At 60.0% G+C, this 53,693-nt stretch carries 60 protein-coding genes (1 of these 60 running past the window's edge); 29 read left to right on the forward strand and 31 right to left on the reverse strand.

Annotated features, from left to right (window positions below):
• Positions 1-429: 429 nt before the first annotated feature.
• Positions 430-1,740: an MFS family transporter gene (locus tag ACUTQY_RS20265; RefSeq protein WP_033644171.1), complete on the forward strand. Its 1,311-nt coding sequence runs from the start codon at positions 430-432 to the stop codon at positions 1,738-1,740.
• A 36-nt stretch (positions 1,741-1,776) separates the two neighbouring features.
• Here ACUTQY_RS20265 and pssA read toward each other — a convergent pair whose 3' ends face one another.
• The 4 genes from pssA to trxC all read right to left on the reverse strand — a co-directional run bounded on the left by pssA (position 1,777) and on the right by trxC (position 7,205).
• Positions 1,777-3,132: a CDP-diacylglycerol--serine O-phosphatidyltransferase gene (gene pssA, locus ACUTQY_RS20270; protein WP_033644170.1), complete on the reverse strand. Its 1,356-nt coding sequence runs from the start codon at positions 3,130-3,132 to the stop codon at positions 1,777-1,779.
• 152 nt (positions 3,133-3,284) lie between these two features.
• On the reverse strand, positions 3,285-5,933 hold the full coding sequence (locus tag ACUTQY_RS20275) for a bifunctional acetate--CoA ligase family protein/GNAT family N-acetyltransferase (RefSeq protein WP_046687707.1): 2,649 nt from the start codon (positions 5,931-5,933) through the stop codon (positions 3,285-3,287).
• A gap of 48 nt (positions 5,934-5,981) precedes the next feature.
• Positions 5,982-6,671: a tRNA-uridine aminocarboxypropyltransferase gene (locus ACUTQY_RS20280; RefSeq protein WP_047573925.1), complete on the reverse strand. Its 690-nt coding sequence runs from the start codon at positions 6,669-6,671 to the stop codon at positions 5,982-5,984.
• Between the two features lie 114 nt (positions 6,672-6,785).
• Positions 6,786-7,205, reverse strand: a complete 420-nt coding sequence (trxC, locus tag ACUTQY_RS20285; protein WP_004928868.1) for a thioredoxin TrxC — start codon at positions 7,203-7,205, stop codon at positions 6,786-6,788.
• A 207-nt stretch (positions 7,206-7,412) separates the two neighbouring features.
• On the opposite strand from trxC, the gene ACUTQY_RS20290 reads away from it, so the two are divergent.
• Positions 7,413-8,501: a tRNA/rRNA methyltransferase gene (locus ACUTQY_RS20290; protein ID WP_033644167.1), complete on the forward strand. Its 1,089-nt coding sequence runs from the start codon at positions 7,413-7,415 to the stop codon at positions 8,499-8,501.
• Between the two features lie 60 nt (positions 8,502-8,561).
• On the opposite strand, the gene emrB is transcribed toward ACUTQY_RS20290, so the two are convergent.
• The 7 genes from emrB to ACUTQY_RS20325 all read right to left on the reverse strand — a co-directional run bounded on the left by emrB (position 8,562) and on the right by ACUTQY_RS20325 (position 15,876).
• Positions 8,562-10,097, reverse strand: a complete 1,536-nt coding sequence (gene emrB, locus ACUTQY_RS20295; RefSeq protein WP_046687705.1) for a multidrug efflux MFS transporter permease subunit EmrB — start codon at positions 10,095-10,097, stop codon at positions 8,562-8,564.
• Positions 10,098-10,114: 17 nt separating this feature from the next.
• A complete protein-coding gene (gene emrA / locus ACUTQY_RS20300) occupies positions 10,115-11,287 on the reverse strand; it encodes a multidrug efflux MFS transporter periplasmic adaptor subunit EmrA (protein ID WP_016929855.1) in 1,173 nt (390 codons plus the stop codon).
• 23 nt (positions 11,288-11,310) lie between these two features.
• On the reverse strand, positions 11,311-12,762 hold the full coding sequence (locus ACUTQY_RS20305) for an efflux transporter outer membrane subunit (RefSeq protein ID WP_033644165.1): 1,452 nt from the start codon (positions 12,760-12,762) through the stop codon (positions 11,311-11,313).
• A 28-nt stretch (positions 12,763-12,790) separates the two neighbouring features.
• Complete coding sequence (gene mprA, locus ACUTQY_RS20310; protein WP_004928879.1) at positions 12,791-13,309, reverse strand: transcriptional repressor MprA; 519 nt, start codon at positions 13,307-13,309, stop codon at positions 12,791-12,793.
• Between the two features lie 162 nt (positions 13,310-13,471).
• Positions 13,472-13,819: an L-valine transporter subunit YgaH gene (ygaH, locus tag ACUTQY_RS20315; protein ID WP_033644164.1), complete on the reverse strand. Its 348-nt coding sequence runs from the start codon at positions 13,817-13,819 to the stop codon at positions 13,472-13,474.
• Entirely contained in the window at positions 13,809-14,555 is a 747-nt protein-coding gene (locus ACUTQY_RS20320) for an AzlC family ABC transporter permease (protein WP_033644163.1), read from the reverse strand. Before ACUTQY_RS20320 ends, ygaH begins: the two co-directional genes overlap by 11 nt.
• Before the next feature lie 121 nt (positions 14,556-14,676).
• Positions 14,677-15,876, reverse strand: a complete 1,200-nt coding sequence (locus ACUTQY_RS20325) for an MFS transporter (protein ID WP_033644162.1) — start codon at positions 15,874-15,876, stop codon at positions 14,677-14,679.
• A 105-nt stretch (positions 15,877-15,981) separates the two neighbouring features.
• On the opposite strand from ACUTQY_RS20325, the gene ACUTQY_RS20330 reads away from it, so the two are divergent.
• A complete protein-coding gene (locus ACUTQY_RS20330) occupies positions 15,982-16,860 on the forward strand; it encodes a LysR family transcriptional regulator (protein WP_033644161.1) in 879 nt (292 codons plus the stop codon).
• 27 nt (positions 16,861-16,887) lie between these two features.
• On the opposite strand, the gene proX is transcribed toward ACUTQY_RS20330, so the two are convergent.
• The 3 genes from proX to proV all read right to left on the reverse strand — a co-directional run bounded on the left by proX (position 16,888) and on the right by proV (position 20,260).
• A complete protein-coding gene (gene proX, locus ACUTQY_RS20335; RefSeq protein WP_033644160.1) occupies positions 16,888-17,889 on the reverse strand; it encodes a glycine betaine/L-proline ABC transporter substrate-binding protein ProX in 1,002 nt (333 codons plus the stop codon).
• Between the two features lie 69 nt (positions 17,890-17,958).
• The gene (gene proW / locus ACUTQY_RS20340; RefSeq protein WP_033644159.1) at positions 17,959-19,065 is read right to left on the reverse strand and encodes a glycine betaine/L-proline ABC transporter permease ProW; all 1,107 of its coding nucleotides are present in this window, start codon (positions 19,063-19,065) and stop codon (positions 17,959-17,961) included.
• Complete coding sequence (gene proV / locus ACUTQY_RS20345; protein WP_033651617.1) at positions 19,058-20,260, reverse strand: glycine betaine/L-proline ABC transporter ATP-binding protein ProV; 1,203 nt, start codon at positions 20,258-20,260, stop codon at positions 19,058-19,060. The genes proW and proV overlap by 8 nt, the downstream gene beginning before the upstream one ends.
• Positions 20,261-20,386: 126 nt before the next feature.
• On the opposite strand from proV, the gene ACUTQY_RS20350 reads away from it, so the two are divergent.
• Positions 20,387-20,650 carry a hypothetical protein gene (locus ACUTQY_RS20350; protein WP_128868576.1) on the forward strand — a complete coding sequence of 88 codons (264 nt, stop codon included), beginning with the start codon at positions 20,387-20,389 and terminating at the stop codon, positions 20,648-20,650.
• Between the two features lie 16 nt (positions 20,651-20,666).
• On the opposite strand, the gene ACUTQY_RS20355 is transcribed toward ACUTQY_RS20350, so the two are convergent.
• Positions 20,667-21,353, reverse strand: coding sequence for a response regulator (locus ACUTQY_RS20355; RefSeq protein ID WP_033644157.1), 687 nt, complete (start codon positions 21,351-21,353; stop codon positions 20,667-20,669).
• Between the two features lie 33 nt (positions 21,354-21,386).
• Positions 21,387-22,979, reverse strand: a complete 1,593-nt coding sequence (locus ACUTQY_RS20360) for an ATP-binding protein (protein WP_033644156.1) — start codon at positions 22,977-22,979, stop codon at positions 21,387-21,389.
• 326 nt (positions 22,980-23,305) lie between these two features.
• On the opposite strand from ACUTQY_RS20360, the gene ACUTQY_RS20365 reads away from it, so the two are divergent.
• Positions 23,306-24,661, forward strand: coding sequence for a 2-hydroxycarboxylate transporter family protein (locus ACUTQY_RS20365; RefSeq protein WP_033644155.1), 1,356 nt, complete (start codon positions 23,306-23,308; stop codon positions 24,659-24,661).
• A gap of 97 nt (positions 24,662-24,758) precedes the next feature.
• Here the strand turns inward: ACUTQY_RS20365 and ACUTQY_RS20370 are convergent, their stop codons facing one another.
• Positions 24,759-25,730, reverse strand: a complete 972-nt coding sequence (locus ACUTQY_RS20370) for a patatin-like phospholipase family protein (RefSeq protein WP_033644154.1) — start codon at positions 25,728-25,730, stop codon at positions 24,759-24,761.
• A 206-nt stretch (positions 25,731-25,936) separates the two neighbouring features.
• Here ACUTQY_RS20370 and ACUTQY_RS20375 point away from each other — a divergent pair, with 206 nt between their 5' ends.
• The 5 genes from ACUTQY_RS20375 (at position 25,937) to ACUTQY_RS20395 (ending at position 28,686) form a co-directional block, all read left to right on the forward strand.
• A complete protein-coding gene (locus ACUTQY_RS20375; protein ID WP_033644153.1) occupies positions 25,937-26,881 on the forward strand; it encodes an MBL fold metallo-hydrolase in 945 nt (314 codons plus the stop codon).
• 153 nt (positions 26,882-27,034) lie between these two features.
• Complete coding sequence (locus ACUTQY_RS20380; protein WP_042785246.1) at positions 27,035-27,775, forward strand: SDR family oxidoreductase; 741 nt, start codon at positions 27,035-27,037, stop codon at positions 27,773-27,775.
• Between the two features lie 64 nt (positions 27,776-27,839).
• The gene (locus tag ACUTQY_RS20385) at positions 27,840-28,034 is read left to right on the forward strand and encodes a DUF1289 domain-containing protein (protein ID WP_046687704.1); all 195 of its coding nucleotides are present in this window, start codon (positions 27,840-27,842) and stop codon (positions 28,032-28,034) included.
• Between the two features lie 77 nt (positions 28,035-28,111).
• Positions 28,112-28,399 (forward strand): CopG family ribbon-helix-helix protein, encoded by a 288-nt coding sequence (locus tag ACUTQY_RS20390; protein ID WP_025303989.1) that lies wholly within the window; start codon positions 28,112-28,114, stop codon positions 28,397-28,399.
• The gene (locus tag ACUTQY_RS20395) at positions 28,399-28,686 is read left to right on the forward strand and encodes a type II toxin-antitoxin system RelE/ParE family toxin (RefSeq protein WP_033639548.1); all 288 of its coding nucleotides are present in this window, start codon (positions 28,399-28,401) and stop codon (positions 28,684-28,686) included. Before ACUTQY_RS20390 ends, ACUTQY_RS20395 begins: the two co-directional genes overlap by 1 nt.
• A gap of 43 nt (positions 28,687-28,729) precedes the next feature.
• Here ACUTQY_RS20395 and nrdF read toward each other — a convergent pair whose 3' ends face one another.
• From nrdF to ACUTQY_RS20420, 5 genes are all read right to left on the reverse strand, one after another.
• Positions 28,730-29,701, reverse strand: a complete 972-nt coding sequence (gene nrdF / locus ACUTQY_RS20400; protein ID WP_033639549.1) for a class 1b ribonucleoside-diphosphate reductase subunit beta — start codon at positions 29,699-29,701, stop codon at positions 28,730-28,732.
• Positions 29,702-29,709: 8 nt separating this feature from the next.
• A complete protein-coding gene (nrdE, locus tag ACUTQY_RS20405) occupies positions 29,710-31,854 on the reverse strand; it encodes a class 1b ribonucleoside-diphosphate reductase subunit alpha (RefSeq protein ID WP_072022510.1) in 2,145 nt (714 codons plus the stop codon).
• Positions 31,836-32,240: a class Ib ribonucleoside-diphosphate reductase assembly flavoprotein NrdI gene (nrdI, locus tag ACUTQY_RS20410; protein ID WP_004928930.1), complete on the reverse strand. Its 405-nt coding sequence runs from the start codon at positions 32,238-32,240 to the stop codon at positions 31,836-31,838. The genes nrdE and nrdI overlap by 19 nt, the downstream gene beginning before the upstream one ends.
• 9 nt (positions 32,241-32,249) lie before the next feature.
• Complete coding sequence (locus ACUTQY_RS20415; RefSeq protein ID WP_033644148.1) at positions 32,250-32,480, reverse strand: redoxin NrdH; 231 nt, start codon at positions 32,478-32,480, stop codon at positions 32,250-32,252.
• A 272-nt stretch (positions 32,481-32,752) separates the two neighbouring features.
• A complete protein-coding gene (locus tag ACUTQY_RS20420; protein WP_033651609.1) occupies positions 32,753-33,184 on the reverse strand; it encodes a carboxymuconolactone decarboxylase family protein in 432 nt (143 codons plus the stop codon).
• A 95-nt stretch (positions 33,185-33,279) separates the two neighbouring features.
• On the opposite strand from ACUTQY_RS20420, the gene pdxR reads away from it, so the two are divergent.
• Positions 33,280-34,704 (forward strand): MocR-like pyridoxine biosynthesis transcription factor PdxR, encoded by a 1,425-nt coding sequence (gene pdxR / locus ACUTQY_RS20425; protein ID WP_046687703.1) that lies wholly within the window; start codon positions 33,280-33,282, stop codon positions 34,702-34,704.
• Between the two features lie 67 nt (positions 34,705-34,771).
• Here pdxR and ACUTQY_RS20430 read toward each other — a convergent pair whose 3' ends face one another.
• Positions 34,772-35,080 carry a DUF883 family protein gene (locus ACUTQY_RS20430; RefSeq protein ID WP_046687702.1) on the reverse strand — a complete coding sequence of 103 codons (309 nt, stop codon included), beginning with the start codon at positions 35,078-35,080 and terminating at the stop codon, positions 34,772-34,774.
• 229 nt (positions 35,081-35,309) lie between these two features.
• Here ACUTQY_RS20430 and asr point away from each other — a divergent pair, with 229 nt between their 5' ends.
• Positions 35,310-35,660, forward strand: a complete 351-nt coding sequence (gene asr, locus ACUTQY_RS20435; RefSeq protein WP_004928953.1) for an acid resistance repetitive basic protein Asr — start codon at positions 35,310-35,312, stop codon at positions 35,658-35,660.
• Positions 35,661-35,856: 196 nt separating this feature from the next.
• Here the strand turns inward: asr and ACUTQY_RS20440 are convergent, their stop codons facing one another.
• Together ACUTQY_RS20440 and ACUTQY_RS20445 are read right to left on the reverse strand one after the other, a co-directional pair.
• Complete coding sequence (locus ACUTQY_RS20440; protein ID WP_004928958.1) at positions 35,857-36,237, reverse strand: DUF4440 domain-containing protein; 381 nt, start codon at positions 36,235-36,237, stop codon at positions 35,857-35,859.
• Positions 36,234-37,616, reverse strand: coding sequence for an MFS transporter (locus tag ACUTQY_RS20445; protein ID WP_046687699.1), 1,383 nt, complete (start codon positions 37,614-37,616; stop codon positions 36,234-36,236). Before ACUTQY_RS20445 ends, ACUTQY_RS20440 begins: the two co-directional genes overlap by 4 nt.
• A gap of 105 nt (positions 37,617-37,721) precedes the next feature.
• Between ACUTQY_RS20445 and ACUTQY_RS20450 the strand changes: the two genes are divergently transcribed.
• The 3 genes from ACUTQY_RS20450 to ACUTQY_RS20460 all read left to right on the forward strand — a co-directional run bounded on the left by ACUTQY_RS20450 (position 37,722) and on the right by ACUTQY_RS20460 (position 40,330).
• Positions 37,722-38,618, forward strand: coding sequence for a LysR family transcriptional regulator (locus ACUTQY_RS20450; protein WP_046687698.1), 897 nt, complete (start codon positions 37,722-37,724; stop codon positions 38,616-38,618).
• Positions 38,619-38,716: 98 nt separating this feature from the next.
• Positions 38,717-39,889: an MFS transporter gene (locus ACUTQY_RS20455; protein ID WP_033644144.1), complete on the forward strand. Its 1,173-nt coding sequence runs from the start codon at positions 38,717-38,719 to the stop codon at positions 39,887-39,889.
• A 102-nt stretch (positions 39,890-39,991) separates the two neighbouring features.
• Complete coding sequence (locus ACUTQY_RS20460) at positions 39,992-40,330, forward strand: DUF2002 family protein (protein ID WP_033644143.1); 339 nt, start codon at positions 39,992-39,994, stop codon at positions 40,328-40,330.
• 25 nt (positions 40,331-40,355) lie between these two features.
• On the opposite strand, the gene ACUTQY_RS20465 is transcribed toward ACUTQY_RS20460, so the two are convergent.
• Positions 40,356-40,802, reverse strand: coding sequence for a DUF1198 family protein (locus ACUTQY_RS20465; RefSeq protein WP_046687696.1), 447 nt, complete (start codon positions 40,800-40,802; stop codon positions 40,356-40,358).
• A gap of 67 nt (positions 40,803-40,869) precedes the next feature.
• A complete protein-coding gene (locus ACUTQY_RS20470; RefSeq protein ID WP_033644141.1) occupies positions 40,870-41,205 on the reverse strand; it encodes an MbeD/MobD family mobilization/exclusion protein in 336 nt (111 codons plus the stop codon).
• A gap of 184 nt (positions 41,206-41,389) precedes the next feature.
• Between ACUTQY_RS20470 and smrA the strand changes: the two genes are divergently transcribed.
• Positions 41,390-41,962: a DNA endonuclease SmrA gene (gene smrA, locus ACUTQY_RS20475; RefSeq protein WP_033651604.1), complete on the forward strand. Its 573-nt coding sequence runs from the start codon at positions 41,390-41,392 to the stop codon at positions 41,960-41,962.
• Between the two features lie 50 nt (positions 41,963-42,012).
• Here smrA and ACUTQY_RS20480 read toward each other — a convergent pair whose 3' ends face one another.
• Positions 42,013-42,426, reverse strand: a complete 414-nt coding sequence (locus tag ACUTQY_RS20480; protein ID WP_016929826.1) for a DoxX family protein — start codon at positions 42,424-42,426, stop codon at positions 42,013-42,015.
• A 192-nt stretch (positions 42,427-42,618) separates the two neighbouring features.
• Between ACUTQY_RS20480 and ACUTQY_RS20485 the strand changes: the two genes are divergently transcribed.
• Both ACUTQY_RS20485 and ACUTQY_RS20490 read left to right on the forward strand, forming a co-directional pair.
• Positions 42,619-42,849 (forward strand): (4Fe-4S)-binding protein, encoded by a 231-nt coding sequence (locus tag ACUTQY_RS20485; RefSeq protein WP_016929825.1) that lies wholly within the window; start codon positions 42,619-42,621, stop codon positions 42,847-42,849.
• A 1-nt stretch (position 42,850) separates the two neighbouring features.
• Positions 42,851-43,129 carry a GNAT family N-acetyltransferase gene (locus ACUTQY_RS20490; RefSeq protein WP_033644139.1) on the forward strand — a complete coding sequence of 93 codons (279 nt, stop codon included), beginning with the start codon at positions 42,851-42,853 and terminating at the stop codon, positions 43,127-43,129.
• Positions 43,130-43,163: 34 nt separating this feature from the next.
• Here ACUTQY_RS20490 and ACUTQY_RS20495 read toward each other — a convergent pair whose 3' ends face one another.
• Positions 43,164-43,346 carry a YodC family protein gene (locus tag ACUTQY_RS20495; protein ID WP_016929823.1) on the reverse strand — a complete coding sequence of 61 codons (183 nt, stop codon included), beginning with the start codon at positions 43,344-43,346 and terminating at the stop codon, positions 43,164-43,166.
• Positions 43,347-43,466: 120 nt separating this feature from the next.
• Between ACUTQY_RS20495 and ACUTQY_RS20500 the strand changes: the two genes are divergently transcribed.
• Entirely contained in the window at positions 43,467-43,982 is a 516-nt protein-coding gene (locus tag ACUTQY_RS20500) for a DUF1543 domain-containing protein (protein WP_096242544.1), read from the forward strand.
• A gap of 151 nt (positions 43,983-44,133) precedes the next feature.
• Entirely contained in the window at positions 44,134-44,634 is a 501-nt protein-coding gene (locus ACUTQY_RS20505; protein WP_033651602.1) for a GNAT family N-acetyltransferase, read from the forward strand.
• A gap of 59 nt (positions 44,635-44,693) precedes the next feature.
• On the opposite strand, the gene ACUTQY_RS20510 is transcribed toward ACUTQY_RS20505, so the two are convergent.
• On the reverse strand, positions 44,694-45,428 hold the full coding sequence (locus tag ACUTQY_RS20510; RefSeq protein WP_046687694.1) for a class I SAM-dependent methyltransferase: 735 nt from the start codon (positions 45,426-45,428) through the stop codon (positions 44,694-44,696).
• A 100-nt stretch (positions 45,429-45,528) separates the two neighbouring features.
• On the opposite strand from ACUTQY_RS20510, the gene ACUTQY_RS20515 reads away from it, so the two are divergent.
• The 3 genes from ACUTQY_RS20515 (at position 45,529) to ACUTQY_RS20525 (ending at position 48,243) form a co-directional block, all read left to right on the forward strand.
• A complete protein-coding gene (locus ACUTQY_RS20515; RefSeq protein WP_080301930.1) occupies positions 45,529-45,981 on the forward strand; it encodes a GNAT family N-acetyltransferase in 453 nt (150 codons plus the stop codon).
• A gap of 112 nt (positions 45,982-46,093) precedes the next feature.
• Positions 46,094-46,510 (forward strand): DUF2946 domain-containing protein, encoded by a 417-nt coding sequence (locus ACUTQY_RS20520; protein ID WP_203582798.1) that lies wholly within the window; start codon positions 46,094-46,096, stop codon positions 46,508-46,510.
• 71 nt (positions 46,511-46,581) lie between these two features.
• A complete protein-coding gene (locus ACUTQY_RS20525) occupies positions 46,582-48,243 on the forward strand; it encodes a DUF2534 family protein (protein ID WP_342188142.1) in 1,662 nt (553 codons plus the stop codon).
• 55 nt (positions 48,244-48,298) lie between these two features.
• Here the strand turns inward: ACUTQY_RS20525 and ACUTQY_RS20530 are convergent, their stop codons facing one another.
• Complete coding sequence (locus ACUTQY_RS20530) at positions 48,299-49,234, reverse strand: LysR family transcriptional regulator (protein WP_342188143.1); 936 nt, start codon at positions 49,232-49,234, stop codon at positions 48,299-48,301.
• 135 nt (positions 49,235-49,369) lie between these two features.
• Here ACUTQY_RS20530 and ACUTQY_RS20535 point away from each other — a divergent pair, with 135 nt between their 5' ends.
• From ACUTQY_RS20535 to ACUTQY_RS20560, 6 genes are all read left to right on the forward strand, one after another.
• Positions 49,370-50,023, forward strand: a complete 654-nt coding sequence (locus ACUTQY_RS20535; RefSeq protein ID WP_046687689.1) for a DUF3313 domain-containing protein — start codon at positions 49,370-49,372, stop codon at positions 50,021-50,023.
• Between the two features lie 38 nt (positions 50,024-50,061).
• Positions 50,062-50,406, forward strand: coding sequence for a DUF3302 domain-containing protein (locus ACUTQY_RS20540; protein WP_046687688.1), 345 nt, complete (start codon positions 50,062-50,064; stop codon positions 50,404-50,406).
• Between the two features lie 9 nt (positions 50,407-50,415).
• Positions 50,416-51,552 carry an HlyD family secretion protein gene (locus ACUTQY_RS20545; RefSeq protein WP_046687687.1) on the forward strand — a complete coding sequence of 379 codons (1,137 nt, stop codon included), beginning with the start codon at positions 50,416-50,418 and terminating at the stop codon, positions 51,550-51,552.
• 284 nt (positions 51,553-51,836) lie between these two features.
• On the forward strand, positions 51,837-52,484 hold the full coding sequence (locus ACUTQY_RS20550; protein WP_180336644.1) for a hypothetical protein: 648 nt from the start codon (positions 51,837-51,839) through the stop codon (positions 52,482-52,484).
• Entirely contained in the window at positions 52,444-52,668 is a 225-nt protein-coding gene (locus tag ACUTQY_RS20555) for a hypothetical protein (protein ID WP_072055854.1), read from the forward strand. Before ACUTQY_RS20550 ends, ACUTQY_RS20555 begins: the two co-directional genes overlap by 41 nt.
• A gap of 407 nt (positions 52,669-53,075) precedes the next feature.
• On the forward strand, positions 53,076-53,693 hold the start of the coding sequence (locus ACUTQY_RS20560; protein WP_046687686.1) for an AAA family ATPase. The gene runs 1,692 nt beyond the window's last position; 618 of the gene's 2,310 nt are visible here — the first part of the coding sequence; it begins with the start codon at positions 53,076-53,078; its stop codon lies beyond the right edge, outside the window.

Consider the following 53,693-nt stretch of genomic DNA (forward strand, 5'->3'; position numbering starts at 1 on the left):
GCAAAAAGCCTCATGCGAAAGCATGGGGCTTTTTGCTTTGTCTGTTATCTGGCGTTCTGCTCGAGCATGGGCATGCGAAAGGCCCGTCGGGAACGGGCCTTAACGCCGCTTGCGGCGGCCCCGGAGGGGAGAGTCTCAGGATGAGACGAATTGTGTAGGACACTGCCAGGCATCAAATAAAGCCGAAAGCCCTGAACTGACGTTCAGGGCTTTTTGCTTTGCGTAAAATGGAAAATCCCCGTTGTAATCCGCTTCAGCTTTCATCGTACTGTTTAATATTCATCACAAAACCAACGCATTGTTTCTCTGAATGTCAGATATTCTTCGTCCGCTATTAAGTTTGGCTGTTAACTTATAAGTAACAATAAAGTAACAACCAGGGCAGCAGGAAGCCAAATTTCATCATTGCTATGGCTCGGAGAATACATCATGACAGAAACAACCTCGGCTCTTGGGGATGAGCACGGCGTCGAACAGGGGGCGCTGGATAACAAGAAACGCATTTTCGCTATCGTCGGGGCTTCATCAGGCAATCTGGTGGAGTGGTTTGATTTTTACGTTTACTCCTTCTGTTCCATTTATTTTGCCGCCTCGTTCTTTCCAGCGGGCAACAGCACCACGCAGCTGCTGCAAACCGCCGGTGTTTTCGCCGCCGGCTTCTTTATGCGACCTATCGGCGGTTGGCTGTTCGGCTATATTGCCGACAAGCATGGCCGAAAAAACTCCATGCTGCTTTCAGTCTGCATGATGTGCGCCGGATCGCTGGTGATCGCCTGCCTGCCGACGTATGAATCGATCGGCAGCTGGGCGCCGGCGTTGCTGCTGATCGCCCGCCTGTTCCAGGGGCTGTCGGTAGGGGGAGAATACGGCACCAGCGCGACCTATATGAGCGAGGTGGCGATCAAGGGGCGACGCGGCTTTTACGCCTCGTTCCAGTACGTGACGCTGATCGGCGGGCAACTGTTGGCGTTGCTGGTCCTGGTGATCCTGCAGCAGATATTGCCCGCCGAAGAGCTGAAAGCCTGGGGATGGCGCATTCCGTTTGCCCTGGGGGCCGTGTTGGCGGTAGTTGCGCTGTACCTGCGCCGTTCGCTGAATGAAACCTCCGATGCGAAGACGCGTAACCACAAAGATGCCGGTTCGCTGACGGGCCTGTGGAAAAATCGCAAGGCGTTCCTGATGGTGCTGGGCTTTACCGCCGCCGGTTCGCTGACCTTCTACACCTTCACCACCTACATGCAGAAATATCTGGTGAATACCGCCGGTATGGACGCCAAGCTGGCCAGCGCCATCATGACCGTCGCGCTGTTCGTCTTTATGCTGCTGCAGCCTGCGGTAGGCGCGTTTTCGGACAAAATCGGCCGTCGCAGCTCGATGTTGATCTTCTCGGCCTTTGCCACGGTGTTGACGGTGCCGATCCTGTTCGCTCTGAAAGAGGTGAGTAATCCTTATATGGCGTTTGGCCTGATCGTGCTGGCGCTGTTCATCATCAGTTTTTACACCGCGATCAGCGGGCTGCTTAAAGCCGAAATGTTCCCGCCGGAGGTACGTGCTTTAGGGGTGGGCTTGTCTTATGCGGTGGCGAACGCCATGTTCGGCGGCTCGGCGGAATATGTCGCGCTGTCGCTTAAATCGTTTGGCGTGGAGAACGCTTTCTTCTGGTATGTCTCCGGCATGTGCCTGCTGGCGCTGCTGGTCTCGCTCCGGTTGCATCGCAAAGGCAAGGAGATACAGCTGTAATAAAAACCCCGGCCTTGGCCGGGGTCAGCATACCGCTTACAGGATACGGCTGATCAGCCGATCGATACGGATACGGCGCAGACGCCGAATCAGCTTACGCACCTTGATCGGATACTGCTGAATGCTTTGCAGTTCCTGATAATGGCCGACTACAGTGGTATGAGTACGGATGCATTCCAGCTCTTTCTGCCGTTGCTCGCGCAGCTCTTGCTTGGGATCGTGGATCAGAATGGCGTTTTCCAGATCCAGCCGCCAGGCGCGCGGGTTGAGGTTATTGCCGGTAATCAGCTGCCACTCTTCGTCTACCCACATGCCTTTCAGGTGATAGCTGTTATCGCCATCCTTCCACAAACGCACGATCAGTTGGCCGGTGTCGATGTAACGCTGCAACCGGCTCAGGAAGCGGCGCAGGTTGATCTCATACAGGTAGGGCAGCGCGCCGATGATTTTGAACGGCTGGTCTTCCGGAATATAGAAATCGTTGGCGGTTTTATCGCCGACGATGATTTCCACCTGCTTGCCCTGTCGCAGCAGATAAATGATGTTGCGCACCAGCAGCGCCGGCAGGTTGAAATAGGGAGTGCACAGCGTCAGTTTCTGGTCGGTGCATGACATCAGGTGATGAATGGTTTTATTCAGCACGCTTTGTTTGCCTAGCCCAACCATCGGCGTCACCGCCAGCTCATCGTTGCCGGCCTTGCCGCGGAAGTGGTAACCGGCGCGGCGCAGGGCGAAACGGAACAGACGGGTTTCGTTTTTGATCTCCGGGCTTTTCGGCCGATCGCTGCGATCCAGGCGTTGTACGGCGCCGGCGGTGAGCAGATGCTGCTTGATGTAATCGATCAGGGTATCGGCCAGCACGCCGTTGGTGATCAACTGGTAGCGATCGTAACGGTATTTCTCATGCTGATGCAGATAGACGTCGTTGATGCTGGCGCCGCTGTAGATCACGGTATCGTCGACCACAAAACCTTTCAGATGCAATACGCCCAGCGCTTCGCGAGTATTGACCGGTACGCCGTAGATCGGCACCGACTGTTCCGGATGCTGGCTGGCCATGGCGCAGTACCAGTCGGCGTTGGTATTGGCGGCGGCGGCGCCGATGCGCCCGCGCTGTGCGCGGTGCCAGTCGACCAGCACGCAGATTTCCAGCTCGGGCCGCCGCTGTTTGGCTTGATACAGCGCGTTGAGGATCTCACGCCCGGCGTCGTCATGCTCCAGATACAGAGCCACCAGATAGATACGTTGGGTGGCGTTGGCGATGGAATCCAGCAGCGTGGCGCGAAAGTCGGACGGCGCGTACAGAGTACGAACATCAGCAACCGTCTGGGGGAGTTTGGGCAGTTGTGCAAGGTGTTGTTGATGTTTGCTACGTTTAAATTTTGACAACATCACAGTGCGCTTCTTCTCTCATGATTGATGGCCGGAACGCCACAGACTTAAAAACAATAAACCGAATAATCGGGCGATAATACCATTAGTTGCCTCGATTGTGCGTATGTTTTGGCGTTAAGTGGTGGATTCGTAGCGCATTGCGACGCAGGTCACTGCGCGTCGTCGGCCTGCAGCGGCAGCGTCAGATTGACGATGCCGTCCTCAAGCTGCACCTCGATGCCAAAGCCCAACCGCTGCGCCAGCGCGATCATGCCGCGGTTATTCGGCATGGTGATACCGCTCAGGCGGGTCAGGCCATGCGCGCGCGCATAGGCGATCATTTTCTCCAGCAGCTGGCGGCCCAGGCCCAGGCCTTTCAGGTCGGAACGTACCAGCACGGCGAACTCGGCATCGGTGTTGTCCGGATCGGACAGCGCGCGGGTCACGCCGATGATCTCGTCTGCCCGCACCGCCACAAAGGCCATTTCCCGATCGTAGTCGATCTGCGTCATGTTGGCCAAATCGTCATGGGTAAACTCGTTGATCTCGCTGAAGTAGCGATAATAGAGGTCTTCCTTGGTCACCCGGTCGATGAAATGCTTCAGCGCCGGCTCGTCTTCCGGCAGGATAGGGCGGAACAGGCATTGGCTGCCGTCTTTCAGCGCGATGGTCTCTTCCAGCTCATGCGGATAAGGCCGAATCGCCAGCCGCGCCTGCGGATCGCCGCTGAACGGTGCGAGCTGCATCGAAACGTCCAGCAGGGTGAACTCGCTGCCGGAAGCCAGCACCGGGTGAATATCCAGCCGGGCGATCTCAGGGCAGTCAAGGATCAGGTTGGAAACCTGCACCAGCAAGCGGCTCAGCCCGGGGATATCTAAAGGCCGCAGTGCGCTGCGCCCGCGGATCTTGCCGCCTTTCACCGCCTGCAGCACCAGATAACGCGCCAGCGCCATATTCAACGGCGGCAGCGCGACCGCGACCTGATTTTCCTGGCGCCACTCTACGCCGCCTTCACCCAGCATGATCAACGGGCCGAAAATGGCATCCTGCTCCACGGCGATGCGCAGCTCCTGGGCGCCGGCGCGGTTGGCCATGCTCTGCACCAGCAAGCCGTGGATGCGCGCCTGAGGGTAGGTGCGCTTCACGCGGTCGAGGATCGCCTCCGCCGCGCGCTGCACTTCGGTCGCGGTGCGCAGATAGAGCATCACGCCCTGAACTTCCGACTTGTGCGGGATATCCGGCGAACGCAGCTTCAGCGCTACCGGGTAGCCGATCTGTTCGGCGATGTGCACCGCTTCGGCGCTGTCTTCGGCGATCCAGGTCGGCAGGGTGCTCAGATCGTAGGCCTGCAGAATGGATTGCACCTCGTGGGTATCCAACTGGGTAGCGCCTTCGGCCAGCGCCTGATGAATCAGGCGGTGGGCATCGGCGGTATTGGCGGTCAGGCCGACCGGCAGCGCCGGCGTCTCCTTCAGCTGCTTCTGGTTGCGGCGGTATTCCACCATATGCATAAAAGCGGTCACAGCGCCTTCCGGCGTGCGGTAAGTCGGAATGGCGGCCTCGGTAAACAGCCGGCGTGCCTCTTGCGAAGAGTATTCGCCGCACCAGTTGGTCAGCAAGGTGATGCGTTTGCCGCGCGCATGGCGGTGCAGCGCGTCGATCAGCCGCTGCGCCGTGGCAGTGCCCGGTGCCGCCGCGCTCGGCGCATGGATCAGCAGCAGCGCATCATAGTCGTGGCTGTCGAGCAGCGCTTCGAGAGCCGCCAGATAACGCTGCGGCGTGGCGTCGTCGCGCAGGTCGAGCGGGTTGCCGGCGCGAATGAAGTCCGGCAGCGCGTCGCTCAGCGTCACCAGGCTCTCCTCGCTCAGCGTCGCCAGCTTGCCGTTGCGGCCGAGCAGTTCGTCCAAGGCCATCGCCGCCGGCGCTGCCCCATTGCTGACGATCATCAGCCGTTCGCCGCGCAGCGGATGCATATGGCTGAGGGTTTCCACCGCCGAGAACAGCTCATGGGTATCCTGGACGCGCAGCAGGCCGGCGCGCTGGATGGCGGCGTCATAGGCGGCGTCCAGGCCCAGTTGGCTGTTGAGCAGTAATTGCGCCTGTTGGCTGCGGCCGCTTTTGATCACCAGAATGGGCTTGTTGCGCGAGGCGCTGCGCGAGGCGGAGAGAAAGCGCCGTGCGTCGCTGATGTTTTCCAGATACAGCAGGATGGCGCTGGTCTTGCTGTCGCGCGCCAAAAAGTCGAGCAGATCGTCGACGTCGATATCCAGGCTGTCGCCCAGCGCGATGAAATAGGAGAAGCCGACTTCGCGCTGCTGCGCCCAGTCGAGAATGGTGTTGGCGACGGCGGCGGACTGCGAGATAAACGCCAGCTTGCCCTTTTGGATCGGCACCGGCGAGAAGCTGGCGTTGATGCCTTGCCACGGCGCCAGCAGCCCCAGACTGTTGGGGCCCAGCAGCCGCATGGCGTAACGCTGCGCGCAGGCTTTGAGCTCGGCGAACTGTTCCGGCGGCGAAGAGAGCACGATGGCGGTTTTGCAGCCGCGTTGGCCCAGCGCTTCAATCAGTGCCAGATTACGGCTGGCGTGGGTGCAGATGATCGCCAGATCCGGCGTCAGCGGCAGGCTGGCGACGTCGGGATAGGCCATGACGCCGCATACCGCCTTGTAGCGCGGCGTCACCGGCAAGATGGGCCCGCCGAAACCGCCGGCCAGCAGGTTGCTCATCATCAGGTTGCCGGCGCGGCCCGGCTGCTGCGAAGCGCCCAGCACGGCGATCGATTTGGGACGTAGTAGCGCTTCTAACCCTCGCTGGCTCATGCACGGCTCCTTTTGGCAACGTTACGCCTGATTTTAGGCGCTTTATGGCTACATTGCTGTGACCGGTGCCTCCGGTCGGGTCGGTTTTCCCGCCAGATACTGTTGACGGAAATAGCGGAAATGCTGATTCAATCCGTCGGCGGCCGGCATATCGCCCGCCTGTTGCAGCAGGGCGGCGGCCACTTCCGCCGTGCAGTGTTGCTCGGCGCGGCTGGCTTCGCGCAGCTGGTAGGCCGATGCGGCGTCGACGTTGAGTGAAAACACCGGGAATTGATTGAGATACGGGCTTTTACGGAACATTTTGCGCGCTTCCGCCCAGGTGCCGTCCAGCATGATGAACAGCGGCGGTTTGCCGCCGACGGGCAGTTCGCTGAACACCGGCCGCTCGGCGTCGGCGTAGGACGCGGGGAACACCACGTAAGGCTGCCGTGTCGGATCGTTGATGGCCGCCAGCAGGGCGGGATCGACCTCGGTACGCGACCAGAGGAACGCCTGGGTGTCCGGCAGGATATCGGCGATCAGGCGCCCGGTGTTGCTGGGCTTGAGCGGCTCTGCGCCGAACATGATCAGGCAGAAACGGCTGCCGGCCTGCTGCGGGCGAATGGTGTCGCACAGGCAGTTCTTATGCGGCAGCAGGCACCCCTGACAACGCGCCACCCGGCAACCGCGCGCCAGAAAGGGGCGGGTGGCGCGGTCTAAACGGAATTGGCGCAGGCGAAGTACGGCGTTGTCGGTCATAACGATCCTGGGGAAAAACCGCTATTGTAACGCAGAAAAAAGCCCGCCGGGAGGGGCGGGCTCGATCGGGGCGCGTTCGCGCGCGATGGCGGGATACGGCCTATACTTGCCGAATCACACTAACTCGTTGAGCCAGTTGTCAAACGGCGCCTTCGGCATCGCGCCGTTGAGCATGTCGACCATCTTGCCCTGACGGAACACCATGATGGTCGGGATGCTGCGGATGCGGAAACGTGCGCTCAGTTCCGGCTCGGCTTCGGTGTTCACTTTCACGAAGCGCACTTTGCCGGCGCGCTCTTCGGCCACGTCTTCAAAGATCGGCGCAAAGCTGCGGCACGGGCCGCACCACGGCGCCCAAAAATCGACCACGACCGGCAGATCGTCCTGCAGCAACTGGTCCAGCGTGGCGGCGGTGGCGTTGATCACTTCACCGTCGAAGAGCTCATGGCCGCAGCGGCCGCATTTCGCGTTGTCCGCCAGACGTTCTTCCGGCACACGGTTGGTGGCATTGCAAGCTGCACAAACTGTATTCATGTTGACCTCGGGTACTGAGAAAGCCGGGTCCCCGCAACGCGGTTGCGGAGATGTTTCTTTAATGCTGACGATTATCGGCAAAACCCGGCGCATGAACAATGAGGTTTGTTCAATGGATGTGATAGTTGGGAGCTTTTAGCGCAAGTTGGTGGCTTCATGCACCAACATCAGGTAATCTTCGCGCCCTGCGCGTTGGTGGAGAAGACAATGAACGATTCATTTAGTGGCAAGAACGGTAAGGTCAAAGTGATGTACGTCCGCAGCGACGACGACAACGGCGACGACCGCAACAAGAATAAACGTCCGGCCGGCAAAGGCCGTCCGGCTGACGGTGCGCGCTCGGGCCGCACCGGTCAAGACAAGGCGCGCGGCGGCAATGACCGTCGCGGAGCCGATTCCCGCCGCAGTGAAAGCGATCGTCCTCGCCGTCCGGCGCGCTCTGAAGATCGCGGCGGCAACGAGTCGCCGTGGAGAACCGTGTCGCGCGCGCCGAGTGAAGAGCCGGCGTTCGATCACGGCGGCATCAGCGGCAAAAGCTTCATCGATCCGGAACAGCTGCGCCGCCAGCGCGCGGAAGAAACCCGCGTTTACGGTGAAAATGCCTGTCAGGCGCTGTTCGCCAGCCGCCCGGAAGCGATCGTGCGCGCCTGGTTCGTGCAGTCGGTCACGCCGCGCTTTCGTGAAGCGCTGCGCTGGATGGCGGCTAACCGCAAAGCCTACCACGTGGTGGATGAGGAAGAGCTGGCCAAGGCTTCCGGCACCGAGCACCACGGCGGCGTCTGCTTCCTGATCAAAAAGCGTCAGGGCCTGGATGCGCAGACCTACCTGAAAACTGCGCCGGCGACCGACTGCGTATTGGCGCTGGAAGAAGTCGGCAACCCGCATAACCTGGGCGCCATCGTCCGTTCGTGCGCCCACTTCGGCGTCAACGGCGTGCTGCTGCAGGATCCGGCGTTGCTGGAATCCGGCGCGGCGGTGCGTACCGCAGAAGGCGGCGCGGAGCACATCAAGGCGATCAACGCCGATGATTTCCTGTCGGTGCTGGATACCTTCCGCAAAGCGGGTTACACCATCGTCACCACCTCCAGCCACAAAGGCACCGCGCTGGCGCAGGCCAAGCTGCCGGCCAAGATGGTGCTGGTGCTTGGCCAGGAGCGCGACGGCCTCAGCGACAGCGCCTGGCAGCAGGGCGATATGAACGTGTCTATCGGCGGCACCGGCAAGGTAGAAAGCCTGAACGTTTCCGTGGCGACCGGCATTCTGCTGGCGGACTGGTGGCGTCAGAATCAGGCGTGATTTTCATTACGTCGAATAAAAAAACGGGCGCCCCAGGGCGCCCGTTTCGTTTATTGAAGCTTAGTGAGCGCCGCCGCCGCCGCCGCCGGAGCTGAATGGCGGTTTCGCTACCCACACCAGCGCCAGCAGCACCAGGAATACCCCGGCCGACAGCCAGAAAATCTCGTTGGCGGAGATGATCAGGCCCTGCGCGGTGATCTCGTTGGCGATGTAGGCCGACGCCTGCTGCTTGCTCATGCCGAGCTGCTCGAGCTGCCGGTACATCTCCTGCGACTGCGGATTGTACGGGTTGACGAACTCCGTCAGCTGCGCGTGATGCTGCGATTCGCGCTGCGTCCACAGGGTAGTGGTGATCGAGGTGCCGATCGACCCCGCCAGGGTTCGCGTAAAGTTCGACAGGCTCGATGCCGCCGCCATGCGTTCCGGCGGCAGGCCGGACAGCGTGATGGTGGTCAACGGCATGAAGAAGCAGGCGATGGCGAAACCTTGAACGAACTGCGGCCAGGCCGAAGCGCCGAAGTCCATGCCCGGTTCAAACGTATAGGCGCGCCAGTAGAAGCACACGGCATACATGATGAAGCTGAAAGTCACCAGCTTGCGCATGTCGAGCCGGTTGCCGAACTTACCGATGATCGGCGACAGCAGCACTGGGATCAGCCCGACCGGCGCCGACGCCAGCCCCGCCCAAGTGGCGGTATAGCCGTACACCTCTTGCAGCAGCTGCGGCAGCAGAACGATGGCGCCAAAATACAGCATGTACGCCAGGCTGATGCACAGACAGCCGATGGTAAAGTTGCGCGACTTGAACAGCGACAAATCCACCACCGGATGATCGTCCGTCAGTTCCCAGACCACCAGGAACAGCAGCGCCACGACCGCCACGACGGTCAGGGTAATGATCTCGGTCGAGTTGAACCAGTCCAGCTCCTTGCCCTGATCGAGCATCACCTGCAGCGAACCGATGCCGACGATCAACAGCACCAGACCGACGGTGTCGATCGGCTTGATCTCGGTTTTGGTTTCTCGCCCCTTCAGCGTCGCCATCGCCGCCAGGATAACGAAGGCGCCGATCGGGATGTTGATGAAGAAGATCCAACCCCAGTGGTAGTTGTCGCTGATGTAACCGCCGAGAATTGGCCCGAAGATCGGCGCGACGATCACGGTCATCGACCAGAGCGCCAGGGCCATCGCTCGCTTGGCGGGCGGGTAGTTGTTCAGCAACAGGCTCTGCGACAGCGGGATCAGCGGCCCGGCCACCACGCCCTGGATCACGCGGAAGAAGATCAGCATGCCGAGGCTGTTGGAGATGCCGCACAGCCAGGAGGCGAGAACGAACAGCGCGGTGGACCAGAGGAACAGCCGCACTTCGCCGATGCGCTTCGCCAGCCAGCCGGTGATCGGGATCGAGATGGCGTTCGCCACGCCGAACGAGGTGATCACCCAGGTGCCCTGCGAGTTGGAAGACCCGAGGTTACCGGCAATGGTGGGGATCGCCACGTTGGCGATGGTGGAGTCCAGCACCTGCATGAAGGTCGCCATGGCGAGCGCGACCGTCATCCAGGCAAGCTGGGCGCCTTCAAGCGGTTTCTGTGGCAAGATGGCCTCCCGCGCGCTTAGCCGGCGTTCGCATGGATCACGTCGGCGATCAGCTGGTTAACCGGCGCCAGATTCAACGCCAGCGCGTCGCTCTGATACAGCGGTTTGTCGCGCACCACGTCAGACAGCACGCGGCCGTCCAGGTTGGCGGTGTCGACGGTCACCAGCGTCGAAAGACCGATGCGCAGCGGATGATCGGCCACCTGCTTGGCGTCGAGCTCAATACGCACCGGCAGACGTTGCACCACCTTGATCCAGTTGCCGGTGGCGTTCTGGGCCGGCAGCAGCGAGAAGGCGCTGCCGGTGCCCATGTCGATACCGACCACTTTGCCTTGATACACCACGTCGTCGCCGTAGACGTCGCTGACCACCGTCGCCGGCTGGCCGATGCGCATATTGGCGATTTGCGTTTCCTTGAAGTTGGCGTCAACCCAGATGTGATCGGCCGGCACTACCGCCATCAGCGGCGAACCGGCGGCGATCTGCGCGCCGACCTGCACGCTGCGGCGCGAGACATAGCCGGTAATCGGGCTGATCACTTTGGTACGCTGCAGCGCCAGCCAGGCGTCGCGCATCTGCGCGGCGGCTTGCTGGATCGCCGGCTGCTGTTCCAGCGGGGTGTTCAGCACCATCGCCTGGTTGGCGTTGTATTGCTGCACCGCCACTTCCAGCGCGGCTTTGGCGCTGTCGACCGCATCGCGAGCGTGTTGCAGCTCTTCGCGGCCGATGGCGTCAACGCTGCCCAGCACCACGCGACGTTTCAGATCGTTCTCGGCCTTGCTCAGATCGGTCTTGCGCAAGGCGATGTTGGCCTGATACTGCTTACTGTTGATGATCAGCTGGTGGGTCTGACGCACGCTGTTGGCCAGGCCGGTTTTGGCGCGTTCAAACGCCTGCTCGGCATCGGTCGGATCGAGCGTCAGCAGCACGTCGCCCTGCTTGACGTAGTCGGTGTTGTCGAAGTTGACGCTGTTCACGCTGCCGGACACCTGGGCCATGATCTGCACCTGGTTGCCGGAGACGTAGGCGTCGTCGGTTTCCTGGTGATGACGCAGCACCAGGAACCAATACACTAAATAAGCCACCCCTATAACAATGAAAATAACCGTCAGCAACAGCAGCCAAAATTTGCGCTGCTTCTTTTTGCCGCTCGGCTGCTGCGGGTTTTGGGTTTCCGCGCTTGCGCTCATGGTGTTCTCCAAGCCTTATATTATTATGCTTTCGAATCCGCTGCGGCCGGGGCCTGATAGCCACCGCCCAACGCGCGGATCAGTCCTATCTTCGCCTGCAGTAAATTGCTGCTGGCATTCAACTCCGCCTGTTGCTGCTGCAATAGCTGCGTCTGGCTGGTCAACAGATCGTCGCGCCCGATAATCCCTGCCTGGTAACGGGCGTTGGCGACCTGATACACCTGTTGCATCGACTGGGCCGCGGACGCCGCCTGCAGCTGCTGTTGTGCAGAGCTCTGCTGGATGGTGATGGCGTCGGCGGTTTCCTGTACCGCATTCAGGATGGTTTGGTTGTAGGATTCCACCGCTTCGTCATACAGCGCGGATTCCTCGCCCAGCTTGCTGCGCAGGGCCCCGGCGTGGAAGATCGGCAGCGAGATCGCCGGCATCACGTTCCAGGCCTGGCTGGCCGCTTCAAACAGATTCGGGCTGGTGCCACTGGTATTGGTGGTCATCAGGCCGGCGAAGGCTGAAATGGTCAGGCTGGGGTAAAACTCTTTACGCGCGGCGCTGACGCGCTGGCTGTAAGACTCCACCAGCTGGCGTTGCGCGGCGATGTCCGGGCGTTTGCCCAGCAGATCCGCCGTCAGTTCGCCCTGCGGCGCCATCAGGTTGTCTGCAGGCAGCGGCACCTGACGCAGGTGCTGCATGGCGTTCGGCCCCTGGCCCGCCAGCGCGGCGAGCTGGTGTCTGAGCTGTTCGATTTGCGACTGCAGCTGCAGAATCTGCTGTTTGGCGACGTCGGACTGCGCCTGGGTTTGTTGCGGCACGTCGACGCCGGTCAGGCCGGCCTGATAGCGCTGTTGGCGCAGCGCGGTCAGGCGCTCGTTGTTGTTCACTTCCTGCTGCAGCAGCTTCTCGAGCGCGAGATTGCTCTGCAGCTGATAATAGGCGGACGCCACCGAGCTGGTCAGCGTCAGCGCCGCCTGTTCCTGCTCGGCGCGCGCTGCGTTCACTTGCGCCTTGGCGGCGTTCACCTGGTTGCGGTATTTGCCCCACCAGTCGAACTCGTACGCCAGGTTCAACCCCAGCGAGTTGGAGCTTGAATAGATCGGCTTATGCGGATACCCCAGCCCCATATTGACGTTCTGCGGCACGCGCTGACGCTGGGTGCTGGCGTTCAGATCCAGGTTCGGCCCGTTGGCGGCGTTGGCTTCGCCTACCACGCTCTGCGCTTCGCGCACGCGGGCGGCGGCCTGACGCAGGGTCGGCGAACTTTGCAGTGTTTGCGTCATCAAGGCGTCCAGCTGCGGATCCTTGAGGGCGCGCCACCACTGCGGGCTGACGGCCAGCGAACTGACTTTCGGCTGAGCCAACTGCAGGCTCTGCGGATCCATCAGCGTGGATTGCGGGGCAATATTATCGGTAGAAGCACACCCGGCCAGCAGCAACACGGCGAACAGCGGGGTGAATCTCCAGTGAAATGGGGATCGCATAAGTAGGTACCTGAACAGAAATTGTGAATTAGGGTAACTGTTCTGTGATTTCCATTTGATCCAGACGTGCCAGCAATTTGCGCGTCAGCTGTTCCAGCTGTTTTTGCTCATCGTCGGTCAGCGTGGACCACAGGAAATGCAGACATTGGTGCTGCGGCGGCAGCAGTTGACTGAGAAATTCTTCCCCCTGCGGCGTCAGATGCAGATGCAGGCAGCGGCGATCGTTGTCGCTTTCCCGGCGCTCGATCCAGCCGCGCTTCTCCAGCTCGTCGGCGATGCGGGTCGCATTGGTGCGCGAGGAGCCCAGGGCAGAGCTTAGCTCAGAAGGTTGGATGCTGTGGCTTTCCTGCGCATCCAGGGTAATCAGCGCCATAAACAGTGTTTCGTTAATCCCCTGCGCTTTCAGCATCTTATTGCGATTTTCCAGCAGCTTGCCTTGCATGTGCATGCACAGACGGGTCAGCAGGATTTCCTGATAAGGGAAATCTTTCTGCCGCGTGGCGCGGAAATTCAGCATTTGTTCTATGGGGGCAAACGAGCTTTCCATAATTTAGGGCCTCATTAATTTCGTTCGAGATAGTAACGACGGTGACAAATAATGTAAATGTTCAGCCGTGCGGATAATTTAGCAATTCGTGTCATTTGTCAGTGTTTGTAAAGATGTGACGCCTGAAAACGCCAGTGTGAAGCCAAACGGTCGGAGGCGGCGTCAGCCAGGGCCGAAAAACATTAACAATTTTAATGTGACGCCAAAGGCCGTCGCGCCGAGCAGCGTCGACAGAATGATGCTTTTACTGCGGTAGAAGCACAGCGCCAGCGCGGCGAACCCCGCTAACGTCGGCAGCAGCTTGTCCGGTTCGCGCATCACCACCGGCGTGCTGGAGACCACCAGCAGGGCGCAGATGGAGGCGATGCCGATGCTGTCGAGCAGCAGGGCGGCTTTGCCGCGTTTGATGCCGGGCTGAGCGCGCGCCGGCGCCAGCCGCAGCGGTAGATAACGGAACAGGTAGTTGGCGCAGCCCACCACCAGGCCGATCACCAGCACATCAGTGTTCATGGCTGGCCTCCGCGTGCGGGGGTTGGAACAGGGCGGCGGCGCAGCCGGCGCCGATGCCGGCCAAAATGGCGACCGGAATGGAGAACAGCACCACGCCGAGCAGCGCGCCGGCCAGCGCGGCGGCGATGGTCAGGCTCTGCGGACGCCGGAAGGCGGCCAGCAGGAAACTGAGAAACAGCGCCGGCAGCATGAAGGCGAGCGAGGCCTCGATCACTGGGAACTGTTCCAGCGGGCCGTTGCCGAACAGCGCGCCGAGCGCGGTGCCGGCCACCCAGGAGAGCCAGGAACAGAGCGCGATGCCCAGCATCCAGTTTTCGCTCCAGCTGCGGTTATTGCGCATCAGCCTGGCGGTGGCGGCGGCGAAGACCTCATCGGTCAGGCCAAAGGCCCACAGCGCCGTTTTGCCGGGCGACAGGCGCGAGACGATGCGGTGACGCAGCGCCGGGCCATACAACAGGTGGCGCACGTCCATCGCCATCACCGTCAATGCGGAGACCCACAGCGACATGCCGGCGCTCAGCAGGGCGGTGATCACGAACTGGCTGGCGCCGGCGTAGATGATGCAGGAGAAGAAAATGCTTTCCAGCGGGGAAAAGCCCAGTTTGACGGCGCTGAGGCCGAAAGCGAACGCCACCGGCACGTACCCGATGACGATCGGCAAACTGTCGACGACGCCGTTGGCGAAGGTGGCGCTGACGGCGGGCGGAGTAAGGCTGTCTGCAGCTTGGCTTTGCATGGTTGTGGGTCGCAGGGTAGATAGGTCGTCAATAGTTTATGCCCAGAACATTACCAGAGAGTAAGTAATGTTTATACCCTGCACCGCTAATAAATTTCTTTAGTGACTATTTGCACGATAATCAGATTGCCGCCGGCCCCTGCGGATCGTGATGCTTGCCGAGCCACCAGGTCAGCAGGTTGAGCAGGCATAACACCCCTCCGACGGCGGCCACGCCGTACCAGCCGGCATGCTGATAGGCGGACGCGGAGAGCAGCGAACCGAGGGCGCCGCCGATAAAGTAGCTGGTCATGTAGCCGGCGGTCAGGCGGTTGCGCGCCTCCGGCATGATGCGATACATCACGCTCTGGTTGGTGACGTGTACCGCCTGCACCGCCAGATCGAGGATCAGGATGCCGGCGATCAGCGCCCACAGCGATTGTTTAGCCAGCGCGATAGGTATCCAGGACAGCAGCAGCAATACCAGGCCGACGGTGGTGGTCAACCCGGCCTTGCCTTTGTCCGCCAGATGCCCGGCGCGCGAAGCGGCCAGCGCTCCGGCGGCGCCCACCAGACCGAACAGTCCGATCACCCCTTCGGAATAGTTGAACGGCGGCGCGGCGAGCAGAAAGGCCATTGAGGTCCAGAGCACGCTGAAGTTGGCGAACGACAGGGCACCGAGGATGGCGCGGGTGCGCAGCAGCGGCGTGCGGCAGAACAGGCTGAAGATCGAGGCCAGCAGCTGCGGGTAGTTCAGCCCGGAGTGTTGCTTATAGCGCGGCAGCGCGCGCCACAGGATCAGCGCCATCAGGATCATCAGCACGCTGGCGACCCAGTAGATGGTGCGCCAGCCGCCGAACGACGCCAAGGCGCCCGCGACGGTGCGCGCCAGCAGGATGCCGAGCAGCAGACCGCTCATGATGATGCCGACGGTCTTGCCGCGCTTTTCCGGGTGGGCCAGCGTGGCGGCCAGCGGCACCAGGATCTGCGCCACCACCGAGAACAGCCCGGTGAGCGCGGTGCCGAGGATCATCATCGGCAGCGTGGCTGAAGTGGCGGTGATCAGCATGCCCCCGGCGGCCAGCAGCGTCATGAACACGATCAGGCCGCGGCGTTCGAACATGTCGCCGAGCGGCACCAGCAGCAGCAGGCCGGTGGCGTAACCGAGCTGCGCGGCGGTGACGATAAAGCCGGCCTGGTTGACCGACAGGTTGAAACCGGTGGCGATGGTTTCCAGCAGCGGTTGCGCGTAATAGTTGCTGGCGACCGCCAGACCGGTTGCGATGGCAATCAGCACGGTCAGCGCCGGACTGAGGCCCGGATGGGCGTTTTGTTGGTTCATGTTTTTTTCATCACGGGAAGAAGATAGCGCGCAGTATCCGGCAACGCGTCTGCGGAAACCAATGTATAATTTTCATTTGATTTATCTCATTTCAAGATAGATGCCATGAACCTGAAACAGATCCGCTATGCGCTGGCGGTGGCGGAAGAACAGAGTTTCACCCGGGCGGCGCAGCGCTGCCATACGGTGCAGTCCGCGCTCAGCCACCAGATCGCCAAACTGGAAGAAGAGCTGGGCTGTACGCTGTTTGAGCGCACTTCGCGCCGGGTGCGGTTGACCCCTGCCGGCCAGGCTTTCATTCCGTCGGCGCAGCGCCTGTTGGCGGCGCAGCAGGCGCTGGTGGAAGAGGTGACCGCCGCCGGCGATGCGGTGTCCGGCACCCTGACCATCGGCACGATTTCAACCATAAACGCGATTGATCTGACCGAAAAGCTCGACAAGTTTCATCGCCACTATCCGGCGGTGAACATCCGCCTGTACGTTGGCATGAGCGAAGTCCTGCTGGAGGATGTGCGTCTGCAGAAGTGCGATATGGCGTTCGTCGGCATCTGGCCCGGCGATGTCGATCTGCTGCCGATGTCGCACCGGCAGTTGACCGATGAGCCGCTGGTGGCGCTGGTGGCGCCGCAGCACCCGCTGGCCAACCGCGAGCGGGTGAACCTGCAGGCGCTGGCGGAAGTGCCGCTGGTGGATTTCTACAGCGGCACCGGCGCGCGGCGCCAAACCGACCGCGCCTTTCAGGCGGCGGGCATCCGCCGGCACGTCAGTTTTGAAATCGATCATATCGAATGGCTGGAGAATCTGGTGCGGCGCGGGTTGGCGGCGGGCATCGTACCGATCTCGACCGCGCAACGCTTAAGCGCGCTGGTGTCGATTCCGATTGAAGACGGGCCGCGGCGCCAGGTGTATTGCATCTGGCCGCAGCCCTTGTCGAACGCCGCCGCCCGTTTTTTACAGTTCAGCGGCATCGATCTGGCGGGGTAGGGGCGCGGCAGAGGCGCCCCCGATCGGTTACGGTTTCGCCGCCTCGGCGGCGGTTTTCACCCAGCCGTCGAAGGTCGCCTGATGCGCCTTGATCCAACCGTTGACGTGGTTTTGGATATCGGCTTCCGAAGCCTGGCCTTCATGCATGCGCAGGTTTTGCGCGTTGATGTCGGCGATCGGCAGCTTCATGATGGCGAACAGCTTGGCGGCCGCCGGGTTGGCTTCGGCCCACTGCTTGTTGGCGGCGATGCGCATGGTGTTGACCGGGAAGCCGTAGTTGGCGCCGTTAGGCAGCTTGGTATCGACGTTCTTCTGCTCGCCCGGCAAGGAAGAGAACGGTACCTGCAGCCAGACCACGTCGCGGCCCGGCACCATCACATCGCTGACCCAGTACGGCGTCCAGGTGTAATACAGTACCGGTTTGCCCTCTTTGTAGCGGGTGATGGTGTCGGCGATCATCGCCGCGTAGTTGCCCTGGTTGTGTTCGACGGTATTGCTCAGGCCATAGGCCTTGATGTGGTGGTTGATCACCGCCTCGCAGCCCCAGCCCGGGGTGCAGCCGGTCAGATCGGCCTTGCCGTCGCCGTTGGTGTCGAACAGCTTGGCGATCTTGGGATCCTTGAGCTGTTCGACGTTGGTGATGTGGTACTGCTCGGCGGTTTTCTTGTCGATCAGGTAGCCCTGCGCGGCGCCGTTGACGTAGACGCCTTCGCGGTAGAACTTGGCGTCGCCGCCGGCGGCCTTGTACTGATCGGCGTGCAGCGGATCCCAATTGACCGCGATAAAGGTGGCGTCGCCGGAGGCGATGGAGGTGTAGGCGACGTTGTAATCCACTTCGCGCGGTTCCTTCACGTCGTAACCCAGTTTTTCCAGCGCCTTGCTGACCAGCAGCGTCTGGAACGTCTCTTCGGAAATGGTGCTTTGCACCGGCTGTACCGCTATTCCCTTGCCGGGTAAATCCGCCGCGATGGCGCTCTGTGAGCCAATCAGTGTCGTCAGGGCGAGAGCCCAGATGCCCGTGGTGCGCATAGTGTTTCCCCTCTTTTGATGTGGTGGTGCCCTGGCCCGCCGGGGCCGCAGCCGCCGGCGGGAAAAGCGTCAGGCTTGTTTGATAAATGGACGGGTAAACAGCCCGATGGGGCCGCGACGGTACCAGCGGCCGATGCCCTTGCTGCGGCGATCGCGCCCCAGCGATTGGGTGAGGCGATCGAGAATGATCGCCAGGATCACGATGCCGACCCCGCCGATGGCGGCCAGGCCCATATCCAGCCGGCCGATGCCGCGCAGCACCATCTGGCCCAGACCGCCGACGGCGATCATCGAGGCGATGACGACCATCGACAGCGCCAACATCAGCGTCTGGTTCACGCCGGCCATGATGGTCGGCATCGCCAGCGGCAGCTGCACCTTGAACAGCAGCTGGCGCGGGCTGGCACCGAAGGATTCGGCGGCCTCGATCAGATCCTCCGGCACCTGCTTGATGCCAAGAATGGTCAGACGCACGATCGGCGGCAGCGCGAAGATAATGGTCACCACCACGCCCGGCACGTTGCCGATGCCGAACAGCATGACGATCGGCACCAGATAGACGAAGGCCGGGGTGGTTTGCATGGCGTCGAGCAGCGGCCTAATCACTTTGGCGGCATGCTTGCTGCGCGCCAGCCAGATGCCGAGCGGCAGGCCGATAAGGATGCAGAAGAACAGCGCGGTCAGCACCAGCGCCAGCGTAACCATCGCCTGCGACCAGGCGCCGATGGCGCCGATGGCGACCAGAGAGAGCAGCGTCGCGGCGCCCATGCCGAGGCCCGCGATCTGCCAGGCGACCAGCGAGAACACCAGAATGGCGATCGGCGCCGGCATGCCCAACAGCAATTGCTGGAAGCCGCTCAGGATCACGTCTACCGGCACGCGGATGCCCTGGAACAGCGGGCGGAAGTGCAGCACCAGCCAGTCGATACCTTGCGTGACCCAGGAATCAAACGGCACCCAGGCTTTGTGGAACGGATCAAGCAGGCTGAAGTGCTCAGGCTGCGCCGGGGCGCTGCTGAGCCAATCGGCGCCTTGCCCGGCGGCGTCATGAGCGGCCGGTGGCGGCGCGCTGGACCAGGCGTCGCCGGCGTTGGCGGCGGCATCGTGAGCGGGGGCCGCGCCGGCATCGGCCGGTGCGGTAGCCCAGGGATCTTGGGTTTGCGTGGTATCACTCATTGGCTGAGCCCTCCTTGTCCAACGCCTGCAGCAGCATGGCCTTGGAGATGATGCCGAGATAGTTATGTTCTTCGCCCACCACCGGCACCGCGCACGGCGCCTGGGCGACCAGGGAGATCAGATCGCTGAGCGGCGTGTCGGCCGGCACGGCGGCGGGGGCCTCAAGCAGGGCATCGTCCAGCGTTTGATTGGCGGACAGCGCCTTTTTCAGCGACTCTATCGACACCACGCCGATAAATTTCTTCCCGCGTTCAACAACATAACCATAATCACGGTCCTCATCGCGCAGCAGCTGCAGCGCCGAGCGGGGGCCAAAACCGGGGGTTTTGCGGATCAGCGTCACCGGACGCCGCTGGGCGATATCCTTGGCGCTGAACACATGACTGATGTCCACGCCGCGGAAGAAGGTGCGCACGTAGTCGTTGGCCGGATTATTGAGGATCTCGTCCGGCGTGCCGACCTGGATCACCTCGCCGCCCTGCATGATGGCGATGCGATCGCCAATGCGCATCGCTTCGTCCAAATCGTGGGAAATAAACACGATGGTGCGCTGATGCTGAGCCTGTAATTTCACCAGCTCATCCTGCATTTCGGTGCGAATTAACGGATCGAGCGCCGAGAAGGCTTCGTCCATCAATAATATATCCGGGTTATTGGCCATCGCGCGGGCTAATCCCACGCGCTGACGCATGCCGCCGGATAATTCATCCGGATAAGACAGCGAATAATTTTCCAGCCCGACCTGACGCAGGGCGTCCAGCGCTTTTTCCTGGCGTTCCTGCAGCGGCATTCCGGCTAATTCCATGCCAAAGGCGGTATTATTCAGAACATTCATGTGCGGCATTAGCGCGAATGACTGAAATACCATGCTGATCTTATTTCGCCGCACGGTGCGCAGCGCGGTGTCGGATATTTTGGCGATGTCCTCACCGTCGATCAGCACCTGACCGCGGGTGGGTTCTATCAGACGATTGAGAAGGCGTACCAGGGTGGACTTGCCGGAACCGGAGAGCCCCATGATGACAAATATCTCGCCTTCTTCAATGGCCAGAGTGGCGTCTTTTACGCCGAGCGATAAGCCGGTTTTTTCAAACAGCCGATCTTTTGTCAGACCTTTATCCAGCAGTTTGAATGCGCGTTCCGGGTGCTCGCCAAATATCTTATACAGGTTCTTTACTTCGAGTTTAATTGCCATGCAATTTGCTGTTTCCTCTGGTTTAATTAAAGCGTTATGGGCTGTCCTTAGCAAAATAAAAGAGCTTTTTACCCTAACACAGTGAATATCTGAAACAACCCTCAATGTCATTTAAATGGGATATTAGTGGTTTACATCAAGGTTTTAATTAGTTATGGTAATTTGGCCCGTGACTCAAAATTGACGGCCATTATTCGCCATAATGGTTTGGTTTTTGGGGAAATAATACGGTGTGGCGCAGAGAAATATTTGGGCGCCGCGCCTGCCGTTCGGATAATAAAAAACCCGACCAGAGGCCGGGCAAAAGTCATCAGTATTTCATCAGTTTTAACGATAGGTGCCGATATCGAGGGGGATATCGTCGAGCGTCATGTTATCGCCTTAGTATGACAGCCAGATGGCAGCCTTAGGCCTTGCGATACAGCCTGCGCGGATGGCCGATATTGCCGTACAGCATCTCCACCCGCACGAACTGGGTGGCGACGCAATATTCCAGATAACGGCGAGCGGTGGTTTTGCTGATGCCGACCTGTTCGACCACGTCTTCCACCGCATGCGCCACCGCCGGCTGGGCGATAAACAGCGCCTGCACCAGCTCCAGCGTGTTGGTTTCTATGCCTTTGGCGCTCGGTTCGCTGGAGAACTGCTTCGACTGCAGGTTGTACAGCGCATCGACATTGTCCTGATCGATGATTTTGAAGGTGCGCTGGGTCTGCACGAACTGCATGAAGCGCTCGAGCGAGTTGCGCAGCCGTTTGTAAGACACCGGCTTGATGATGTAGTCGAAGGCGCCGTTGCGGATCGCCTGGCTGCAGGTATGCATGTCGCTGGCGGCGGTGATGAAAATCACCGAACAGGCGGGATTCTTTACCGCCGGTTCTTCCATCAGCTCAATGCCCTGGCCGTCCGGCAGAAAGTTGTCCAGCAGGATCAGCCGCGGCTGATGCTCGTTGGCTTTGGCCCGCGCTTCGGCCAGCGTGGCGGCGTAGGCCACCACCCGCAGGTTGAAATTTTTCTCGATGAACTCTGCGTGCAGCGTCGCCAGTTGCGGCTCATCTTCCACGATCAGAACGTCCAGTGTTTGGTGTGACATAATCGGGTGCTCAAAAAAATCGGGTTATGGGTTTTATTTAGGGATAAATATAGAGAATATCGCGCCGTGCGGCTCGTTGTCCGACACTTCTATGCTGCCGTGCGCCTGCGCCACGTGGCTGGCGACCAGATGCAGGCCGATGCCGTGGTCGCTTTTATCCGCTTTGGTGGTCACGCCCTGTTCAAACAGCGTATCACGAATCTCCTCGGCGATGCCGGTGCCGCGATCCGCCACCTCGATCACCAGCTCGTCGCTGCCGTCGCTGATATAGAGTTCGATCGCGTCGTGCGGAGCCGGGCAGTGCAGCGTCGCCTCCACCGCATTATCCAGCAGGTTGCCGACGATCGACATCAGTTCGGTCTCATTCAGCGCCGCCGGGATCTGCCGCAGCTGGCAGGCCGGATCGAAACGCAGTTCGATGCCTTTCTCTCTGGCGCTGGAGTATTTGCCCAGCAACAGCCCGCACAGCGCCGCCGAACTGAAGCGCTGCGAGATGAAATCGAGGATCTCCTGCGCCCCCTCCGACTGGGCTTCCACATAGCGGATGGCCTCGTCGTAGCGCTGCATATGCAGCAGCCCGGCCAGCGTGGCGGTCCAGTTCAGCTGCTCGTGGCGCATGATGCGCAGGTTGTCGGCATAGCGTTTCACCTGGCTGAGCTGGCTGCTCAGGGTATTGATATCGTTCTTGTCGCGGAAGCTGATCACCCAGCCTTGCAGCTCCTGCTCCTGCATGATGCGCACCCGGCTGGCGATCACCCGCACGTGGTTGAAGCGGCACACCTCGTCATGGGTGTCGTGCTCCAAGTGCGCGACGGCGAAAAAGTCCGGCTGGGCCTGGATCACGTCGCCGATCGGCCGGCCCAGCAGGCCGGTGGCGGGCTGATGCAGATCCAACAGCTCACGCGCCGCATGGTTGATGGTGATGATCCGCAGCTGCGGATCGATGGCGATCACGCCCTCATAGATGGCTTCCAGCAGCGCTTTTTGCTGGCGCACCAGCAGCGCGATCTCTTTCGGCTCCAGCCAGAACATTTGGCGTTTGAGATTTTTCGACAGCAGCCAGGAAAAAACGAACAGTGCGATCAGCAGCAGCACGATGGAACCGATAATTTGCGTTAATGTCCTGGCATTTAAATTATCGATATGCGATTTCAAATAGCCGACGGAAACGATGCCGATGACGTGATTATTTTCATCCAGAATCGGCGCCTTGCTGCGTAATGAAACGCCGATGCCGCCCTTGCGAATGGAAATAATGCTTTTTCCTTCCAATACTTCTTTATTATCGCCGCCGATCATCGGCGTGCCCAGGCGGCCCTCATATTCTGAATGATAGAGATGACGGGCATGATTATCACCGATGACGATATAGCTGGCGTCGCTGCTGGCGCGGATTTTTTTCATCAACGCAGCGATCCTGGCGGCGTCGTTTTTTTCTACGGCATCCACCAACGAAGGGATAAGGGCGATTTCACGCGCCTGCACCTGGGCGCGGGCGCCGAGATCGCGGTGCAGCTGCGCATCCAGCTGGTAATAGGTGTAGGCGCCGATGCAGCTCAGCAGCAGGCAGGAGAAGGCCACCAGGCACAGAAACAGCTTGATTTGAAATGAGAGTTTAAGGCGCATGGCGGAGCTTCACCGTAAAGAGATCCTGAAGCCTTACCCTATCACGAGATACGGGGTGTGTAATATTGCGCCCGATCAACTTGTGATCCCTCACACGGGATTAGCGTGAACCGGACGAGAATTGTTCGTCTGCGATAAAGTTGATAAGCTTTAAAATAAAAACGGTATTAACGCCATTAAAACCACGCTGATTTTTACATAATCTTAATTAACCCCATAGAAACCATAACCACCATTAAAAACCCTTTTTAATTTTGAACATAATCACAGCAGATAATCCGTGCGCTTCTCTATGATGGCTGAACAAACTAATAAGAGGCCAGATTATGAGCACAACAGATGATTCTTACCTCGTAGCCAAAGACAAGGCCGCTGATATTCCTCTGCGTGAGAAATGGTGGCGGATACTGGACAATTATAAAGTAGGGATTATTCCGTTACCGTTCTTTATTCTGGCCGGCGTATTGATTCTGCTCGACTGCCTGGAAGGCAAGTTGCCGAGCGATATCGTGGTGATGGTGGCCACCCTGGCGTTCTTCGGCTTCGCCTGCGGCGAATTCGGCAAGCGCCTGCCACTGATCGGCAAAATGGGCGCGGCGGCGATCTGCGCCACCTTCATTCCTTCCGCGCTGGTGCACTATGGCCTGCTGCCGGACGTGGTGGTGGAGTCGACCACCAAGTTCTACAAATCGACCAACATTCTTTACCTCTACATCTGCTGCATCATCGTCGGCAGCATCATGAGCATGAACCGCCAGGTGCTGATCCAGGGCTTCCTGCGCATCTTCATCCCCATGCTGTGCGGCGAGATCGTCGGCATGCTGGTGGGGATGGGCGTCGGCATGGCGCTGGGCCTGGAACCGTTCCAGATCTTCTTCTTCCTGATCCTGCCGATCATGGCCGGCGGCGTAGGTGAAGGGGCGATCCCGCTGTCGATGGGCTATGCCGCGATCCTGCACATGGAGCAGGGCGTGGCGCTGGGGCGCATTCTGCCTATCGTGATGCTCGGCAGCCTGACCGCTATCGTCATCGCCGGCCTGCTCAACCAGCTGGGCAAGCGTTATCCGCACCTGACCGGCGAAGGCAGCCTGATGCCGAGCAAGCAGGGTGAAAGCGACATGAGCGCGGTGGAAAAAATCAGCGGCAAGGTGGACGTTAGCACCATCGCCTGCGGCGCGCTGTTGGCCATTCTGCTGTATATGGTGGGCATGCTGCTGCACCGTCTGATCGGCCTGCCGGCGCCGGTGGGCATGCTGTTCGCCGCCGTGGCGGTGAAGTTGGCGCACGGGGTGTCGCCGCGCATTCAGGAAGGCTCGCAGGTGGTGTACAAATTCTTCCGCACCGCCGTGACCTATCCCATCCTGTTCGCCGTCGGGGTAGCCATCACGCCGTGGCAGGAACTGGTGGACGCGTTCACCGTACAGAATCTGATCGTGATCGTCACCACCGTCAGCGCGCTGGTAGCGACCGGTTTCTTCGTCGGCAAGAAAATCGGCATGCATCCTATCGACGTGGCGATCGTCTCCTGCTGCCAGAGCGGGCAGGGCGGGACCGGCGACGTCGCGATCCTCACCGCCGGCAACCGCATGTCGTTGATGCCATTCGCCCAGATCGCAACCCGTATCGGCGGCGCTATCAACGTTTCGCTGTCGCTGCTGGTGTTGGCCAAGTTCTTCGTATAACTCCTATAAATCCTTAGCGTTACTTTGCCTTTCCCCGCCCCCGCGGGGATTTTTTTTGCCCGCGCGCCGGCCCGACGCGCGGGCGGGGAACTGCCGGTTACGCCGCTTGCTTCATGGCGGCGTCGTACCACGCGAAGTAGCGCTCTACGCCGCGACGGCCGGATTCGATCAGCGCGCGTTTCTTCTCCTCGCTGATGCCGAACTCCAGCGTGCCGACGTCGAGCGTGTCGACATACACGGTGCGCTTCCAGTCATCGCTGTCCAGATGCACCTTGGTTTGGATGTCCAGCATCACGTTGGCCACCGCCAGGGTGAAATCAAACAGGTTGTTGACCGGCGTGCGCGGGCCGGCCTGACCGGCGGCCTGAGCGATTTCACTGGCGGAGTCCAGGCGAATGCCCAGCGTACGGGTGTTGATGCGCTGGCTGGTGCTGTCGATGTAAGGCGGCGTGGCGGAGAAGTCATAGTCGAACAGCCGCACCGGGTAGTTGTCGATCATGCCGCCGTCGATGCACAGGTCGCCCAGGGCATTTTTCTTCGCCACGAAGGCGAACGGGAACGACATCGAAATGCGCAGGCCATCCGCCACTTTCATGCGCGGCGTGGTACGGTGAGAATAAACCTCTCGCTGGCCGCTGTTGAGGTTGGCGCCGATAAAGTAAATCGACTTGAACCCTTTCGCCGCCTTCATCGCTTCGAACTGTTCGAAGGTAATATCCGGGTTGCCGGTATATTGTTTGATAATATCGCGTGACCATTGATAGAAATAATCGCCGGGCGCGATGCCGTATTGATTGAACAGGCGATAGGCGTCCTGGAGCGTGCCGAAAAAACCGCCGTTATAATCGAGGAATTTTTTAAAATCCATCGCCGACAGAATCTTGGTCACGTCGGCCGAGCTGCAGCCCAGCCCGACCAGCAGCGCGGCGATGGCGCCCGCTGAGGCGCCGGAAGTTTGCTTGATCTGCGGCATGATGCCTTTGGCCTCCAGCAATTCCAGTGCGCCGCCATAGGCGATGCCTTTTACGCCGCCGCCTTCAAAGACCAGGTTTTCGAATTGATAGCTCATCATATTTCCTTACTCGTGGTTTAGGGAGTAAGAAAAATAACGAAGCGGCGCACGAGAAAATATGGATTGGGGTTGTGTGGCTTGGCAAACAAAATTATTCATAATGAATATATTATTTATATATTTATCAAAGGCATTTATTAAACAGGCGCATCGGACTTTTTGCGTCAATACTTAGCGCTGTTCAATTCTCACAAGGAGTCATCATGTTCTGGAAACGTTGTCTGTTGGGCGCGGCGCTGGCCGTTATGTCGTTACAGGCCGGCGCCGCCGCGCCGCAGGCCAAAACCCCGACGCCGGGATTTTACCGCATCATGCTGGGCAGCTTTGAAGTGACCGCGTTGTCCGACGGCATTATTCGCCTGCCGGCGGATAAGCTGTTACTGGGCCGTACGCCGCAGCAGATCGCCGCCGGGGTAGCCGAGCAGCATCAAAGCCTGCCGGTGGTCACGTCGGTCAATGCTTATCTGATCAATACCGGCGACAAGCTGGTGATGATCGACAGCGGCGCCGGCCAACTGCTGGGCGACGGCCTGGGCAAGCTGGTGGATAACCTGCGTGCGGCGGGCTACCAGCCGGAGCAGGTGGATGAGATCTACCTGACCCACATGCACCCGGACCACCTCGGCGGGCTGACGCACGACGGCAAGGCGGTATTCCCCAATGCGGTGGTGCGCGCCGCCAGCCAGGACGCGGACTTCTGGCTAAGCGCGGACAAACTGAAACAGGCTAGCGCGGGCAGTAAAAGCAACTTCGAAAGGGCTCAGGCAGTGATCAAGCCGTATCAGGCGGCCGGCCACTTTAAGCCGTTCAGCGGCGACGGTGAGCTTTCCCCGGGCATTGCCGCCTTTGCCGCCCACGGCCATACGCCGGGGCATAGCGTGTATCAGGTGACCAGCCAGGGCCAGAAGCTGTTGCTGCTGGGGGATCTGATCCACGTGGCGGCGGTGCAGATGCCGCATCCGAAGGTGGCTATCAGCTTTGATAATGACGCCAAGGCGGCGGTCGCTCAGCGGCTGCGGATATTTGGTGACAGCGCGCGGCAGAGCGAGCTGGTGGGGGGCGCACACCTGTCGTTCCCGGGGTTGGGGTATTTGAACCGCCAGGGCGACGGTTATACTTGGGTGCCATTGAACTACGGCGCGCTGTAATGGAGATGGCCGCCCAACGGGCGGCCATCGTAAGCGCCTTGGGGACATTGTTCGATAATTTGGGATGATGATGCCAGAGAATCGGGGCTTATTCGCCGTGATAAAGAGTGCATGATTAACGTTACCCTCGTCGTTTTCTTTAAGGATCTCCCGATGAATCAGAAAACTCCCTCCGTCGCCATCGTCACCGGCGCATCGCGCGGTATCGGCGCGGCCATCGCCGAGCGTCTGGCCGCCGATGGCTTCACCGTCATCATCAACTATTCGGGCAACCCGGCGCCGGCCGATGAGCTGGTGCGCAAGATTGAACAGGGCGGCGGCCGCGCCTTGAGCGTCAAAGCCGACGTCAGCGATGCATCTGCGGTCGCCCGCCTGTTCGACAGCGCCGAACAGGCGTTTGGCGGCGTCGACGTGCTGGTCAATAACGCCGGGGTGATCGCGCTGGCGCCGGTGGCGGACATGCGTGACGAAGACGTGGATCGCCTGCTCGACATCAATCTGAAAGGCAGCTTCAATGCGATGCGCGAGGCGGCGAAGCGCCTGCGCGACAATGGCCGCATCATCAACTTCTCCTCCAGCGTGGTGGGGTTGCTGCAGCCGGGGTACGGCATGTATGCCGCCAGTAAGGCGGCGATCGAAGCGCTGACCAGCGTGCTGGCGAAAGAGCTGCGCGGCCGCAATATCACGGTGAACGCCGTCGCGCCGGGACCGACCGCCACCGGTTTGTTCCTCGACGGCAAAACCCCGGAGCTTATCGAGCGGCTGGCGAAGATGGCGCCGCTGGAGCGCCTGGGCACGCCGGACGATATCGCTGCGGCGGTGGCCTTCCTCGCGGGGGCCGACGGCGGTTGGATCAACGGCCAAACCCTGCGCGCCAACGGCGGCATCATCTGATTGACGACGCGCCGCCGCAGGATCGGGTATCCTGTGGCGGAACTCATCACATCAAGGGCAGCGTATGACGGGCGACAATCAGCAGTTTCATCCCGGCGTCAGGTCGCCCTGCGTCAGCCTGTGCCGGATTGACGACGAAACCCAGCAGTGCCGCGGATGCCGGCGCACGCGGGCGGAGATCGCCGCCTGGCCGACCGCCAGCGATGCGGAGAAACGCGCTATCTGGCGGCGGCTAGAGCCGCGTCAATCGGTGAAATAATCCTCTGCATTATTGCGCTGCCAGACTGCATGTAGCACAATTGAGCTACATGTGATTGACCGACGTTAGGAGCGATTATGTCGACGACGACCATTCGTATTCCAGATGAGCTTAAAGCCCGAGTCGCTGCCGTCGCCGAGCAGGTTGGCGTAACGTCTCACAGCTTTATTTTGCAGGCAATAGCGGAGAAAACGCAGCAGGAAGAGTTGCGCCGCGACTTTGAGAATGAAGCGGAAAAACGCTATGCCAAGATAATTGCGACGGGAGAGACGGTCTCTTGGAAAGAGATGCGCGGTTATTTGGAAAATTACGCAGCGGGTAACACTGACGCTGTTAAACCCCCGGTTAAAAAATTGGGGCGCTGATGGCAAACGTCGAGTTGGCGCCAGAGGTCAGGGATGATATCGAACGTATTCTCGCTCATTTGGCTCAGTATGGCGCTGCGGATTCAGGGCGGCGCATTCAGGAAATCATCCAGGCAATTGCGGTATTGGAACATAATCCATTGATCGGACGGTCCCTTGGCGCAGGGCTGCGTGAATTGATTATTGGGCAGCAAGCTCGCGGTTATTTGGCGCTCTACAAATACATTCCTGATATCGATACGGCGTTTGTTCTGGCGATCCGCAGTCAGAAAGAACAAGGGTATTGAATGCACGATACCGGCCTGAAAGACCGGCATCGCTGTCATGTCCTCAGAAATCCCAGTCCTCATCCTCGGTGTTGACCGCCTTGCCGATGACGTAGGACGACCCTGAACCGGAGAAGAAGTCGTGGTTTTCGTCGGCGTTCGGCGACAGCGCCGACAGGATCGCCGGGTTGACCTCCGCCATCGCCGGCGGGAACAGCGCTTCATACCCCAGGTTCATCAGCGCTTTGTTGGCGTTGTAGTGCAGGAAGGTCTTCACGTCTTCCGTCCAGCCGACGCCGTCGTACAGTTCCTCGGTGTAGCGCACCTCGTTGTCGTACAGGTCCTGCATCAGATCGAAGGCGAAATTTTTCACCTGTTGGCGCCGTGCGGCGTCCACTTTCTCCAGCCCTTTCTGGAATTTATAGCCGATATAGTAGCCGTGCACCGCCTCGTCGCGAATGATCAGGCGGATCAGATCGGCGGTGTTGGTCAGCTTGGCGCGGCTGGACCAGTACATCGGCAGGTAAAAGCCCGAATAGAACAGGAACGACTCGAGGAACACGCTGGCGACTTTTTTCAGCAGCGGATCGTCGCTGCGGTAGTGCGCCAGAATGATGCCGGCTTTCTTCTGCAGCGCGCGGTTTTCCTCGCTCCAGCGATAGGCGTCATCCACGTCCGGCGTTTGGCACAGGGTAGAGAAGATTGAGCTGTAAGAGCGGGCGTGCACCGCCTCCATAAAGCTGATGTTGGAGTACACCGCCTCTTCGTGCGGCGTCAGCGCATCGGCGATCAGGGCCGGCGCGCCGACGGTGTTCTGGATGGTGTCCAGCAGCGTCAGCCCGGTGAACACCCGAATGGTCAGCTGCTGCTCCTTCGGCGTCAGCGTGGCCCAGGAGGGGATATCGTTGGACAGCGGCACCTTCTCCGGCAGCCAGAAGTTGGAGGTCAGGCGGTTCCACACCTCCAGATCCTTGTCGTCTTCGATGATGTTCCAGTTGATGGCGCGCACCAGCGGCGCCGATGTTACGGTCGTCATAAGTTGCCTCACAGCGCGCAGGACACGCAGCCCTGCACCTCGGTGCCTTCCAGCGCCATCTGGCGCAGGCGGATGTAGTAAATGGTTTTGATGCCTTTGCGCCAGGCGTAGATCTGCGCGCGGTTGATGTCGCGGGTGGTGGCGGTATCGCGGAAGAACAACGTCAGCGACAGCCCCTGATCGACGTGTTGCGTCGCGGCGGCATAGGTATCGATGATTTTTTCCGGGCCAATCTCGTAGGCATCCTGGTAATACGCCAGGTTGTCGTTGGTCATGTACGGTGCCGGGTAGTAAACGCGGCCGATCTTGCCTTCCTTGCGGATCTCGATGCGCGAGACGATCGGATGGATGCTGGAGGTGGCGTTGTTGATGTACGAGATGGAGCCGGTCGGCGGCACCGCCTGCAGATTCTGATTGTACAGCCCGTGCATCATCACCGACTGGCGCAGCGCGCGCCACTCGTCGCGGCCCGGAATAGCGATGCCGGCGGCGGCGAACAGCTCGCGCACCCGCTCGGTTTGCGGCAGCCAGTCGCGTTCGGTGTACTTGTCGAAGTACTCGCCGCTGGCATAGCGCGAGTGCTCAAAGCCGTCGAACGTGCCGCCGCGTTCGATCGCCAGCCGGTTCGAGGCACGGATGGCGTGATAGGCCACGGTATAGAAATAGAGATTGGTGAAGTCGATGCCTTCTTCCGAGCCGTAGAAGATGCGCTCGCGCGCCAGGTAACCGTGCAGGTTCATCTGGCCCAGACCGATGGCGCGGGCGCTGCGGTTGCCTTCGGCGATCGACGGCACCGAGCGGATATCGCTCATGTCGGCCACCGCGGTCAGCGCGCGGATCGCGGTCTCGATCGCCTTGCCGAAGTCCGGCGCGTCCATGGTTTTGGCGATGTTCAGCGAGCCGAGGTTGCAGGAGATATCCTTGCCGATGCGATCGTAGCTCAGATCCTCGTGATAGGTGCTGGCGCGGTTGACCTGCAGGATCTCCGAACACAGGTTGCTCATGTTGATGCGCCCGGCGATCGGATTCTCTCGGTTGACCGTGTCCTCGAACATGACGTAGGGGTAGCCGGATTCGAACTGGATCTCCGCCAGCACCTGGAAGAATTCGCGCGCGTTGATGCGCGACTTGCGGATGCGCTTGTCATCCACCATCTCGCGGTACTTCTCGCTGACGGCAATCTCCGAAAACGGCACGCCATACACCCGTTCGACATCGTAGGGCGAGAACAGGTACATCTCTTCGTTGTTCTTCGCCAGCTCGAAGGTGATGTCCGGGATCACTACCCCCAGCGACAGCGTCTTGATGCGGATCTTCTCGTCGGCGTTTTCCCGCTTGGTGTCGAGAAAACGCAGGATGTCCGGGTGGTGGGCGTTGAGATACACCGCGCCGGCCCCCTGACGCGCGCCGAGCTGGTTGGCGTAGGAGAAGGCGTCTTCGAGCATTTTCATGATCGGAATGACGCCGGAGGACTGGTTCTCGATGCGCTTGATCGGCGCGCCCACCTCACGAATATTGCTCAGCATGAAGGCCACGCCGCCGCCGCGTTTCGACAGCTGCAGCGCGGAGTTCACCGCCCGGCCGATCGATTCCATATTGTCTTCGATGCGCAGCAGGAAGCAGGAGACCAGCTCACCGCGCTGGCGTTTGCCGCAGTTGAGGAAGGTCGGCGTGGCCGGCTGGAAGCGGCCCGAAATCATCTCTTCCACCAGATCCTGCGCCAGTGCGGTGTCGCCCGCCGCCAGCGTCAGCGCCACCATGCACACCCGGTCTTCGTAGCGTTCCAGATAGCGCTTGCCGTCGAAGGTTTTGAGTGTATAGCTGGTGTAGTACTTGAAGGCTCCGAGGAAAGTCTCGAAGCGGAATTTTTTGGCGTAGGCCTGCTGGAACAGCTGCTTGATAAACGGGAATTCGTACTGCGCCAGCACCTGCGGCTCGTAGTAGCCTTCTTCCACCAGATAGCGCAGCTTTTCCTCCAGGTTATGGAAGAACACGGTGTTTTGGTTGACGTGCTGCAGGAAGTAGTGCCGCGCCGCCAGCCGATCTTTATCGAACTGGATCCGGCCTTCCGCATCGTAAAGATTGAGCATCGCGTTGAGCGAATGGTAATCCAGCGCGCCCGTCTCGGGCCTGGTCAGTTCTGTCGTTGCCAAAATGCGGTTACTCCCTGTCTAACGTTTTCAACGTCTTGCGTAGTGCCGAGCAGCTCGAAGCGGTACAAGAAAGGCACCTGGCATTTTTTGGCGATGATGTCGCCGGCGATGCCGTACGCTGCGCCGAAGTTGGTGTTCCCGGCGGCGATGACGCCGCGCAGGTATGAACGGTTTTGCGGAACGTTGAGAAAGCGGATCACCTGGATCGGCACCGCGCCGACGGCGCTGCCGCCGCCATAGCTGGGCACGATCAAGATATAGGGCTGTTCCATCAGCAATTTGCTGCGGGCGCCGGCGATCGGAATGCGGATCGCCGGCAGGCCCAGTTTCTCAACGAATCGGTGGGTGTTCTCCGAGCTGCTGGAGAAATAGACCAGCGGATTCATCGTCGGGCCTCAGCAGGTGAGCGCCAGCGCGCCGATTTTGTCCGGCCGGAAACCGGCCCAGTGATCGTCACCGGCGATAATCACCGGAACTTGCTGATAACCTAAGGATTTAACGTGGTCCAGCGCCTGCGGATCTTGAGTGAGGTCGATCACCTGATAATCAATCCCCTGTTTATCAAATGCGCGATAGGTGGCGTTGCACTGGACACAGTCCGGCTTGCTGTAAATAATAATGCTCATGATTCGCATTTACCTTTAGGCTGAAGGAAAGGCGGACAAGTCAGAGAACGGAGCATTGTTCCTGGCGTTTCTGACGGCGTTATCAGCCGAACAACATTCCCTGCGGCTGATAGATAAAATACTATATGTTGATATTTGTTTTATCAACCACGCTATATATGGTGTTTTGTCGGGTTTTGCGCGCAGGCCGCGCCGGGGCTGGAAAAGGCGAGGGGAAAAATTTTTGCGGGTGTGAAATTCCCCCTCAGAGTCAAGAGGGGGAGGCGAGCGCATTACTGACGCATGCTGACGGCCAGCCGGTTGAAGGCGTTCATGATGCTGATGGCGAAGGTCAGATCGGCGATCTCGGTATCGCTGAAGTGCGCCTTCAGCGCCTCGAAAGCGCTGTCCGGCGCGCCGGTGGCGGCGATCAGCGTAACCGACTCGGCCCACTCCAGCGCCGTGCGTTCACGTTCGCTGAATTCATGGCTGACGCGCCAGCCCGCCAACGTATCCAGCTTGGCATGGCTGAAGCCGCTTTCGCGCAGCGCTTTGCCGTGCATGTCCAGGCAGTAGGCGCAGCCGTTGATCTGCGAAACGCGCATAAACATCAACTCGATGGTCGCTTTGTCCAGGGCGCCTTTCTCCAGCGCCATCAGCGCGCTCACCATATTTTTGTACGGGGCGGGCGCCAGCTCGGCATAGTTCAAACGTTGCTTAATCATGGTCAACCTCAATCGATAGTAACGAAATCATGGCGCTACTTTAGCGGCCTTATGGTCTATGCTATAGGGCCATAAAATGATTATTTAACCGGGCCATGATGCCGCCGTTCCTGACTTCATTGCGGCTGGACAGCCGGCTCGCCGAGCCACTGTACCGGCAGATTTACCAGCGGATTAAAGACGCCATCGCCCAGGGCAGCCTGGCGGCGGGCAGCCGGCTGCCTTCGGTGCGCGGGTTGGCGAGCGATTTGGGCGTGGCGCGCGCCACGGTGGAAAGCGCCTACGCGCAACTTATTGCCGAAGGTTTCTTGCAGAGCCGGGGGCAGGCGGGCACCTATGTCTCGCCGCAGTTGCCGCACATGCCGCCGGGCGCAATGCCCGCTATGCCGCCGTTGGCGACGATAGCGCCCGATCCGCTGCAGCCGCAGGGCATGCTGCAGCCTTTCCAACTGGGCGTGCCGGCGCTGGATGCGTTTCCCCGCGCGCTGTGGCAGCGCATTGTCGCCCGCCAGCTGCGCGGTTCCACGGCGGCTTCCCTGGCGCTGCCGCCGGCCGGCGGCCTGCCTGAACTGCGTGAGGCGATCGCCCATTATCTGCATTTGTCGCGCGGCATCAGCTGCCGGCCGGAGCAAATTTTCCTCTGCGCCGGTTATCCGGCGTTGCTGGACTGGGTGACGGAGACGCTGTTGCACGCCGGCGACGCGGTATGGATAGAAGATCCCGGCTATCCGGTCACGCGCCCGCTGCTGCGGGCCGCCGGCGTCAGACCGGTCGCCGTGCCGGTGGATGAACAGGGCATGGACGTGGCCGCCGGTATTTTGACGGAGCCTGAGGCGCGGCTGGCGGTGGTGACGCCGACCCATCAAAGCCCGCTCGGCGTCTCGCTCAGTCTGGCGCGGCGGGTGGCGCTGCTCGACTGGGCGCAGCAGCGCGGGGCCTGGATCCTCGAGGATGACTACGACAGCGAGTTTCGCTATCACGGGCGGCCGCTGCCGCCGCTGAAGAGCCTCGATGTTCAGGGGCGGGTGCTGTACGCCGGCACCTTCAGCAAAACGCTGTTCCCGGCGCTGCGCATGGCTTATTTAGTGGTGCCCGTCGGCCTCACGGAGGCCTTTGCGCGCAGCAGTCGGCTGCGCGGCTGCGGTTGCCCGCCGCTGCTGCAGGCCGGCGTGGCGGATTTTATCCGGCAAGGGCATTTCTATCGCCACCTGAAACGCATGCGGCCGTTGTACCGCCAGCGGCGCGAGTGGCTGACGCTGGCGTTGGAGCGGCAGCTGGGGGCGTGGCTGACGACGGTGCCGCAACAGGGCGGCATTCAGCTGTTGGCCCGGCTGCGCGACGGCTTGGCGGATGCGCCGTTGGCGGCGCAAGCCTGGCGACAGGGGCTGGCGGTGCAGGCGTTGTCTGACTGGCGAATCGACCATCCGGCGGGGCAAGGGTTACTGCTGGGGTTCGCCAATTTCAGCCGGCGAGAGGAGGCGGAGCGGGCGGTACAGGGGCTGGCGCAGCTGTTTCGCTAAAATTAAACGGCCCGCGATTTCCGCGGGCCAGACGCACATCTGTTTTATCTTTATGACTGCAGGGGTGTTAACGCCGGGCTAGCAGCACGCCGAGCACGATGCCGACGGCGGCACCGATCCCTACGCCCTGCCAAGGTTTGTCACGCACATAGCTGTCGGCTTGCTCGACCGCGTCGCGCGCATGTTGTGTCAGACTGGTGGAGCCGTTGAATCGCGCTCGCGCGTCGCGCAGCACGCCTTTCGCCTTGCTGTGCAGCTCTTTCAGTTCCTCTTTGGTCTTGTCACCGGACTCGCGCAACACTTCATCCAGCGTATCGGCCAACAGAGTCACATCCTGATCGATATCGCGTTCTGTTCTTTCCGCTTTCTTAAACATTCAGCTCTCCATTTCGACACATGTCTTTTAAGTGTAGACCATGCCGAGATTTGTGTGGCCGATCACGGAAAAAAACCGCCGTCACGCAGGTGTTTGCCGGCACCTGGGCTTTGTACATTTGGTTACTCGGCGAAACCAATCACTCACGGAAACGGCCGTTTGATTCCACTAGTATCTGTTTCAACGGCTCCACCGGAGCTTACCGAAACAACACTCTGAGGATTTAAAGATGAAAAAAGTATTAGCGCTGATCGTTGCTGCCACTATGGGTCTGTCTTCTGTTGCTTTCGCTGCTGATACTGCAGCTACTGCTCCGGCTACCACCACCGCGCCAGCTGCGACCACCACTACCGCTGCGCCAGCGGCTGCTGCTGAAAAAGCGCCAGCTAAAGCAACGCACCACAAGAAAGCCAAGCACCACAAAAAAGCGCCAGCCCAGAAAGCTCAGGCCGCTAAAAAGCACCACAAAAAAGCGCCAGCTCAGAAAGCCCAGGCTGCTAAAAAACACCACAAAAAAGCGCCAGTGCAGAAAGCTCAGGCCGCTAAAAAACACCACAAAAAAGCCGGTAAAAAAGCTTAATTAAGTGATGTTTGCGGAACCGACAAGGTTCCGCACTCTACAGCCCGTATTCCAGACACCCGGTCTTTCCGGGTGTCTTCTTTTGAGGCTACTCACGATGATCCATCGCTATCTGTTTGAAGTCATTTTCAGCGCGGTAACCCTGTGCGGGGTGATCGTCGGTTGGGAACTGTTTCTGGCCGGCAGCTTCCTGTAATTATTGCGCCGCGGCGGTTTCGTGCAAATGCCGCCAGCCGAGCGCGTCGGGCAGGCGTTCAAACACCACCGTGGAGTAGCGCAGCGTGGCGCTTTGCCCCGGCAGGCTCTGTTTTTCCCGGTAGCTGACTACCGCGCCAGTCGGCCATTCGGCCACCAGCTTCATCTCTTCTATCTCGATTTCCAGTCCCGGTTTGGCGGCGCGATGCGCGCGGAAAAAAGCGCACAGCGCGGTGAAATCCAGCGGGGCGCCGTTCAGCGCGATCATGCTGAAATCCGGCGTAAAGCGCGCCAGCAGCGCTTGCTCCTCTCCGGCGCCTTTGCCCAGCCAGCGTTCAATGGCGATGTGGGCGTCGATCACTTCGGTAAAATACGGGTTCATAAAGCATCCTGTTGAGCATTGAGTTGGCGCACGATGGCGCGGTTGGCGAGGCGCAGACACAGCAACAGCGGGATAAGTGCGCTGGCGCCCGCCAGAATGAAGCAGGTTCGGTAAGCCGCCGCGGGCGGCAACACGGTCAGCAGCAGATTCAGCAGCAGGCTGAGCAGCGCCACGCCGAGGCAAAAACTGAGCTGGCGGTTGATATTCCACAGTGCGCTGGCGTCCGCCAATTGGCCGTCGGGGATCTGCAGAAACGCGCTGCTCTGCGCGGTGCTGCTGCACAGACTGCCGCCGAACCCCATCAGGGCGAAGGCGGCGATCTGCAACGCGTGCTGCCCGGCCTGATCGATCTGGGCCAACGTCAGCATGCCGGCGCCTTGCAACAGGCAGCCGGCGATCAGCAGCGGCCGCGGGCCGAGGCGATTAAAGCTTTTGCCGGTCAACGTGATGGCCAGGAACGACGCCAGCGCCCAGGGCAGCATCAGGCCGCCGACCTGCGCGGCGGGCATCCCCAGCTGGTTTTGCAAATACAGCATCGCCACCAGGCTGACGCCGATGAACAGGCCGGGAATGCACAAATAAACCGCCATGGCGTTGCGCAGCAGCGGATCGCCGACCAGCCGCAGGTTCAGCAGCGGCTGCGGGGTGCGCAGGCTATGGCGCAGATAATAGGCCAGCACCAGCAGCCCGGCGGCCAGCAGCGCCGCGCCGGAAACCTGATGACCGGCTTCGCTCAGCCGGGTCAGGCCGAGCAGCAGCAGCGTCAGCGCCGCGCAGGCGCTCAGTAATCCTGTCGCGTCGAGCGGTTTGCACGCCGCCGTCGGCGTTTCCGCACGTAGCCACAGCGCCGCCAGCGCCAGGGCCAGGGCCGCCAGCGGCAGGTTGGCGAAAAACACCCAGCGCCAGTCCAGGCTATCGACGAGCCAGCCGCCCAGCGCCGGTGACAGCGCCGGCGCCAGCAGCCCCACCAACATGATGGCGGCCGACAGCCCGGCGCGTTCATGGCTGCGGTACAGCTGATAGGTCAGCGTCTGGCCGATGGGGATCAGCAAACCGCCGCCCATGCCCTGCAGGGTGCGCCAGCCGATCAGCGCGCCGATGCTGTCGGCGTTGCCCGCGCCGAGGGTGGCCAGCATGAACAGCGCCAGCGAGAGCAGAAACACCCGCCGCCCGCCGATGCGCTGCGCCAGCCAGGCGCTGAGCGGGATCACCAGCGTCAGGCCGAGAATATAGCCGTTGCTGACCCACGCCAGTTGGCTGACCGATGCCCCCATCGCCTGGCCGATGGCGGGGTAGGCGACGTTGGCGATAAACATATTGATCAGATCGACGAAAAAGCCGAGCAGATAGACGATTGCCACTTTGCTGCGATAAGACATGGTGCCTCCGGTTGAAGGCGAGCAGTGTATCGGGGGGAAAAGTGCGGATAAATCGGCGGCGGGCGATTACACTGTCAAAATGATTTTGACAATAAGGGCGATGAAATGCTGAATTTGCAGCGTCTGGCGATCTTCGCGGCGGTGGTGGAAGCGGGCAGCTTTACCGCGGCGGCGGCGGCGCTGGGGCAAACCAAGGCGGTGGTGAGCTTTAACGTCAAGCAGCTGGAGAATGAGCTGGGGGTGTCACTGCTGGCGCGCAGCACCCGCCGATTGTCGCTGACCGATGCCGGCGAACGCTTCTACCAGCGCAGCCTGCAGCTGTTGCAGGAGGCCGAGAACGTGCTCGACGACGTGCGACGCGATCATCACGGGCTGAGCGGCGTGCTGCGTATCACCAGCACGCCTGAGTATGGCGCGCAGGTCGTGGTGCCGGCGCTGGCGGCGTTTTCGCGGCAGCATCCGCGCCTGCGCATCCAGCATGTGTCTTCCTCTTATCATGCCGATCTGATCTCTGAGCGCTTCGACGTGGCGATCCGCCTGGGCCAGCTGGCGGATTCCAGCCACCGCGCGGCGCTGATCGACAGCTTCGCCATCTTTCCGGTGGCGGCGCCGAATTATCTGGCCGAGCGGCCGATTCATTCGCTGACGGATCTGGCGCAGGCGCAGTGGATCGCCCACAGCCGGCTCAGTTCGCCCCTCAGCTGGCAGGTGGTCACGCCGCAGCGCGACGCGGTGCTGTTCAAGGTCGCGGATGCGGCGACGCTCACCGGCGACAGCGCCGCCGCATTGCTGGCGTTCGCCCTGCATGGCGCCGGGGTAGCGCTGCTGCCGGCGTGGCTGGCGCAGCCCGACATCGACGCCGGCAGGCTGCAACGGTTGCTGCCGGATCACAGTTTCCCCGAGCAGAGCATCTATGCGCTCTACCCGAACACGCGCCACGTGCCGGAGAAGGTGCGGGCGTTTATCGATTTTCTGCGTGCGCGGGTGGCGGCAAACCGTTAGCGAGATAATAATTCGTTATCACTCTCTCATTTATCATCAAATCTCGTCGGGGTATGCTGGCAATCTCTGTCTACCCCGTCCGATGCGAGCCGCCTTCGATGACCGCAGAAAATAACCTCCAACTGAACCGACGTATTTTGTCCGTGGTGATGTTCACCTTCGTCTGCTACCTGACCATCGGCCTGCCGCTGGCGGTGTTGCCGGGGTTTGTGCATGACCACCTGGGCTACAACTCGGTGCTGGCGGGCCTTATCATCAGCGCGCAGTACTTCGCCACGCTGTTCAGCCGCCCGCATGCCGGGCGTTACGCCGATCAGTTGGGGCCGAAGAAGGTGGTGCTGTTCGGCCTGGCCTGCTGCGGCGCCAGTGGCCTGTTTTACGCGCTGGCGTTCGGCGTTGACGGTTGGCCGTGGCTCAGCCTGCTGCTGCTGTGCGTGGGGCGGGTGTTTCTCGGCGTCGGCGAAAGCTTCGCCAGCACCGGTTCCACGCTGTGGGGCATCGGCCGGGTTGGGGCGATGCACACCGCGCGGGTGATCTCCTGGAACGGCGTTGCTACCTACGGCGCGATGGCGGCCGGCGCGCCGCTCGGCGTGTATCTGAATCAGCAGTGGGGCTTGGCCGGGGTGGCGGCGCTGATCGTGCTGGCGGTCGCAGTGGCGCTGCTGTTGGCGAGCGGCAAGCCGGACGTCTCGATCGCCGCCGGGCAACGCATCGCCTTTCGCGCGGTGTTCGGCCGCATTTGGGCCTATGGTCTCGGGCTGGCGATGGGCACCGTCGGCTTCGGCGTGATCGCCACGTTCATCACCCTTTACTACGCCGACAAAGGCTGGAGCGGCGCGGCGTTTTCGCTGACGCTGTTCAGCTGCGCCTTCGTCGGCATTCGCCTGATCTTCAGCAATGTCATCAACCGCCATGGCGGGTTGAAGGTGACGCTGGCGTCGTTTCTGGTTGAGATCGTCGGGCTGCTGTTGATTTGGCAGGCCGGCGAGCCCTGGATGGTGCAAACCGGCGCATTGCTGGCCGGCGCCGGTTTTTCGCTGGTGTTCCCGGCGCTGGGCGTTGAGGCGGTGAAACAGGTGCCGCCGCAGAATCAGGGCACGGCGCTCGGTACCTATTCGGCGTTCCTCGACCTGGCGTTGGGCATCACCGGCCCGCTGGCCGGGCTGCTGATCGGGCAGGCGGGCGTGCCGTCGATTTATCTGGCGGCGGCGCTGCTGGTGGCGCTCGGGGTGTTGCTCACTCTGCGCCTGCTGCAGCGCAGCCGGGTCTGATTCAGGAATAGTCCGAAACCCGGATTCCTCCCCAGAAAATCATTGTTTCGGTGAATGATTACGGTAAGGTCGCTCAGCGGTCCAGAATGAGAGGAGGAATCGATGTATTTACGGCCGGATGAAGTGGCTAAAGTGTTGGAGAATACCGGCTTTGAGCGTGATTATGTCACCGATCAGGCCTATGGTTACCGCAAGGGTGCACACTACGTGTATGTGAATCGCGAAGCGCGGATGGGCAGAACCGCGTTGGTGATCCACCCGGCGTTGAAAGAGAAAAGCGTGCATTTCGCCACGCCGACCTCGCCGGTGCGCACCAGCGAGCAATATCTGGAATTTCCCCTGGATTTAAGCAGCGACGCGCCGAATCAGCGTTACGGCATCGCACACGGCTTCAGCTCGCGCGAAGCGCTGTCGCGTTACCTCTACAGCATGTTCCTGTAAACGGTCCCCCGCCAGGGGGACGCTATCAGCCGTGGGCCAACGCTTCGCGGTTGAAACGCTCGTTGTAGGCGCGGCGGAACTGCGCCAGTTCAAACGCATCGATATCCAACTCGGCGAAGTAAAACAGCGCCGCTTCGGTGTGCTCGGCGTGCAGCTCCGGCGACAGCCCGGCGCGCATCAGCACGTCGCGCCAATGGCCAATCTGCTCGTCGTCCGCCTGTTTGATGAACGTCAGGTAGATGAACAGCAGGTAAGCGGCCTGGTGCATCTCTTCGGTATAGCCGTTGTTCAGCATGCGGATAAAGGTCTGGCTTTGGCGGCCGCCCATTTCCTGGATCATCGATTCGATCAGCATCGGTTTGACCCTTAGCAGATGGGCCAGCGAATCGATGGCTTTACGGGTGTCGGACGTCAAAATGCGGTAACCGATGATGAATACGACGATCAGGGCGGCGAGGATGATCCAGGTCATTTAGGCTTTATTACACTCTCAGTACGCCAGAAGAGGGGCGGGAGGCGCTGTGCGACAGCGCCCGCTATCAATGCTGTTCGCCGCTGAAATTACCGACCGCGCTCTGTTGGCGCAGGTGGTGATTGAAGGTGGCCGCGTCTTTGGCCAGCGCGTCCAGATGGGCGCCGAGCATTTTGATCTGCTTGACCAGCGCATGCTGCTCCGGCACCGAACTGGCGGTGCTCAGTTTGCGCGCCAGTTGTTCATTCTGCGCCCGCAGCGCGGCTTCGCGCTGTTTGGCTTCTTCCAGCAGTTGCTGCAGCGCCTGGTAGCTCCGCTGCCATTCGCGGTGTTGCCGTTCGAAGCTGCTCTGCAACTCATTCATCGCATTTTGAAACTGGATTTCCAGCTCGCGCATTGTCATGGGCTCGATCCTTTGCGGCACTCAATGATGGCTTAGCAGTATAGCGAAAACTGCTCGCAAGCTCACCCGTTGACGACAATTGAGACAAATGCCGCTGACAATTCCCGGCTTGCAACCGCGCCAAGGCGTCTTACAATCGTCCCCATCCCCGGCCGTAAAGGCTGCCGTTCAAGAGAGGTGGAACATGAGCGAGCAGGAAAAAGACTTTTTTGAACAGGCGATGGCAGACGTGGTGCCGCTGGCGAGCAGGCGGCAGACGCTGTACCTCAAGCCGCAGGAGGCGGTGGACAAAAGCGCGCGGCGCGAAGCGCAGCGGCTGCGGCAGGAAAACTTCCTCAGCACCGATTTCCTCGAGGTGATCCCCTGCGATCGGCCGCTGGAGTTCAAAGGGGAAGGCATTCAGCAGGGCGTGCTGGACAAGCTGCGCAATGGGCGTTACCCGCCGCAGGCGTCGCTGAATTTGCTGCGTCAGCCGGTTGAAGCCAGCCGGCAGGCGCTGTTCCGCTTCATTATGCAGGCGGAGGCGCAAAACCTGCGTTCGCTGCTGATCGTGCACGGCCGCGGGCGGCAGAACGAAAGCCATCCGAATATCGTGCGCAGTTACGTCGCCAAATGGCTGGCGCAGTTTGAACAGGTGCAGGCGTTTTGCCGCGCCTTACCGCGCGACGGCGGCGAGGGCGCCTGCTATGTCACGCTGCGTAAATCGGCGCAGGCCAGGGCGGAAAACTTTGAGCGCCACGCCAAGCGCAGCCGGTGAAAGGATAGCCGAAATAAAATGGCCGGCGCATATCGCCGGCCATCGATGAATTATTTATTAAATATTTTATAGTCCAGCGAATAACGGCCGGCGCCGGTTACCGCTAGCAACAGCAAACCACCAATGATGCTGATGTTTTTAAAGAAGTTGATTTCGTTGCCCATCATTTCCATACCGGTCATTTTCCAGAACGGATGGCCGATAAACGCGGTGCCCAACACATACAGGGCGAAAATGACCGCGATAGGCCGAGTAAACAGGCCGAGAATAAGCGCGATGCCGAAAATAAACTCCACCACCACGGCAACGATCGCCGCCAAATAAGGCATCGGCGTGCCATAGCCTTCCATCGCCGTGACGGTCGCACCGAAGTTGACCAGTTTCATCCAGCCGAAAATGATAAACAGAACCATCAGTAGAATGCGGGACAGCAGAATTACGCCGTCTTTTGAGCTATCACCCATTTCGAACTCCTTAGCCACTGTCGGAATTATGTTGTCTTGCTGATTAAAGATTAGAACAATTTACGGTTTTTTCTAGCTGCGACGGGCGGTTGCGCCACTTTTTTCGGCGGACGAGAGGCGTGGTGAAGCCGGCGGCATTGCCTATACTTGAGCCTGGAGCAAAAACAATAAAACGGGCAATGTGAGGCCATGATGGATGAAGAATTGACCGCCGCCGGTTACCGCCGTTATTCCGGCGACAAGATTGACGTTTATTTTAACAGCGCGATATGCCGCCATTCCGCCAACTGCGTGCGTGGCAACGCGGCTATTTTTACCCTGAATCGCCGGCCGTGGATTATGCCGGACAATGCCGACGCGGCCGAAGTGAAACGCGTTATCGATACTTGCCCCAGCGGCGCACTGAAATATAGGGAGAAATAATATGGATCATAAAATACTGGCGGACGAGAAGCGTTTTTATATCAATGACGAGCACGGCAAGTTGATCGCCGAGATCTCTTTCGTGCCGAGCGGCGACAAGCTGACCATTATCGATCACACCTGGGTGGATGAGTCATTGAAGGGGCAGGGCGTCGGCAAAAAGCTGGTGGCGTTGGTGGTGGAGAAAATGCGCGCGGAGCAGCGTAAAATCATTCCGCTGTGCCCGTTCGCCAAGCATGAGTTCGATACCACCCCAGCCTACCAGGACATTCGCGCCTGAGGCGATAACGGGGCGCGGGGCGCGCCCCGATCATTCAGCAGACGCCGAAATCGCCGTCTTCGTGGTACAGCGCCACCTCGTTGGCCTGCACCTCCGTACGCTGTTCTTTACCCAGTTCATTCCAGCTGCAAACCAGGGTTTCGCCGTCGATCGCCACCACGGTCATCTTCGGGCCGCCGGTGGTGCGTTGTACAAAATCACCGATATTGAATGCCATGCGTTCCTCCACAACAGATTAAACCTCATCTATTGATAACACAGAATGGCGCCGCCGTTGGCAGGTGTTTCGTTATGTATTAAATTATACAGCGATTATCACCAGGGAGAGCAGACTAACATGCCGGGATTATTGATGTTTTATGTGGGCGGTACGGCGCCGGGCGCCAATATTGAGTTGCACGACGTGCAGTTCGCGGCGGCGGATCGGCCGGAAGAAGCGTATCCGCTGCTGCGCGAAAAGTGGTTCGGCGATAAGCGCAAGGTGCATGTCGACGGCTATGCGCGCATCGACTGGGCGGACGGTTACGACGTGAGTCTAGAGCCTGCGCCGTTTACCGGTGAAGAGAAGCTGTTTTTCGTCAACGTGGGCGGCTACCGCAGCGATGAGCTGGCGGAATTGCACCAGTTCGGTCTGTTTGTGGCGCGCTCCGCCGACGAGGCGAAGGAGAAAGCCAAACGGGCGCTGCTGACGGACAGCGCGCAGCAGCACAAAGATGATCTGGCTGAGGTGGACGACTGCCTGCTGCTGCAGGCGCTGCAGGGCTACCACGTTCATCTGCGCGCCAACCCGCACGGCGAACCGGCCCGGCCGCTGTGGCAGGGGTATCTGCCGATCGGCGAACCCGCGTTATAACGCCGCTTCGAACACCCGCGGCAGGTTGAGATCGAGGCGTTTCAAATCCAGATGCATGATATTCATTGCCTGTTGATGAAAATGCCGTTCATGCAGCATGAGAGGCGCTGTATGCTGGCAAGCACGGCCATCAACTCACACGGGACTTGCCATGACCATTGAGATTTACCCGGCGCAAAAAAGCGACGCCAAACTGATTCTGGATATGATTATCGAGCTGGCGGTGTACGAAAAGGCGCGCGAGCAGGTGCGGGCCAGCGTGGAGGACATCGAACGCAGCCTGTTTGGGCCGGGCGCCTGTTCCGAAGCGCTGATTTGTACGGTAAACGGCGAGCCGGCGGGTTATGCGGTGTTCTTTATGAGTTACTCCACCTGGTTGGGTAAAAACGGCATCTATCTGGAAGACCTGTACGTGGCGCCAAAGCATCGCGGCGCGGGCGCCGGTAAAACGCTGCTGCGGCACATCGCCCAACTGGCGTGCGAGCGGCAGTGCGGCCGCCTGGAGTGGAGCGTGCTGGACTGGAATCAGCCGGCTATCGATTTCTACCTCAGCATCGGCGCGCAGCCGCAGGGCGAGTGGGTGCGTTATCGCATGGAGGGCGAGGCGCTAACGCACTTCGCGGCGCACGGGGCGGCGCTGCCGGTACAATAGCCGTTGGGGGGAGGCGGCCTCCCCAACTGTGGTGGTGTGAACGGTTTACTGCGGATAAATCAGGCGGGTTTGCGGGCGGCGAGAATGAAGATCATCGGGCGTTCCTGCTCTTCGTCCAGCGCCGGGGTAGCGGCGATTTGCTGCGCGCTGGGGCCCCATTCGTTCAAATGCTGGATGATAAACCCTTGCTGCGCCAGCGGGTTGATATAGCTGCCGAGTGTGCGGTGCTGCTTGATGACGCCTTCCGCCAGCCAGTTGGAGACGCGCCGGCCTTCCCGTTGGTAGCCGTTGACCGGCCAGGATTTCTGCCCGTTGCCGTCGGTCAGCCAGCCCTGCTGCGCCGGGGCGGTGTAGATCGGGTGCTCGGCGGTGAAGATGAACTGCCCGCCGGGTTTCAGCGCGGCGTACACCGTGGCGAACAAGGCGGCCAGATCCTCGAGGTAGTGCAGCGTCAGCGAGCTGTAGACCAGATCGTAACTTTCCGGCGGCAGCTGCAGCTGCGCCAAATCCTGCCGACGGTACTCGATACCCGCGTCGGCGGTCATCTCCCGCGCCTTGGCCAGCATCTTTTCCGAAACGTCCAGCCCCAGCACGCTGGCTGCGCCCTGTTCGCGCGCGCTGCGGCAGAACCAGCCGTAGCCGCAGCCGAGATCGACCACGCTTTTTCCCTGCAAATCCGGCAGGATGCGGCGGATGGCGGGCCATTCCGGCGCGCCGTCCAGGCCGTGCTGCGAGCGGCTGAGCTGCGCATAGCCGTCGAAGAAGGCCTGATTGTCATAGATATTTTGCGTCATGATGACTCCTTGGGGTGAATGACGGCGGCGGAATGCCGCTGCCATACCGTGCATATTGCTGCATAATTCTACGCTGACAACATGAATAACGGGAATGACGATGGACATGATTTCGGTGCGGCAAGCGCCCGAGCTGGCGCCGCGCGCCATTGCGTATTTTCAGCGGCACTGGGCCACGGCAGAGACGCTGATGATGTATGAAGACGCCATCAACCGCAGCCTCGGCGCCGCCAACCCGCTGCCGCAGTGGTACCTGCTGATGGAAAATGACCAGATCCTCGGCTGTGCGGGGCTGATTACCAACGACTTTATCAGCCGTGGGGAATTGTATCCCTGGCTGTGCGCGCTCTACGTAGAAGAGACGCAGCGTGGCAGGGGCTACGGCGCCAAACTGATTGAGCATGTAGCGGCGGAAACCCGCCGGCTGGGCTTCTCGCAGCTGCACCTGTGCACCGATCTGGAAGGCTACTACGAGCGCAGCGGCTTCGTTTATAACGGGCTCGGCTATCACCCCTGGGGCGAAGCCTCGCGGGTCTACTCGCGGGCGCTGTGATCGCCCTCGCCGGGGGCGGGTAAGACAAACCTGACTTTTCTTTCACCTCATCGCGCATCGCGGGTTACACTGGCCGCTTGTTCGCCACCGACCGGGTTAATTCGCCGCCGCGATGAGAGTGCCACGTCAGCTACAGCAACGCTTTACCGCCTGCATCGCCATTATGGCGGTGCTGTTGCTGTTTGTGGCGCCGGTGGTGTCGAAATCGCTGATGCACCACCCGATGATGGGCGGCATGGCTCAGACGGACGCCGCCATGCCGCACGACATGCACGGGATGGCGATGCCCGCCGCCGAGCATGCCGGCCACCACGGCATGGACCCGGCGGAGATGATTTTCTGCGGCTATTGCGAGCTGCTGATCCACGTGCCGCTGCTGCTGTGGACATTCGTCCCGCTGCTGTGGCTGATGGCGCGTATCGCGCGCCTGCCTTGCGCGCCGCGCATCGTTTCTCCGCCCCTTCGGCGCCTTACTCTGCGGCCGAGCCCGCGCGGGCCGCCCGGCCAGCCGTTTTTCCCTATTGCTTGATCATGGGTAACGCCGTCCGTATCGCTGCGGACGGTTTGCCTGCGCGCACAGTTTGAAAAACGAGAAAGGCCATGTCTTCAATAACCAAAACTCCACCTGCCGCATCGCCGCGTGGCGCGATGCTGAACCTGATCAGACGGCTGCATTTTTATATCGGCCTGCTGGTCGCACCTTTTATTCTGGTCGCTGCACTGTCCGGCACGCTGTATGTGCTGACCCCGCAGCTTGAAGAGGCGCTGTATCGCGATGCGCTTTTCACCGAACCGCACGGGCAGGCGAGATCGCTGGCTGACCAGATCGCCGCCGCCCGCCGTGCGGTGGGTGACGAGGCGCGCATTTACGCCGTGCGTCCGGCGCCCGGCGCAATGGACACCACGCGCGTACAGTTCGCGGGCGCCGATCTGGGCGCTTCTGAGTCGCGCGCGCTGTTTGTCGACCCTTATACCCTGGCGATCAAGGGCGATATGACGGTGTACGGCACCTCCGGCGTGCTGCCGCTGCGCACCTGGCTGGACAAGCTACACAGCAGCCTGCTGCTTGGCGATCTGGGGCGCAACTACAGCGAGCTGGCGGTCTCCTGGCTGTGGGTGGCCGCGCTGGGTGGCGTGGCGCTGTGGCTGGCGACGCGGCCGAAGCGCAAGCTGAAAAGGGCAAAAGGGGGCTTCGCCGCCAGCCGCCATTGGCATATCACGCTGGGCGTGGCGCTGCTGGCCGGGCTGCTGTTCTTCTCGGCTACCGGGTTGACCTGGTCGCAGTGGGCCGGCAGCAACATCGACGCACTGCGGGCCAACCTGGGCTGGCTGACGCCGCAGGTCAACACCAGCCTGCAGGCCGATGCGCCGCAGACGCCGGCCGATCCGCACGCCGAGCACCGCGGGATGATGCCGGGCATGAAGATGGGCCCTGCCGCGCAGGCCAATGCGTTGAACGGTGATTGGGATCGGGCGCTGCACGCTGCGCGCGCCGCCGGGATCGACGCCGCCAAGGTCGAGCTGCGCCAGCCGAAAGGCGAGGGCAAAGCCTGGACGGTGACCGAAGTGGATCGCAGCTGGCCGACGCAGGTGGACGCGGTCGCCATCGCGCCGCAAAGCTTCGCCGTCATCGATCAGGTGCGGTTCGACACCTTCCCACTCATCGCCAAGCTGACCCGCTGGGGCATCGACGCCCACATGGGCATTCTGTTCGGCTTGCCGAATCAGCTGCTGCTGGCGGCGTTCGGCCTCGGGCTGTGCCTGATGATTGCGCTGGGTTACCGCATGTGGTGGAGTCGCCGCCCGGCGGCGGGGGCGCAGCATCCGGTGCATACGCTGGTTGCCGCCTGGCTGGCGCTTTCCCTGCCGGCGCGCGCCGGCACGCTGCTGGTGGCTTCCGCACTGGGTTATTGCCTGCCGTTGATGGGCGTGAGCCTCGCGGCGTTGCTGCTGGTAGACGTGTGGCGCTGGCGCGGCCAACGGCAAGGCCACCGGGACGAAACGCCGGAGGCGGCCGCCCGCCGCGCCGAGGTGCGCAAGTTCCGCGCGGCGGTGGCGACGGTGGCGCTGGCGGTCGGTTGCGTGATGGGCCGAGCGATACTCGGCGGCACCGTCGAGCAATTCCAGCTGCCGATCGGCGCCTGGAGTGCCCAGATGGTGATCATGCAGAGCCTGATGGTACTGCTGTATACGCTGGTGTTCACCCTGCTACTTTCCATTCCGCAGTGGTATTTCTTCCTGGGGGAGAAAGAGGGGCGGTGAGGTATTTTGCGCCGACATGAAGCGTTCAACCCCGCTGCGGCGGGGTTTTTCTTGGTTATATCAGCCGGTGGGCGTGCAGCTTAACGCTCTCCATGATGCTGTCCATCGTCACCTGCACGCGGTGCGGCAACACGCCGCGCCGGCGGTAGATCAGGTAGGCCTGTATATCGATGCCGCGCTCGCGCGCCAGGCAGGGCTGTAGGGTACCGGCATCCAGCTCGGCGGCGACGGAATAGTACGGGGCGTAGACGATGCCCAGGCCCTGTTTGGCCAGCTCGATCGCCGGCAGAATGTTATCGCAAACGCTGGCGCCGCCGATCTCGATCTGTACCAATTCCCCCTGCGCACTGTAGCCGCTCCAGGTATTGCGGATGCCGCCCAGCATGCGCAAGGTAATGCAGCGATGCTGCGACAGTTCATCCAGCTCATTCAGCGGCGAGCGGGCGATGTAATCCGGCGCGGCGAACAGCCCGACGCGAAAACGGGTAAAGGGCCTGGCAATCAGGCTTTCGTTTTGCGGCTGGAAAAAGCTGATCAGCAAATCGCAGTCGCTGTCGAATACTGCGCCATATTTTTTCTCGCGTTCGTCGGGGTTGCGGGTTACCAGATCGACAGTCAGCGCCGGCGCAGCGTGCAGCAGCGGCGGCAGCAAATAGCTGGCCAGGAAAGCGTGGATGCCGATCGGCGCGCCGAGCGTGACCATGCCGTTCAGGCTGCGCTTATAGGTGCCGGCCATATCGAGCAGATCGCTATGCTCGTTCAGCAACTGCGAGGCGCGGCGCAAGAATTGTTCGCCGAACTCGGTCAGTGACAGAGTGCGCGGGCCGCGCAAGAACAGCTCCAGCCCGAGCCGCCGCTCCAGCGCGGTGAGGGCGCGCGACACGTTAGACTGCGGCATATCCAACAGCTGCGCCGCTTTGCTGACGCTCGCCGTTTCGGCAATGACGCGGACAATCCTGAGTTCTTCAATGCGGAAGTCTTTCTCTTTCACTGGCCGGCTCTTGTGAGTTTGTATATCAAAAATGATATACACCTTTGGCGGCATTGTCATATGACTTATCGCGGACGGCTGGGTATCATTCGATTTGATTATTTGCTATCCACCAAAATAAAGAGAAACCCGTCAATGAAAGTGACAAGAGCGGTTATTTTGCCTGCGCTGTTATTACTGGCCGCGTGTTCTTCCGCCGTGACCGAAAAAGAAAAGTACTCGACCTTTTTGACCAATTATAACGATATCAATAAAGGTCAATCCGCGTCCGGCAAAGACGTTTTATATTGGAAGGATAAGAACGTCGATTTTTCCCGTTATCAATATCTGGTTTATCAACCGATGATCTATTTCCCGCGGCCGAAACCGAGCGAGATGGTGAGCCAGCGCGCACTCGACAATATCCTGAATTACACCAACCAGCAGTTTAAGCAGGCGATGGGTACCCACTTTACGCTGGTGGATATGCCGCGCGAGCATACCCTGATTTTCCGTGGCGCCATCACGGCGATCGACACGCAGAAGAAAGGGCTGCAGATCTATGAAGTCTTGCCGATCACCCTGCTGATCGCCGCGACGCAAAGCGTAACCGGGCACCGCACCATGGAGAGTGCGGTCTATATGGAAGGCGAGTTTGTCGATGAGGCGACTAATCAGCCGGTCATTAAAGTGGTGCGCAAGGCTTCAGGGGAAAATCTCAATAACGAGAAAGCGCAGCTTAAAGTCACCGACGTGAAGAATGCCATCGATACCATCGCCAACGATATCAGACAATATAACACGCTATAAACCTCGTTTATTTCCGCTACGACCAACCAGGGCTTTACATGTTTCTTAATTATTTTGCTTTAGGCGTACTGATTGCGGTATTCCTGATTTTATTCTACGGCGTCATTATTATTCATGACATTCCCTATTTGCTGGCCAAAAAGCGCCAGCACCCGCATCAAGATGCGATTCACGTCGCCGGCTGGGTTAGCCTGTTTACGCTGCACGCTATTTGGCCACTGCTGTGGATCTGGGCGACGCTCTATCGGCCGGAACGCGGCTGGGGCATGAGTGAGAAGGCAGAACCTTCAACGGACCTGCAGGCGCGCATCGCGCTGCTCGAAGCCGAATTGCAACGCCTGCAGGAAAAGCCGACGGCGGTTTCCGGCCCTACGGTAAGTTGAGCGTAACCTATGGATTTGCTCATTATTCTCAGCTACGTGGCGCTGAGCTACGGCGTATTTAAACTGTTCCGCATTCCGGTTAATAAATGGACCGTGCCGACCGCCATGCTCGGCGGGATCGTTATCGTCGGCGCGTTGATTCTGACGATGAACTACAACCATCCGTACAGCGATCGGGCGCAGAAAATTGCCGTTTCTGTGCCGATGGTGCCGCAGGTCTCGGGCATGATCGTAGAGGTGACGGAGAAAACCAACGTGCTGCTGCGCAAAGGCGAGGTGCTGTTCCGTCTTGACGACAGCCGCTACCGTGCGCGGCTCACCAGGCTGGAGGCGGATCTGGCCGGGGCAGAGGCGGAGATCAGAACGCGTCGGGCAGCGCTCAGCGAGTCCGCCGCCAACGTGCAGCGGGCGAACGCAGAGTACGAGCGCGCCCGTAAGGACTACCAGCGCTACGCGAAAGGGGCGGCGATGCCAGTCAACCCGTTCTCGGAGCAGGACGTCAGCCATGCGCAGCAGCAGTACCAGGCGCAATCCGCCGCGCTGCAGGCGGCGAAAGCCCAGTTTCAGCAGGAACAGGCGCGGTTGTCCGGGCGCTATGACGGCGAAGACGCCACGATAGCCAGCCTGAAATCGCAGATTGCCGAAGCGCGTTACAACCTGGAACAAACGGTGGTGCGTGCGCCGAGCGATGGCTATGTCACGCAGGTGCTGGCGCGGCCGGGCACGGCGGCGGTGCGCTTGCCGTTCAAACCGGTGATGATCTTTATCCCGCAGCAAAAGCGCCAGGTGGTGGCGGTATTCCGCCAGAACGCCATCCTGCGCTTGGCGCAGGGGGATCAGGCTGAAGTGGTGTTTAACGGTTTGCCGGGACAGGTTTATGGCGGCACCGTGAGCCGGGTGTTGCCGGCGATACCGGACGGCAGCTACCAGGCCAGCGGCGCACTGCAGGGCCTGAGCGCCACGCCGGGCCGGGAAGGGGTGTACGTGATGATCGATCTGGCGGCCAACCCGGATCTGGATCATCTGCCCGACGGCGTGAGCGCTCAGGCGGCGGTCTATACCGGGCACTTCGAGCACGTCTCCGTGATGCGCAAAGTGCTGCTGCGCATGACCAGCTGGCTGCATTACCTCTATTTGGATCACTAATCTTTGTCGGCCTAGGGAAACCTGGGCCATAGTGTAAGTATCTCTGCAAACACCCCGATAAGCTGAAGAGATTGAAAATAATTTCAGTATTTTTCAGTTTTTGGATCGCGTAGCGTTATGGTTGAAAATCATATGGAAAGGCCGCCAGAACGCAGCGGGCCAGCACCCGCAAAGATCGCAGGGGAAAAGCGCCTGTACGATGTAACTGAAGAATGCGTGAATTGGTAATCGCGTTCTGGTTTGGTTATTCTCTGAGCTGGGCACATTTTGCTTAAGGAAAGTGAATGGACGCAAAGCAAGTTGCATATGGAATTTTGGATGGAATTTCGACTATTCCCAGCGGGATGTATCATGGCGTTGTTCGCACTTGGCAGGGGGCTGGATTGGCTGGTAGTAGCCTCAAGACTAGAAACCAAGAAGAAACAGAACGTTTCGCCCGTATGGTTAAGTCGATGGGTAACAGTGAAGAACCCTTACGACGCCTGATTACTATTGTGATCACTGATTTCTATCAGAAATTAGACGCTAGCGGCAAAGAGTCCATCAATAATAAACTAGCCTATGGTGTCGGTCGTCTTGGTGGGCGAACTGGGGGCCAATTTGCATTGGCGCAATTTGCGGCTCACATGATGCTAAGGAAAGCGACCTCTGCATTAGCGTATAAACAATTTGTACGCTTTGGCGCTTCGTTCACTCTTAACCTTGTAATGTTACAGGGACTTATCGAAGAGGCAGCCCAAGCATCCCGACGAATGCAAGTTAAGTTTCCTCAAACATACCGGAAGGTGTCGGCGTTAAATTTAGATATGGCATATTTCTTGGTTGAGGAGCAACTAGAGCCGTATCTCCAATTCATTAACAGCCACCCTATGCTTTGTAAAGGTATTCAGAATGAACTCTGCAAAATCCTCTCTAACCAGAAAACTCACTAAGTATATAGGGTTAGGTGCTTCGCATGCTTTGGAAGCGATAGTAACCGGCGTTTGCGCGATTGCTGCTTTCATGTCGCTGTTCCTACTTGATGGGGCAGTGATGAAGGTTGCTGGCTTTGTTGGTTTCTTCGTGGGTGGCTATCTAATCACCCTGGCGATTGCATGGCTGCGTGGGGACAGGTAACAAAGTGGCGACGTAATTTTCTTGTCGCCATTGCAAAGATTCCACTGTGCCAATCATTTCATCTACTGCATTCTGCTGGTACTTATCAGCGCCTTCTGGCGCTGGGGTAGGATCACTTTCAGGAAGTATTTATATTTGAACATAGTTCTTGAACAAGTGGGTTTACTTCATTACGCGAATCGACAGGCTATGCCGATTGCTAACCCGATGCCCAAAAACACTGTGACATGAATCAGTTAGAGTATATTTAAGGATTGGCATTTTTTAGCGAAGCGGTAATATGACTTGCCGTGTCAATTCTTTCTAATTGTGCCTCAACAGCATCAAGGTGGAAGGACTCGAGCTTACGGCGTGGCGCTAAGCTGCTACAGGTTGGCGCATCCCTATACGGATTGAGAGGAGCCACAATGTCAGCAGCAGACGCCACTACATCATTATCTGGGCAGATATCCCTTCGGTTTGTTGAGCTTTGCCAGTTCCGCCGACTTGGTAAGGTCCAACTTGAGATTGATCCTAAGACTACTATTCTCGTCGGTGCTAATAATAGCGGCAAAACATCAATTCTGGCAGCACTGCGCCACTTCCTTGCAGATGGCTCGTCATTTGGTGCTTTCGACATCAGTGTTTCTCAATGGCCAAAATTGCGGGAACTTGGAAGAGCTTGGGACGCATTAGAAGAAGACCCGTCTACGTCTGGCGCATCCGAAGGTGAATGGGAAGAGCAACTTGAAACCTTACTTTCGGCGATGCCAACGCTAGATCTATGGTTCGATGCTAAGGCCGGTATGTTCCATTATGTCTCCCCGTTCTTGTCAAAATTCAGTTGGAAGGGGGGCGGGGTAGGTGTCCGATTGCGTCTGGAACCTGCTTCGAACATTGAGGATCTGAAGCAGTTGGCTTGGAAGTATCACCTGACGAGAATACCTGTGAAGGATATGGGAAAGGATTCGCTTGCGTGGCCGATTGATCTTCTTGATTTTTGGCTGCGAGAACCTTCTCAACTCGGCCAAGTTTGGGCCTATAAG

It is taken from the genome of Serratia sp. TSA_130.1 (assembly GCF_052691795.1).

Excerpts from the sequence above, each read along its gene's own strand:
- ACUTQY_RS20265 (WP_033644171.1), top strand. The coding sequence starts at position 430 with ATGACAGAAACAACCTCGGCTCTTGGGGATGAGCACGGCGTCGAACAG.
- pssA (WP_033644170.1), bottom strand. The coding sequence starts at position 3,132 with ATGTTGTCAAAATTTAAACGTAGCAAACATCAACAACACCTTGCACAA.
- ACUTQY_RS20275 (WP_046687707.1), bottom strand. The coding sequence starts at position 5,933 with ATGAGCCAGCGAGGGTTAGAAGCGCTACTACGTCCCAAATCGATCGCC.
- ACUTQY_RS20280 (WP_047573925.1), bottom strand. The coding sequence starts at position 6,671 with ATGACCGACAACGCCGTACTTCGCCTGCGCCAATTCCGTTTAGACCGC.
- trxC (WP_004928868.1), bottom strand. The coding sequence starts at position 7,205 with ATGAATACAGTTTGTGCAGCTTGCAATGCCACCAACCGTGTGCCGGAA.
- ACUTQY_RS20290 (WP_033644167.1), top strand. The coding sequence starts at position 7,413 with ATGAACGATTCATTTAGTGGCAAGAACGGTAAGGTCAAAGTGATGTAC.
- emrA (WP_016929855.1), bottom strand. The coding sequence starts at position 11,287 with ATGAGCGCAAGCGCGGAAACCCAAAACCCGCAGCAGCCGAGCGGCAAA.
- ACUTQY_RS20305 (WP_033644165.1), bottom strand. The coding sequence starts at position 12,762 with ATGCGATCCCCATTTCACTGGAGATTCACCCCGCTGTTCGCCGTGTTG.
- mprA (WP_004928879.1), bottom strand. The coding sequence starts at position 13,309 with ATGGAAAGCTCGTTTGCCCCCATAGAACAAATGCTGAATTTCCGCGCC.
- ygaH (WP_033644164.1), bottom strand. The coding sequence starts at position 13,819 with ATGAACACTGATGTGCTGGTGATCGGCCTGGTGGTGGGCTGCGCCAAC.
- ACUTQY_RS20320 (WP_033644163.1), bottom strand. The coding sequence starts at position 14,555 with ATGCAAAGCCAAGCTGCAGACAGCCTTACTCCGCCCGCCGTCAGCGCC.
- ACUTQY_RS20325 (WP_033644162.1), bottom strand. The coding sequence starts at position 15,876 with ATGAACCAACAAAACGCCCATCCGGGCCTCAGTCCGGCGCTGACCGTG.
- ACUTQY_RS20330 (WP_033644161.1), top strand. The coding sequence starts at position 15,982 with ATGAACCTGAAACAGATCCGCTATGCGCTGGCGGTGGCGGAAGAACAG.
- proX (WP_033644160.1), bottom strand. The coding sequence starts at position 17,889 with ATGCGCACCACGGGCATCTGGGCTCTCGCCCTGACGACACTGATTGGC.
- proW (WP_033644159.1), bottom strand. The coding sequence starts at position 19,065 with ATGAGTGATACCACGCAAACCCAAGATCCCTGGGCTACCGCACCGGCC.
- proV (WP_033651617.1), bottom strand. The coding sequence starts at position 20,260 with ATGGCAATTAAACTCGAAGTAAAGAACCTGTATAAGATATTTGGCGAG.
- ACUTQY_RS20355 (WP_033644157.1), bottom strand. The coding sequence starts at position 21,353 with ATGTCACACCAAACACTGGACGTTCTGATCGTGGAAGATGAGCCGCAA.
- ACUTQY_RS20360 (WP_033644156.1), bottom strand. The coding sequence starts at position 22,979 with ATGCGCCTTAAACTCTCATTTCAAATCAAGCTGTTTCTGTGCCTGGTG.
- ACUTQY_RS20365 (WP_033644155.1), top strand. The coding sequence starts at position 23,306 with ATGAGCACAACAGATGATTCTTACCTCGTAGCCAAAGACAAGGCCGCT.
- ACUTQY_RS20370 (WP_033644154.1), bottom strand. The coding sequence starts at position 25,730 with ATGAGCTATCAATTCGAAAACCTGGTCTTTGAAGGCGGCGGCGTAAAA.
- ACUTQY_RS20375 (WP_033644153.1), top strand. The coding sequence starts at position 25,937 with ATGTTCTGGAAACGTTGTCTGTTGGGCGCGGCGCTGGCCGTTATGTCG.
- ACUTQY_RS20380 (WP_042785246.1), top strand. The coding sequence starts at position 27,035 with ATGAATCAGAAAACTCCCTCCGTCGCCATCGTCACCGGCGCATCGCGC.
- ACUTQY_RS20385 (WP_046687704.1), top strand. The coding sequence starts at position 27,840 with ATGACGGGCGACAATCAGCAGTTTCATCCCGGCGTCAGGTCGCCCTGC.
- ACUTQY_RS20390 (WP_025303989.1), top strand. The coding sequence starts at position 28,112 with ATGTCGACGACGACCATTCGTATTCCAGATGAGCTTAAAGCCCGAGTC.
- ACUTQY_RS20395 (WP_033639548.1), top strand. The coding sequence starts at position 28,399 with ATGGCAAACGTCGAGTTGGCGCCAGAGGTCAGGGATGATATCGAACGT.
- nrdF (WP_033639549.1), bottom strand. The coding sequence starts at position 29,701 with ATGACGACCGTAACATCGGCGCCGCTGGTGCGCGCCATCAACTGGAAC.
- nrdI (WP_004928930.1), bottom strand. The coding sequence starts at position 32,240 with ATGAATCCGCTGGTCTATTTCTCCAGCAGCTCGGAGAACACCCACCGA.
- ACUTQY_RS20415 (WP_033644148.1), bottom strand. The coding sequence starts at position 32,480 with ATGAGCATTATTATTTACAGCAAGCCGGACTGTGTCCAGTGCAACGCC.
- ACUTQY_RS20420 (WP_033651609.1), bottom strand. The coding sequence starts at position 33,184 with ATGATTAAGCAACGTTTGAACTATGCCGAGCTGGCGCCCGCCCCGTAC.
- pdxR (WP_046687703.1), top strand. The coding sequence starts at position 33,280 with ATGATGCCGCCGTTCCTGACTTCATTGCGGCTGGACAGCCGGCTCGCC.
- ACUTQY_RS20430 (WP_046687702.1), bottom strand. The coding sequence starts at position 35,080 with ATGTTTAAGAAAGCGGAAAGAACAGAACGCGATATCGATCAGGATGTG.
- asr (WP_004928953.1), top strand. The coding sequence starts at position 35,310 with ATGAAAAAAGTATTAGCGCTGATCGTTGCTGCCACTATGGGTCTGTCT.
- ACUTQY_RS20440 (WP_004928958.1), bottom strand. The coding sequence starts at position 36,237 with ATGAACCCGTATTTTACCGAAGTGATCGACGCCCACATCGCCATTGAA.
- ACUTQY_RS20445 (WP_046687699.1), bottom strand. The coding sequence starts at position 37,616 with ATGTCTTATCGCAGCAAAGTGGCAATCGTCTATCTGCTCGGCTTTTTC.
- ACUTQY_RS20450 (WP_046687698.1), top strand. The coding sequence starts at position 37,722 with ATGCTGAATTTGCAGCGTCTGGCGATCTTCGCGGCGGTGGTGGAAGCG.
- ACUTQY_RS20455 (WP_033644144.1), top strand. The coding sequence starts at position 38,717 with ATGACCGCAGAAAATAACCTCCAACTGAACCGACGTATTTTGTCCGTG.
- ACUTQY_RS20460 (WP_033644143.1), top strand. The coding sequence starts at position 39,992 with ATGTATTTACGGCCGGATGAAGTGGCTAAAGTGTTGGAGAATACCGGC.
- ACUTQY_RS20465 (WP_046687696.1), bottom strand. The coding sequence starts at position 40,802 with ATGACCTGGATCATCCTCGCCGCCCTGATCGTCGTATTCATCATCGGT.
- ACUTQY_RS20470 (WP_033644141.1), bottom strand. The coding sequence starts at position 41,205 with ATGACAATGCGCGAGCTGGAAATCCAGTTTCAAAATGCGATGAATGAG.
- smrA (WP_033651604.1), top strand. The coding sequence starts at position 41,390 with ATGAGCGAGCAGGAAAAAGACTTTTTTGAACAGGCGATGGCAGACGTG.
- ACUTQY_RS20480 (WP_016929826.1), bottom strand. The coding sequence starts at position 42,426 with ATGGGTGATAGCTCAAAAGACGGCGTAATTCTGCTGTCCCGCATTCTA.
- ACUTQY_RS20485 (WP_016929825.1), top strand. The coding sequence starts at position 42,619 with ATGGATGAAGAATTGACCGCCGCCGGTTACCGCCGTTATTCCGGCGAC.
- ACUTQY_RS20490 (WP_033644139.1), top strand. The coding sequence starts at position 42,851 with ATGGATCATAAAATACTGGCGGACGAGAAGCGTTTTTATATCAATGAC.
- ACUTQY_RS20495 (WP_016929823.1), bottom strand. The coding sequence starts at position 43,346 with ATGGCATTCAATATCGGTGATTTTGTACAACGCACCACCGGCGGCCCG.
- ACUTQY_RS20500 (WP_096242544.1), top strand. The coding sequence starts at position 43,467 with ATGCCGGGATTATTGATGTTTTATGTGGGCGGTACGGCGCCGGGCGCC.
- ACUTQY_RS20505 (WP_033651602.1), top strand. The coding sequence starts at position 44,134 with ATGACCATTGAGATTTACCCGGCGCAAAAAAGCGACGCCAAACTGATT.
- ACUTQY_RS20510 (WP_046687694.1), bottom strand. The coding sequence starts at position 45,428 with ATGACGCAAAATATCTATGACAATCAGGCCTTCTTCGACGGCTATGCG.
- ACUTQY_RS20515 (WP_080301930.1), top strand. The coding sequence starts at position 45,529 with ATGGACATGATTTCGGTGCGGCAAGCGCCCGAGCTGGCGCCGCGCGCC.
- ACUTQY_RS20520 (WP_203582798.1), top strand. The coding sequence starts at position 46,094 with ATGAGAGTGCCACGTCAGCTACAGCAACGCTTTACCGCCTGCATCGCC.
- ACUTQY_RS20525 (WP_342188142.1), top strand. The coding sequence starts at position 46,582 with ATGTCTTCAATAACCAAAACTCCACCTGCCGCATCGCCGCGTGGCGCG.
- ACUTQY_RS20535 (WP_046687689.1), top strand. The coding sequence starts at position 49,370 with ATGAAAGTGACAAGAGCGGTTATTTTGCCTGCGCTGTTATTACTGGCC.
- ACUTQY_RS20540 (WP_046687688.1), top strand. The coding sequence starts at position 50,062 with ATGTTTCTTAATTATTTTGCTTTAGGCGTACTGATTGCGGTATTCCTG.
- ACUTQY_RS20545 (WP_046687687.1), top strand. The coding sequence starts at position 50,416 with ATGGATTTGCTCATTATTCTCAGCTACGTGGCGCTGAGCTACGGCGTA.
- ACUTQY_RS20550 (WP_180336644.1), top strand. The coding sequence starts at position 51,837 with ATGGACGCAAAGCAAGTTGCATATGGAATTTTGGATGGAATTTCGACT.
- ACUTQY_RS20555 (WP_072055854.1), top strand. The coding sequence starts at position 52,444 with ATGAACTCTGCAAAATCCTCTCTAACCAGAAAACTCACTAAGTATATA.